Consider the following 56,058-nt stretch of genomic DNA (forward strand, 5'->3'; position numbering starts at 1 on the left):
CCAGGCTATTTCTTTTTATCATAGCACAAAAAAACTGCCGACAAACTCTAAAATTAGAGTCATTGTCGACAGTCTGAGACGGCAGGGGCTTTAAAAGCCCCTGCCGTCTTTTATCGTTTTTTTACCGACTGTGCAGAAAATCAGTGAAAAATTCCACCGCTGTGTCTATCGCTTTTTCGGATGGGCTGATCCGGTTATCGTGCAGCCCGTACGGCGTATCCACCCCGAGCCAGACCATCGTCCCTGGAATGTCCCGGAGAAAGTAGCCAAAGTCTTCTCCCGTCATTGCTTCCCGGCTCTCCACATAGTTGACCCGGCCATGGCTCTTGGCAAACGAAGCCAGATCCGCTGTTTTTGTTTCATCGTTATACACCTGGCAGTAGTTCGCTCCCCAGTCCACTTCCGTTTCACAATGAAAGGAAGCTTCAATTCCTTTTAGCATTCCGGTTATTCTTTCTTTAATCAGCTTCATGTTGTCCATCGAAAAGGTGCGGATCGTCCCTTCCACCCGGGCGGATTCTGCAATAATGTTCTGCTTGGTTCCTGCCTCAATCGTACCGATGGTTACAACGGCCGGATCGAGTGGATCAATGTTTCTTGCCACAATTGACTGAAGCTGAGTCACAAAGTGGCTCGCTGCCACTACCATGTCTTCTGTCTGATGGGGACGTGCCGCGTGTCCGCCTTTACCGTGAAGGTTGATAAACAATTCGGAGGTGTTGGCAAACAGCACCCCCGGCTTTGTCGCAATCGTGCCCACCGGGTGCTCTGGAGCTATATGCAGGGCATAAATTTCATCCGGCTTCCAGGCCTTGAATTCGCCGGAGCGGAGCATCGGCTCTGCTCCCCCCGGTCCTTCTTCTGCCGGCTGAAACAGCATCACCACGTTTTGAACCGGGCGTTGCTCAGCAAGGTTCTGCAGTATGCCAAGCGCAATTGCCATGTGCATGTCGTGTCCACAGGCGTGCATCATCCCCTCGTGCTCGGATGGAAACTCCAGACCTGACTGCTCCTGGACTGGCAGGCCGTCCATATCCGTCCGGTAGCCAACTGTTTTTTCCGGGTCAGAGCCTTCAATGCGAACAAGAATACCTGTTTCCCATGTTTTATATGACAGGTGTTCCTGCGGCAGAGCTCGAATCACATCAAGCAGATACTGCTGCGTTTTAACTTCTTGAAACCCCGGCTCCGGAATGCGGTGCAGATCGCGGCGGAATTTCGTTAAGTCAGTTGAAGTCATTACTGCACGCTCCTTTCTTTAAGGGCGTTCATTTCTTCTGCAAGGGTTTCAATAAAGGTATCCACTTCAGCTCGCTCAAGGGTCAGCGGCGGCAGAAGGCGGATAATACGCTGCTGTGTAATATTAAACATAAACCCTTTCGCTAGCAGCTTCTCCTGCAGTGTTTTGACGAATGAAGCATCGGCATCCAGCACTACACCAATCATCATGCCGAGCCCCCGGATTTCCTGCACAAATCCTTCGCTTTCCTTTTTCCAGTCTTCGAGACGGGACCACAGGTATTCAGCCCGTTCACGCCCCTTCTCCAATTCCTTTTGATCATACAGGACGTCGAGCACCGCATTTCCCATCGCGGCGCTGAGCGGTGAAGGTCCGAAGGTCGTGCCATGATCGCCCGGGTGAAATACTTCCTGCACATGCTCTCCTGCAATCATTCCTCCAAGCGGCAGACCGCCGCCGATGCCTTTGGCAAATAAAATAACGTCCGGCTTGATATTTGTCCGTTCGTAGGCGAAAAACGTGCCTGTGCGTCCAATTCCGGTCTGAATTTCATCTACGATAAACAGCACGTTGTATTTTTCGCAGAGAGCTTTCGCTTCTTCCATAAAAGAAGGGGAAACCGGCTGAATACCGCCTGATCCTAATATCGGCTCGAATAAAAATGCGGCCGGCTGCTTCGTCTTAAGCACTTTTTCAAGTGCCTCCAGGTTTTCTGCTTCCACTTCATATACAGGATAGTCTGCTGCAGGAAAATCCTGATAAATTCCGGGCTGGCGCGTCAGCTGAATAACACCCAGCGTCCGTCCGTGAAAGCTTTTTTCGAGCACAGCGATTCCTTTTTTCGGCGTTTCCTGGCTGCTGCCCCATTTATGCACAAGCTTGACTGCTGCTTCAGTGGCTTCCGCTCCGGAATTTGCAAAGAATACCTTCCCCGGGATACTGAGCTCAATCAGCCGTTCCGCCAGGCGGACCGCCGGTTTGTTAATAAACATGTTGGAAATATGCAGAAACTGGTCTGCCTGTTCCTTCAGCTTATCGAGCAAATAGGGGTGCGAATGACCGACAATATTAACGGCCAGGCCGGTAAATAAATCGAGATATTTGTTTTGTTCGTTGTCGTATAAGTAATTGCCTTCCCCTTTTTCCACTACAATCGGAAGACGCTGGTACGTAGACATTATATAGTGCTGGTCTTTTTCAAGCCAGTTCATGCTGTTTGCCCCTTTCGCGTAAATGAAAAAGAAAGGCCCCTTTTGGAACCCGTCCCAAAAGGCAGCCTTTCACCGTTACGTTGTTGCGTTGTTATTTTAAGCGGCGCAGTTCCTGTTTAATTTCTGTTTTTCCTTTTGTCTGCTCGTCAATTTCTTTGATGACGCGTGCAGGAGTACCGGCAACGACCGTATTTGGCGGCACATCTTCTGTTACTACGGCGCCCGCAGCTACGACTGCGCCTTCACCGACAGTGACCCCTTCAAGGATCACGCAATTGGCGCCAACCACAACGCCGTCTTCGACAACGACCGGCTGTGCGGATGGCGGCTCAATGACGCCGGCAAGGACTGTTCCTGCACCGATGTGGCAGTTGTTACCCACGGTGGCACGTCCACCCATTACAACGTTCATATCAATCATCGTGCCTTCTCCGACAACGGAGCCGATGTTAATGCTTGCACCCATCATGATGACGGCACCTTTACCAATTTCCACCTGGTCGCGGATGATCGCACCCGGCTCAATGCGTGCTTCGATGTCTTTCAGGTCAAGCATCGGGATCGCACTGTTTCTACGATCGTTTTCTACGACAAAATCTTCAATTTTGTCCGCATTCGCTTCGATTCCCTCTTTAATATCTTCCCATTCACCGAACAATACGCCGGTGTTTCCTGTAATAAACCGCTTCGTTTCATTTCCAAATCCGATAGCGTCCAATTCGCCGGTAATATGTACTTTAACCGGAGTGGATTTTTTACTATCTGAAATGAACTGGATAATTTCGTTTGCGTCCATTTGATTCATGTTTTACATCCTCCTTCAAATTTCTCTTTCCTAGATTATCATATCGCCCTTTGAAAGCAAAATGATAGTGGCATCTTTTTTCTGTTCTTATGCTATTTTCTTTCTTCTGGGAAAGCCTTACAATGAAAATAATAAAAGGAGGCATACATATGGGTAGAACAGCTGACATTTGTGACGAATACGGAAACGAGGTTTTTGTCGCCAATGAACCGTTTTTATCGCACGGGCCGGTACTTTCCTTCGAAGGTCCGGTGGAAACAGTACGGGTATTTGAGGATAACGTTCTTGTCGAGCAGGCGCTTGGTGACATCCCCGCCGGCAGCGTCCTTATAGTTGACGGCGGCGGTTCATCCCGGCGCGCTCTCCTCGGGGACAACCTGGCAGAAATTGCTGTTAAACGCGGACTCGCAGGTATTATCGTAAACGGCGCAATCCGCGACAGTGATGAACTGCGCGAAATGAATGTCCGGGTGTTTTCCCGTTTCACCAACCCACGGAAGTCCGTCAAGGAAGGACGCGGTGAACGCTCCGTTCCAGTCGATTTTGCCGACGTCACCTGGACACCCGGGGATTACGTTTATGCGGACAGCGACGGCATTGTGCTTCTCCCTGCCAAAACCTAGCCCGCCTCCACCGGCATTAGACGGCGCACGCTTGTAAGTGTAACTATTAACAGAAGCAGACCGCCGGCAATGACGCCGATCCAGCCAGCTATGGGCCAAAGAAGTCCAAAATATATACTGCTGAGACTTCCGCCCAGATAATAAGAGGTCAAATAAAGTCCCGAGGCGCTCGCCCGGGCTTTTTTTGCGTTTTTTGTCACCCATGAGCTTGAGGTGGAATGCGCAAAGAAAAAGCCAAAACTCAGTACTGCAAGCGATGCAATAACCACCCACAGCTGCGGAACAAGCGACAGCATCAGACCGCCGGCCATAATGAGGATGCCGGTCTGCATACAGTCTGTCTGTTTAAAGCGCTGCGTTAATTCCCCAGCAAGGCTCGAGCTGAATGTGCCCGCCCCGTATGTTAAAAAGAGCAGACCCAGAACCGCCGTGCTGACGAAAAAAGGGTCCCCGTCCAGGCGGTAGGTAATAAAGTTAAACGTGCCGATAAACACGAAGAAATTCAATCCGCCGATGATATAAGCGAGCCGCTGGACTGGATCTTTAAGGTGAAACAGCGCATTTTTCCACGTATCGCTCCACTCCAGAGGCTTTGGCTTGAAGTTTTTCGAAGCCGGAAGCAGAAAAATCACCAGCAAGGCAAGCAATACGCTTACTCCGGCCATGAAAAAATATGCCGTCCGCCAGTCAAACCAATCAGCAAGCACGCCGCTCATTACTCTTCCACCCATCCCCCCAAGACTGTTCGCGCTTACGTAAAATCCCATTGCTACTGTCATCGCCCTCGGCGTAAATTCTTCCCCGATATAGGACATAGCCGCAATGGGAATACCGGCAAGCCCCACTGCCTGTACCATTCGCAGCAGCAAAAGCAGCCAGAAGGAGCCGGCAAACGGAATGAGGAGCGTAGCTATCGTTCCCCAGATCATTGCATACACGATGATTTTCCTCCTCCCTTTCGCATCGGATATCGCGCTGATAAAAAAGAAGCTTACTCCAAGCATCAGCAGCGACAATGAAATGACAAAGCTCGCTGTCGCTTCGCTTACATTGAATTCTCCTGTAAACAATGGAAGCAGTGGCTGGGGATAATACATATTGGCAAAAATGAGCAGAGAGGCAAGCCCAAGGGCAATGGAGGCCCGCCAAAACGTTCCAGTATGCCGGTCGATCATAAAGCATTCGTCCTTCCGTCTCATTCGTCGTTGCTGCTTGTATTATACAACCAGTATGTACGATTCGTTCCTTTTTATTTTACCCGTTTTAGCACGTTATATGCTTAGCATTACCCGGGTCTTAGAAAAATGGCTCTTAATACAGCTGAAGACCCGGACGCTTTTTCTGGCGCCGGGTCTTCCTATTAGCTGCGTGTCGTTTTCAAATACGAGCGTGCAATATTTCGTACATTGGGATTCCAGTGGGCCATGCATCCGGCCATTGCCCGTTCCACATGCTCCGCTGCTTCGTCTTCCCAGTAGCCATTGCTGTTCTGATGCTCTGCTGCTGCTCCAAGATATTCAGCTGCCACCCTGGCAACTGCTTCTTTTTCTTCTCCATGTACCTTGAGTTCCACCTTGTCCCCAAGTCTGATGCTTGTAAACAAAGACATCATGCCGAGTACGCTTTTACCATTTGCGGAAGTTCTCCGCTTTTCAAAAAACACATCTGCTTTAAATGTTTCCAGTTCATGCACAAATGACAATACTTGACTGGCATTCAGTCCACGGGTTAACACGAATGTTTCCACTCGTTCCATCGAATGCATCGGCTCCTTTTTTTCGTACATATTCCTTCTGACAAACATTCTTATTATAACATGTACGTTTCATTTGCCAACCGTGAAGCCCGCTTAATTATTGTCGGAGATGTGATAATTTTCTTCAGGCGCTTTTTCAATATAAATAGACTGTGTTGGATAGGCAAACTGAACGCCTTCCTCCTGAAGGATACGAATGATTTCAAGATTCAGCTCTTCTTTTATTTCCGCCCATTCCAAAAATGCGGTCGTTTTGGTAAAGCAGTAAACCCACAGGTCGAGCGAGGAGCTGTTAAATTCTTTAAACTGCACAAGAATCAGTTCTTTATCAATGTCATCACGGTCATTCAGCATCTCTTCAAGACGCTCCCGCAGCTGCAGCACCTGCTCCCTCGGTGTCTGGTATTCAATGCCAAGCGTCATATCTATTTCCCGCTTACGCATTTCACTCCAGTTCGTAATCGCTTCGTGGGCAAGTGTATTGTTTGGAACGATGACAATCGAATCAGCGAAGGTACGCACCTTCGTGCTCCGAAATGAAATATCTTCCACGATTCCTTCCACCGTCGGCGTATAAATCCAGTCGCCCCGCTTAAACGGGCGCTCCACTACAATAATTATACCGCCGATAAAGTTAGCCACCATGTCCTGGGCGGCGAGAGCAAAAGCCAGACCGCCAAGGCCGAGACCTGCCACAAAGCCGTTAATGTTAAAGCCCCAGGATGAAAGAATAATGGTGAATGCAAGCGCAACGATAATAATCCGCAGCACCCGGGAAAGAAAAGGCACCAGCATATTATCTTCCTTGCCCTCGAGCCGTTTAATCATCGGGTTAAAGAGCATCGAAGACGTGTTCAGAAGCTTGTATGTGCCCCATGCTACGAGCACGATTAAAATCGAACCGTACAGGCGGTTGATAATAGTCATGGAATCCCACGGTATAGGCAGATACAGCAGCGCTAAGTATATGCCGAACACGGCAAAAAACATCCGGATCGGCCGTTCAAATGATACTAAAACATTCGTGAAGAGCTGTGATCTCGATTGGTGAGTCATCTTTAAAATGAACCTGAAAATGTATTTAGTAAAAAGCTTCCGAAAAGCAAACACGAGAAGTGCAATCAAAACGGCTACGCCTATATCAATCCAGGGCAGCTCCACAATACGTGTCTGCCATTCCATCCAAAAGTCTGCATATGCCTGCATGAACATCCCTCCACCTTTGTCCCGTTCTCTCTATATTTTAATGCTGCCACCAGGCAGTTTACTGCAGGGTTCCTGCTTTTCGCATTTGTGGATATCTTTCAAACCTAAGGTATGGTAGCATGTAAGTCGGAAAAAGACATCATCACAAAGGAAGGTTTAGATAGTCGCATGGATTTACTTATTTTACTGCTAATTGGTTTTGCTGTAAATACGCTCATATACCAGCTTGCCCGTTTGATGCAAAAAGTCTCCGGGCGAAGTCTTCCGCTTCTGGGTATCACTTACATTGCTTTTTTCGGAGCGCTGTCGCTCGGCATTTTTAACCAGGGACCGCTCGGGTTCATTCTTTCCAACCTCAGTCTGGGCATGCTTGCTTTCTGCTTATTTCTATTCCTTCAGCAGCGGAAAGAAAAACAGCAAAAGGAAAAGTAATTCATTTTTTATGGATATGTACCGCAAACGATAAAGATTTCTGTTTCTGCCGCAGGTGCTTATACGACTTCAGTATCTCCGGCAGAAACCGGACTTCGGCAAGGCTTTTAAGCTTCACTGTCCCGAGGAAATGGAATGGCAAGCATAAATCCCTGCTTTACCTGCTGAAATTGGCCACAGAAGGATTGACACCGTTCTTTTCCTATTGTATATTATTTCTGTCGCTTCATTCCATATCATTTGTTCCGTTAGCTCAGTAGGGAGAGCGCCACCTTGACAGGGTGGAGGTCACTGGTTCGAGCCCAGTACGGGACACCATAAATAATAAACTACAGCAGGAGCCTTTGGCTTCTGTTTTTTAATTTGCATAGCCTGGGCTGTTTATAGTCGCCACTTTCTTTAATACATCTATTACCTTACCCATTATTTTACAATAATTAGTGCACCTCATAAAATTTATGTATATTCTCGTGCCATCCTTTTGTATCCTCTGCTTTTATTAAACCGTTTCAGGGTATATTATGGATAAACAAATACTGAAAGGAGGAATACGGATGAGTTCATCATCAATAGATAGTTCGAATTTCGTAGAGGTGTATTTTGATCCTTCCGCCATTCCGCTTTTTGAATTAAATGGATTCCAGAGCGAAGGCACCTTCGAAGAGCATTCCAGCTACGTTAAAGCAGTAGTGTCTTCGGAGAATTGCGGTATTGAAGAAGCGGGGATCTACTTCTATCAGGAAAAAGCCAGGAGCACTTCCGGAGGCAGCAAGACCATCTTTGTTCCTATGCGTTTTATTCTTACTGTAGTGGAGCATTCCGAATCAAGGGGGCCTATCGGCTATACGGATCCAAATACTCTTTAGCACAGTCAAAGGCAGAAAGCTGCGAGCTTCTGCCTTTTTACCGCAGAACGTATATATGCCGCCCAAGCTGGATAATTTCTTCATTCTCAGGAAAATAAACCCGCTCAAACGTCGGATGAAAACCGCTGTCCTGCATGGAGTGTATATCGGCGACCCATCCCCCTTCCCCCGGCCAAACAAGGCAATGCAGCATGTGCCCTTCACTACAAATGATTACCTGCACCTGGCGAATATGCCGGTCAATATAAACAACCCCCATGGCGTATACCCCCCCTTAATGACAATATACCCATTCAAGGCGAATCGAGACTTATTTCCCGATTAATTATTTAATATTTTTTCGAAACAAAAAAAGCGCCGCAGCGGGCGCTTCTTCGTTCTATAATCCCAGGATATCGCCGAATGTATTTTGAAGATGGTTCCGGACGATATCCATATCGAATTCTTTTTCTTCTTCCCGGCTGTACATTCTGCCATTCTGGACGTATATGACATCGAGCTCTTTCGTCGTATCATCTGTACTCTGCGTTACTTCAATGTGACAATTGTCGTCGTCTGTGCGGGTTTCAAAAAGCAATTCACGATTATCGATGGTCATATAGCTGCGGTGCTTCGAACCATAGCTGCTGAACGAATCGTTTTTCACTTCACCGATCTCTTTGTTCAAATTATTAAAGTACTTGGCAATTTCCCAGTTTACTTCGTTCATAATGTTTGCGTCTTCATTTACTTCCAGGTATTCAACTGCCTTAGCTACGAACTCATCTTCGAAACTCATTGCCATCACCCTCTTCTTTAAAGTAATTCCCCATTCTACAGGTTATACGGCTTCTCCACTACTGCAGCAGAAAAATTATGTAAAAAAAATTTATTAAAAAAGAGTTATGTTAACTGCTCATAAAAACAGTTAACATAATTTATTTCACTTCTACTACATACACACCAGCATCAACATATCGGATCAGCATCAACTGTCCATTGCCCACCATCGAATCAATAGTTTTTAACGCAAAAGAACTGTCAATGCTGTTTCTATCTTTTAATATAGCGGCGACATCTTTATTAGTCAGTGGCTTTTCATTGTCCTGAATAATATTTTTTATTGTTTTTGCCCCTCTGGTTTGTAATATAATGTTCACCCCTTTGTTTATCATTAATATTCTATTTCCGAAAAGTCTGCAGGGTAATCATCAAATTACAACTATTTTTGAATCCACGGGTGCAAAATTACTGGTCGCTCTCATGCAAATGATTTTCTTTTTTCTGTTTGACCTGTAATTTCCCTCTTCGTATTGCTTCCGTTATAACTAAACAGAGCGCTCCGGCCAAGACATGAATGAGTGCCCATACATAGCTTTGCAGTACGAGGCCGACAATTATACCTAGACCGATATTCCATATCCCGATAATGAGCCAGAATAGAATAAAATAACTGTTTATTGTTCTTCGTTTCATGTCTGACATCCTTTAATGTTTTTCTACAAATTACCATATTTATGTGTAAAAGTCATTTTTCATGTTTTTGACAGCGTTATCATCCCTATTGCACATCCGTCATGTTACACTATTCTTATCCTGAAAAAAAGAGGTGCTCAGATGAAACAAATGCAGTTAGGCAGCAGTTCTCTTCACGTATCCAATATAGCACTCGGGTGTATGCGCATGAATGAGCTTTCTATCGATGATGCTGAAAAAGTTTTCCGCACTGCTCTTGAGGCAGGGGTGAACTTTTTTGATCATGCCGACATTTACGGCGGCGGCGATTCTGAAGACATTTTTGCCAGAGCGGCCGGCATGAACGATGACCTCCGTGAAAAAGTGATTCTTCAGTCCAAAGCCGGCATCCGTGGGAATTCTTTCGATTTTTCCAAGTCCCATATCTTAAAAACCGTCGATGAAAGCCTGAAGCGCCTTCAGACAGATTATCTGGATGTACTGCTTCTTCACCGTCCCGATGCGCTTATGGAGCCCGAAGAAGTCGCGGAAGCGTTCGACAATCTCCAGGCCTCCGGTAAAGTCCGGCATTTTGGTGTCAGCAACCAGCATCCAATGCAGGTTGAGCTTTTAAAGCAGCACGTTAAGCAGGACCTGATTGCCAACCAGCTGCAGTTCGGTTTGATGCACTCCCTCATGATAGACCAGGGATTGAATGTAAATATGAAAAACGATGCCGCAGTGATGCGTGAAGGCGGGCTGCTTGAGTACAGTCAGTTGAACAGTATGACTGTTCAGGCCTGGTCTCCTTTTCAGTACGGCATGATGGAAGGCGTTTTTGTCGGCAATGACAAATTTCCGGAAGTAAACAAAAAACTCAGCGAATTGGCCGAGCGCTACGACATTACTGAATCTGCGGTAGCGGCTGCCTGGATTCTGCGTCATCCGGCCCGCATCCAAACCATTGTCGGAACGATGAATCCAGAACGACTGGCAGGTATCGCCAAAGCTTCTGAAATCACTCTGACACGTGAAGAATGGTATGATCTCTATCAGACAGCCGGCAATGAACTCCCATAACAATAAAGACCCCTTTTCCCTGAATAAAGGAAAAGGGGTCTTTCTTTATGCTTTCGCTGCTTCTGTGCTTTCTTTTTCTTTGTTCTTTCTGACTTTTTTAATATTAAATCGCATTACGATCATAGCCGCCAGGGCGACTACCAGAAGAATATTAAACAGGTAGAACGATAAGACGTAGCTTCCTGTTGCCGAAACGATGCTCGAAACAGCTGTCGGACCAGCAACTCCGGCAAGAGCCCAGGCGGTTAAAAGGAATCCGTGAATGGCTCCGAGCTGTCTCGTACCAAACAGATCACCGATATAAGCCGGTAGACAGGCGAAGCCGCCACCGTAACACGTAATAATAATGAATAAGAGAATTGCGAGCAGCACAACGTTAGTCGTTAACGGCAGTAGGAAAAAGGCAACAATCTGAATGAGAAAGAACAGCGTAAACGTGTTCGTTCTTCCAAGATAGTCCGAGAGTGACGCCCAGACAATTCTTCCACCTCCGTTGAAAAAGCCCATTACGCCGACGATGGTAGCTGCTACAGCTGCGCTTGTTCCAGTGATGGACTGAGTCATGTTTGATGCGACTGCAAGCAGCATGATACCCGAAGAAATGTTAATAAACATCACGAGCCACAGCAGGTAAAAACGCATCGTCCGGAGTGCTTCTTTGGCTGAAAGCTGTGCCAGGTCTCCGCCTTTTTGATTTGTTTTAAGGTCTTCCTTCTTATAGCCTTTAGGCATCCAGTCCTTCGGCGGCTTCTTCATATAGCTTGCCCCCGCAAGCATAAGAATGAAGTACGAAGCGCCCAGAATATAAAATGCCCCCGGTATTGATACTGCGTTCATGAGCCATTCAGCTACGGGACTTGTAATCAGCGCCCCGGCGCCAAATCCCATAACTGCCATGCCAGTAGCCATCCCTCTGCGGTCCGGAAACCACATAACTAGCGTAGAAACCGGGGATATGTACCCGATACCAAGACCAATGCCGCCGAGAACACCATAAGAACCAATAAATAATGGCAGACTTTCAAGCTGGACCGCAAGTCCGGCCCCCATTGTCCCGGCACCAAACAGCACGGCTGCAATGGCAGCTGAGATTCTCGGCCCGTATTTTTCCACAAAAAAACCTAGTGAAGCGGCCGACATCCCCAAGAAGAAAATTGCAATGGTGAATGCGAGTGTTACGTCGGAAATGTTCCAGCCAAGTGACTCATTCAGCGGGTTCTGGTACACACTGTACGCATATACTGAACCAATCGATAAATGAATCGCTACAGCTGATAAAGCCATCAACCAACGATTTCGATCTGCTTCCATAATTAGTAAGTCCCCCTTCTGTAATAATACAATCCTCTCATTCCCTCTGAGTATGCATTCAAACGGTCATTCCCAAAAAAATTGTAAAAATTATTTCTTAAGAATTGCTTTAAAATAACGAAAAAAAGCACCCGGATGGATGCTTATACTTCGTCGGCATAGACATTATCCAAACGGACGCTTTTTCCAGTTCTGCTGCTTTCATAAACAGCTTCAATAATCCGAGTGACCCTCAAAGCCTGCTCAGGCTCAACGACAACCTCAGCCTGCCCCAGACATGCCTCTATGAAATTCTTTGCTTGCAGCACATCTTCACGCTCAGAGTTTGTTAAGTGCGGCTCCGTACTCATCATCGAACCGAATTTTGACTGGTAAAGCTCGAGCGGAAAGACCTGGAGTCCTCCATCCACCCCGGAAATACTTAATTCTTCTTTATCTTCTTTTATATTCGCTGCCCAGGATGACTCCAGGAGCAGCGTCATACCATTTTCAAACGTAATATAGCCAGTCACATGGTCCTCCACGGAAAAGCTTTCAGCATCGATCGCTCCCCATTCATTAATCTGGCCAGGAGTTTTACTCAGACGGTCGTATGTTCTTCCGTTCACTTCTACCGGCTGTGGGTCATCCAGAAGCCAGAGAGCCAAATCCAGCAGATGACAGCCGTAATCAATCAGACTGCCTCCGCCCTGAAGTTCTTTATTCGTAAACACGCCCCACCCGGGCACCTTCCGTCTTCGCATCGCCTGAAGGCGTACAACCAGTGGATCGCCAATTTCGCCCTCCTGCACCATCTGTCTCGCCGTACGGGACTCCTGCATGTAACGGTAATGATAACCAATCGTTAACACAGCCCCTGAACGCCTGGATGCGTCAATCATGTCTCTGCATTCAGCGGTGGTCATCGCCATCGGCTTTTCACAGAGCACGTGCACTCCGGCTTCCAGGGCCTGCACGGCAAGTTCTGCATGAAATTTGTTTGGTGTACAAATGATGACTGCTTCAACGTGGGCGAGCAATTCTTCTACAGTGCCGTATACAGCGGGAATATCAAATTCTTCCGCAGCCGCTCCTGCTTTACTGAGATCTGTATCAAAAACAGCGGCTACGTGAGCATCTTCAATTTGCTGAAAAGCGGGAAGGTGTCTCCCGCGGGCAATGCCGCCTGCACCAATAATGCCTATCTGAAGCTTTCCCATTAGTCCTTTCCCTCCGTATCTTTACCCGAGATGGCTTCCAGAGGCCTGGCATTACCATAAACAGGTACTGGTGTATTTTTCGGGGCCGACCACCGGACAGCATTTTTAATCACCGTTTGAATGTCTTTGTTGTAGTAGGTTGGATACGTTTCATGTCCTGGACGGAAATAAAATATCTTTCCCCGTCCCCGGGTGAACGTTGCGCCGCTGCGAAATACTTCTCCGCCCTCAAACCAGCTGATAAACACGAGTTCATCGGGTGCGGGAATATCAAAATGTTCGCCGTACATTTCCTCTTTCGGCATTTCAATATACTCTCCGATCCCTTCAGTAATCGGATGGCCAGGCTCTACGACCCAGAGACGTTCACGCTCGTCTGCTTCCCGCCACTTCAGGTCACAGCCTGTTCCCATCAACATTCGGAATATTTTTGACAGATGGCCCGAGTGAAGCACAATCAGCCCCATCCCGTCCAGTACGCGAGCCTGAATGCGTCTGACAATGACATCCTCTACTTCGTCATGGGCAATATGGCCCCACCATAAAAGCACATCGGTGTCGTTTAACACTTCCTCTGTCAGTCCATGCTCCGGTTCATCGAGTGTTGCTGTGCGTACAACGTCTGCCTCTTCCCCCAGAAAGTCAGCCAATGCACCGTGAATCCCCTTCGGGTACACCTCTTTAACGTCCGGATTCTTGTTTTCGTGCCTGTTTTCGTTCCATACGGTAATGTTCATGCCGTACCTCCTTTAGTCGTTAAACGCTTACTGAATGCGTTACCAAAACCATTTAAATATTTTTAATTCGATTCGGAATCATTAAACCGCTTCCATTTCATAGTAATCCAAAACGTTTCGGATCGCAATCTTCAATTACTTTTTTATTAAAACAGGCAAAAGCCTTTTCGGGCTTTTGCCTGTAAGTCAGGACATTTTTAACGGCGATGTATGGGCATAAATTTTCTTATATGCCTGAAATGATTGTTCATATATCAGTGACTGATCAGGATCCGGGTAAAACGTTTCGCTTTCTTTGACAAACGTTTTTTTGCACTCCTCAAGCGTAGCAAACCATCCTGTACCGTAGGCTGCAAGCATTGCGGCCCCCAGTCCCGGCCCCTGTTCGTGAGCGAGCTTGCGCACAGGGCATCCGAAAGCATCCGCCTGCATCTGAAGCCAGAAGGAGCTTTTCGCTCCCCCTCCAATGGACACAAGGGAATCTATCTGAAAGCCCTGCTGAAGGATGATTTCGTGAGACTCCTTTAGAGAATAAGTGATCCCTTCCATCACAGCCCGGACAATATGGCCTCTCGTATGACGGATATCGAGGCCAATAAAGCTGCCCCTGATCCCTGCGTCCATATACGGCGTTCTTTCACCGGTCAAAAACGGGGTGAACAACAATTGATCTGCCCCTGCAGGCACCTGTGATGCCCGTTCAACGAGCTGTTCAATCGTTTCGTCAAAAAACAGGTTGTCCTTTACCCACTGCAGGCTGTTCCCGGCGGACAGAGTGACTCCCATATAATAATACTGGTCCTTTGACGCGTGATTAAAATAATGCAGACGTCCATCCGGAACCGCTTCGCCGTGATCCGGCACCAGAAGCACTCCGGAAGTCCCTATGCTTAAAAGGCCTTCCCCCGGTTCTGTGATTCCGCTTCCTAAGGCACCGCAGGCGTTATCAGCCCCGCCGGCTATAACGTTCACTCCTTCATGCAGTCCCGTCTGTGCTGCCGCCTCCTTCGTCAGGCTTCCCGCGCTTTCATGGGACTCAATCAGCGGAGGGCAGAACGAGGCGGAGAGATTAAAGCCTTCCCGCATCGTACGGCTCCAAGTTTTGCTTTTCACATCCAATAGAAGCGTCCCGGCAGCATCGGAGAGTTCCATCTGTATACTGCCTGTCAGCTGGTACCGCACGTAGTCTTTTGGCAGTAGAAAAGATGCTGCTCTGCTCCAGACATCCGGCTCATTTTCCTGCACCCAGAGCATTTTCGGAAGAGTAAAGCCCTCGAGAACTGTATTCTGTGTTGCCTCAATCAGCTCGTTCTCCCCGATCGTGCGGCGAATCGTTTCGCACTGCTCCGACGTTCTTGTGTCATTCCAGAGTATAGCTGGGCGCAGCGGGCGGCCCCTGTCGTCCAGGAGCACCAGGCCGTGCATCTGCCCGGAGAAGCTGAGGCTTTCCACTTCCTCTGCCTTTATTCCTGTCTCCTCGAGCAGTGCCTGAATCGATGCTTTCGTCTGCTCCACCCATTCATCTGGGTTCTGCTCAGAATGCCCTGCTGCCGGCTGCTGGACAGACAGTGATTTTGATACAGAGGCTGTCACATCCCCATTCCGGTTCACAAGCAGGGATTTCACTGCACTCGTTCCTAAATCGACCCCTATTACGTATGTCATGCCAGCACCTCTTTGCTTAAACTTTTACTTTATTGTTAGCGTTTAAAATATACTGATTCAGTTTTGCCTTAATAAGCTCCTGTTTACCCGACTGATGTTCGATCGGCTCCTGGAGTTCAAGTGCATAGGCTTCGAGTTCTTTAAAGTTTGTTTTCCCGGCAAGAATATCGCTTCCCACGCCTTTGTCAAAGCTGCTGTAGCGTTCATCCACGATGTTTTCAAATACACGGTCTTCGATTAGCTGGGAGGCTGCCTTCAACCCATACGCAAAGGTGTCCATTCCCGCAATGTGCGCATGGAACAGATCTTCCGGTTTATGGGATGGACGCCGTACCTTGGCATCAAAGTTTAAGCCGCCTGTACCGAGGCCGTCATTTTTCAAAATTTCGTACATCGCGAGGGTGGCATCGTAAATATCAGTTGGGAACTCGTCGGTGTCCCAGCCGAGCAGCAGGTCACCCTGGTTTGCATCCACCGAGCCGAGAATGCCCATTTCTCTCGCATAGCGGAGCTCGTGTTCAAACGTATGGCCGGCGAGCGTGGCGTGGTTGGATTCGATGTTCATTTTAAAATGGCTGTCGAGATCATATTTTTGCAGGAACGCATAGGCGGTAGCTACATCAAAGTCGTACTGGTGCTTCATCGGCTCACGTGGCTTAGGCTCGATCAGCATCTGTCCTTCAAAGCCTATTTCTTTCGCATAATCCACGGCCATGTGATAAAAACGTGCCAGGTTATCCATTTCGCGCTTCATATCGGTATTGAGCAGGGTCTCGTACCCTTCGCGACCGCCCCAGAATACGTAGTTTTCTGCACCAAGCTCTTTAGCTACCTCAAGCTGCTTCTTTACTTTAGCTGCGGCATAGGCATAAACATCCGCATTGTTTGTCGTCGCTGCCCCATGCATAAACCGGCGGTCCACAAACATATTCGCCGTATTCCAAAGAAGACCGATGCCATGTTCTTTCATATTATCCTTAAGCATCGCAGTAATTGTATCGATATTTTGATACGTTTCTTTTAAGGAATTACCTTCCGGTGCAATATCAATATCATGGAATGCAAACCGGGTAATTCCCAGCTTATTCAGAAGTTCAAAGTTTGCTTCCACCCGTGCTTTTGCGAGATCCATACCGCTGTATTTCTGATAGGAACGCTCCATCGTCGGACCGCCAAACGGATCCTCCCCGCCGAAAGTATGTGTATGCCAGTAGGCTACTGAAAAACGGAGCCATTCATCCATCGATTTCCCCATGACAGTTGCGTCCTTGTCATAGTGCTTAAAAGAAAAGTCATTGGCCGAAGCGGCACCCTCGAAGTTGATAGTTGGTACGTTGTTAAATACAGTCATAATGCATCCTCCTAATTGTTAGTTAAAATCATTACTGTGGTGTATCAGCCTTTAACAGCGCTTGAAGAGATACCCTCCACCACTTTGTTGCTGAAAAACAGAAAAGCCAGTAAAACCGGAATGATACTGATAACAAGTGTTGCCCCGATGGAACCCCAATCTGTCATATACTGCCCGATGAAATTCTGAATACCGACGGTCAGCGTCTTGTATTCATCCGAGCTGATAAATGTATTCACAAACACGAATTCGTTCCAGTTGTAGATCATATTAATGATTACAGTGGTAGACATTACCGGCGTTGTCATCGGCAAAATGATCGTGAAAAACAACCGGTTAATCGAAGAGCCGTCCATCACTGCCGCTTCTTCAATTTCTCTTGGCAGAGTATAATAGAAGCCAAGCAGAATCATAATCGTAATCGGTAAATTGTATGTTGTATATGTGAGAACAATTGATAATGGATTATCGATTAAGTTCACGCTGAGAAACATACTGAACAAAGGAATCAGCGCAGAGTGAATAGGAATCATCAACCCGACCATAAACAGTCCCAGCACAAATTTATTCAGCTTCCAGTTCATACGTGTAATCGCAAATGTCGCCATACTGGCAAAAAGTACTGTAAGTACAATAGCCAGCCCGGTAATCCACACACTGTTGAAAAAGTACAGCCCTATACCGCCCTGCCAGACGTTCAGGTAATTTCCAAACTGCGGATCATTCGGCAGCGCAAACGGGGAACCTGAAAAGATCTGGGCATTATCTTTAAGAGAAAACAATACCAGCCACAGCAGCGGAAAGATCTGAAAAGCTGCTACCAGTGCCAAACATGTGTATAACAAAATATATCCAATTCGACCCATAACGTTCACCTCATTTCAACTAGTACTGAATATCTTCTTTGGATGCAGTTAATTTTCTGATGATAACCGTAACGACGAGTGTGATAATCAGCAGTAAAAAGCCGATGGCACTGCCGTAACCGAAGTTATTCGTACTAAAAGCAAGATCATACATGTACGATGCCATTACTTCACTCGAACCACTCGGTCCTCCGCCGGTCATTACGTAGATCAGATCGAAATATTTCAGCGACCCGACGATGGCCAGGACAATGGTTACTTTTACTACACCCATGATTAAAGGAAGCTTAATTTTGTAGGCAATCTGCATTGGGTTCGCTCCGTCAATTCTTGCTGATTCAATCAAGGATTCCGGGATATTTTTCAATGCAGCATAGTATATAAGGATATAAAAGCCTGCGTACTGCCAGAGAATCGGTATGAATATGGCGTACAGCACGACATCCGGGTTCGCCAGCCACGACGGCGGATTTTCAATGCCAATACCGCGGAGAATCGTATTCAGGATTCCGTTTGCCGGGTTGTACACTTTAATCCACAGCTGTGCGATCGCGACAGATGACAAAAGCATCGGAATCAAATAAATTTTTCTTAATAAATCCGCACCTTTGATTTTGGAAGCCAAAATCATGGATACCGCCAGGTAAACCACCAGGCTTAAGGTTGAAAATAAAGCCAGCAGCAGAGAGTGCCATGCACTGTCCCAAAAATCCCCGTCCTGAATGGCATTGATGTAGTTTTCCATGCCAATAAAAGTCATTGACCCGATACCGTTCCAGTCCATGAGGCCGTAATAGCCGGTCAGTATGAGTGGAACTATAATAAGTACGGCAATGAGAAATAAAGCTGGGAATATGTAAAGCGTAATCATGAGTTTATTCGACATAACTTTATTCATTTCACTTGCCCCCAAGCTCTGCATTTACGTCCATAATGCATTCATGAATGATATAAAGGGCAAACCCTGAAGGAATGCCCTTTATTCATTTTTTTATTTACTCGTCTTCTTCTATTGCTTCGTCATGCATTTCAGCAAATTCCTCCGGCGTAATTTCTTCACCGAATAATGATTGAATGGCTGTCAGGTGAGTTTCGGCAACATCCGGGCTCATCTGTACATCCGCAAACAACGTCAGGTTGTCAGCATTGTTTAAATCTTCGAGTACTTCGAGGTACATATCAGGAAGGTCCACGTTATCCGTATTTACTTTCGTAGCTGGAATAACGCCCGCATCACTGACGGATTTTTCGCCCCACTCTTCAGAGAAGTACTTAACAAAATCTTTAGACTCTTCTTTTACGTCAGACTCTTCAGAAACAAACAGCCCTACGCCAGGTCCGCCTACATAGCTGTTCTGATTGCCTTTACCTTCTACTGTTGGGAAGTCGAAATAGTCAACTGCATCCCGGAAATCCTGCGAAACACTTTCATCCGTTGTATAGTTCGGAAGATCCCATGTAGCAATTAAATACATTGCTGCCTGTTCACTCATAAACATGCTTTTTGCTTCCTGGTCGGAAAGGCCGTTAAATCCTTGAGTGAAAGCTCCGCTTGAAGCCAGGTTCTGTGTTTTTTCCGCCGCATTTACCAATGGTTCTTCCGTAAAGGATGCTTCTCCATTGATTGCCTGGTCCAGGAGGTTATCTTCCCCGAGACGATCTGCCATGTACATGTACCAGAGAGAGCCGGTCCAACGATCCTGGTTGCCCAGTGCAATCGGAGCCACGTCGTTTTCCTGAAGCGTGCTTACAATTTCTTCAAGCTCTTCGTATGTTTCTGGTTCTTCTAAATTGTATTCATCAAATATCGCACTGTTATAGAAAACCTGGGCTACGTTCAATTCGAGCGGCAGTCCATAAGTACTTCCGTCCATTTCATACGCTTCCGTAGTACCTTCCACATATGAATCACGCAGGCCGTCCTCATCAAGCACATCATCGAGCGGCGCAAACATTTCACCGTCAACGTAAGGCTCAAGGAAACCGCCCGGCCATGTCATGCCCACATCCGGCAGTTCACCCGATGTAGAAGTTACCTGCAGCTTTTCCTTGTACTGCTCATTACTCAGCACCTCGAGTTCCACCGTAGTATCCGGATTCTGCTCTTCATAATCAGCTATGATGTCGTTTACAATATCGTAATGGTCCTTTGAGCTTCCCTCTGGCCATAAGTGCATAAATTCAATCGTTTTTTGCTCCCCGTCCCCGCCGCCGTCGCCAGAGCCTGAAGATTCCGAGTTACAGCCTGTCATTACCATCGCTGTTGCACAACCTGCCGCCAGAAACGTAACCGCTTTCATCTTTTTCATAATTTCCTCCCCCTTTTCTTAATATTAAGGTAACACCCCCTACATCATTTGTCCAGTAAACAAACTAAGTTTTTATAATTTTTCTGAAAATATTTTTATTAACCACGGTAGCAACAAACGCCGTGGCGCTTATGCCAAATATGAATCCGAGTGCCGGCACCATGTAAAAAATAACCCCCAGAAGACACAAGCTTAACGTTAAAAAGAATAAGTGACCGGGATGAGTCAGCATAATAAAAAATGCATTTTTTAAAACATTCCTTAGTTTATCGTCAAAATGAGCAAACGATGGAAACAGATACAAAAGAAAAACAAATACAAAAAGGATATAAACAAATAGCGGTATGTGCAGCCAGTTCAGCGTATCGCTTGCCGCTATGAACTGAATATCGAGAAAAACAAGCACAAGTAAAAAAAGGACTACCGCCCCAAGTTTATTGGACTGAATAAATTCCTGCTTATATACCTTCCAGAAATAAGAAAAAACCGGCAGATCCCTTTCTCCGCTCACCCATTTCCGCACTACTGCAAACAAAGCATTTGTAGCCGGAAATACGCCTGCGACTACAGCGCCCATCAGCGTAAAAAACACCCAGAGCACCTGCACATAGGCAAAATTCATCACCCATGTAAGCGCTTGATAAATTTTACTGTTCATTATCGGACAAACTCCTTTCCATGCTTATACAACTGTGACTTTGCTGGTTGAAAAAAATGTTTCAATTGAAAAAGCCGCAGAGCCCAGCGCGCATGAATAAATGCTGTTTTCGGAAAAGGATAACGTGAAAGAGTCCCGGAATTCCTCGTGAAGCCGCTGCTGAAACACTCTTTCGATAGGGTTGCGAAGCCACTGCTCCAATTCTGCAAAACGGTTGCCTATAATAATTTTTTCCGGGTTGAATATGTTGATAATATTCGTAAGTCCAATACCAATATATTCCCCTACCTGGTCAAAAGCGTTCAGCACTTCCAGGTTTCTTTCCTTTGCCTTTACGATCAGGCATTCGGTCGTTACTTCTTCCCGGTCTGAAAAGAGATGGGCTGTCTTTTCCACCAGAGCGCCTTCTGAGCTGTACAGCTCCCAGCAGCCTTTATTGCCGCACCGGCATTTCCTTCCATTTGGTTCAATGGTGAAGTGACCGACTTCGCCTGAGATACCGCTGCCGCCCTTGTATAATTGGTCATTAATAAAAATCCCGGCGCCGACACCGATACCAATACTTACATAGATAAAGTTCGAAACGCCCTGGCCGGCTCCGTAACGTTTTTCCCCGTGCGAACCAGCCTTTGCTTCATTTTCAATGAATACCGGCAGTTCGTATTTTCTCTCCAGATGCTGTTTTAAATGCACATTTTTCCACTCCAGGTTTGGGGCGAACAAAATGGTCCCTTCGTTATCGATCAGCCCCGGCACACCTACACCGATTCCCACTATCCCATAGGCACTTTTCGGCGCCTGTTCCGTAAGGTCCTCAATGACTTCCTCCACCTTATTAAACACAGCCCCTTCATCAATGGAAATCAGCGGTTCATTAATTTTAGCAACGATCGCTCCCTGCAGATCTGTCAGTATACCGAGAACATAATTTACTCCAAGATCAATTCCAATAGCATAGCCGGCTTTATTATTAAAAAACAGCATCGTCGGCTTTCTTCCTCCATTGGAAAGCCCTGCCCCCATCTCCTCCACAAGTCTGCCCTCCAGCAGGTCGGCTATCAGACTTGAAACTGTAGCTTTATTCAGTCCGGTATCTTTAGAAATTTGCGCCCTCGAGATTGGGCTTTTCTGCTGAACGGTCGTCAGCACAATTGATTTATTTATTTGCTTTACCAGAGTTTGGTCTCCCGTGCGCATATTATCTTCTCCTACGTCTCAATTTTGTTCGGTTTACGTACATAATAGCATATATTTTCTTTTGGTTATTATATAGTTTTTTAATTAAACAAAGTTATGGGTATCTATTCGCAATAATTTATGTTTTTATCCACTTTTTCGCTTTAAAACAAATTGATAGTTGAGCAGAATCAGGAATTAAGTTATATTTAGTTTATTGCTTATACAATCTATTTTGAAAGCGTTGCCAATTTAAGGAGGCTACTTTCGTGAATGATCAAATTACTAACCCAATTTTGACTGGTTTTAACCCTGACCCGAGTATTTGCAGAGCTGGAGAGAATTATTATATTGCTACTTCCACGTTTGAATGGTTCCCCGGGGTGCAGATTCATCACTCAAAGGATTTAAAAAACTGGGAAGTCGTCAAACATCCTCTCGAGCGGACCTCCCAGCTGAATATGGCTGGCAATCCGGACTCAGGCGGCGTCTGGGCGCCCGCTCTTTCCTGGCACCATAATCAGTTCTGGCTTATTTATTCAGATATTAAACAAATCGACGGCATCTGGAAGGACGGCCATAATTACCTCGTCACCTGCGATACGATTGACGGTGAATGGAGCGACCCTGTGTATTTGAACAGCTCCGGCTTTGATCCTTCCCTCTATCATGACGACGACGGCAGAAAATACCTGCTGAATATGGTCTGGGATTACCGGCCGGGCAATCACCGCTTTTACGGTATTGGTCTGCAGGAATACGACGCTGAAGCAGAAAAGCTGATCGGTGAGCGGCAGATTATTTTCACCGGTACAGATATCAAGCTGACCGAGGGACCACATATATATAAAGTTAATGGATGGTATTATCTGCTTACAGCAGAAGGCGGCACTACCTTTGACCACGCAGCTACCATTGCACGGTCCAAATCACTATTCGGCCCTTACGAGGTCCACCCGGAAAACCCGTTTATTACGTCCTGGCCCTATCCGAGAAACCCTCTGCAGAAAGCGGGGCACGGCTCTCTTGTAGAAACACAGAACGGCGAATGGTATTTTGTACACCTGACCGGCCGGCCGTTAAAAGAGGCACAAAAACCTTTATTGGATCCGCGGGGCTTCTGCCCTCTCGGAAGAGAAACCGCCATTCAAAAGGTTTATTGGGAAAAAGAATGGCCTTACATAGCCGGCGGCAATGAACCTTCGCTATACGTGGAGGGCCCTGGTCTTTCGGAGGAGCCACAGCAATCAGCTTCTCCTGTTTACAGTCATTTTAACACCGGTAATTTGGATAAGAGCTTCCAGACACTGCGGATCCCTTTAGAAGAAAATACGTTATCGTTTAAAGACCGCCCAGGCTATTTGCGGCTGTACGGTAAAGACTCCCTGACGTCCAAATTCACCCAGGCATTTGTCGCAAGAAGGTGGCAGCACTTTTATTTTGATGCTGAAACCGCCGTTCAGTTTGATCCGGATCATTTTCAGCAGTCCGCAGGCATGGTCTGCTATTACAATACGCAAAACTGGGTTTATTTTTACATTACCCACGATGAAAGTAAAGGAAGGATTTTAACCCTTCTAGCTAATGACCATTATCAGTTCGACACGCCGCTTGGAGACAGCGATATTGAAATTGAACGCAATGTAGAAACGATTTATCTTAAAGTCTCTGTACGTATGGACAAGTATTGGTTCTCCTATTCATTTGATGGGAACACTTGGACTGCGGTGGATATTTCTTTTCCTTCCGCTAAACTATCGGATGACCATATCCAGGGCGATGGCTTTTTTACAGGCGCTTTTGTCGGTATGCAGTGCCAGGACAGTTTTTCTTCCAAGCCTGCAGATTTTGAATACTTTCATTATGTTCCTAAAGAAGAAAACGAAGCATAAAATACAGAAGGCCCGGACTGCACTAATGGCAGCCGGGCCTCTTTTTTTATACTCTTACTTTTTTAATCCCATCTCTATCTCTTCAAGCGTTTTCCCTTTCGTTTCAGGGACAAATTTCCATACGAACAAAGCAGACAATATGCTCATGAGACCGTAAAATCCGTACGTTAATCCACCGCTGAACTCAATCATGGCTGGATACGTGGAAGAAATAAAATAGTTAGCTGCCCACTGGGCTGCCACCGCAATAGCGAGAGCCTGACCGCGGATTTTGTTCGGGAATATTTCGGATAAAAGCACCCATACCACTGGTCCCCACGACATCATAAAGGAAGCCGTATAGATGATAATAAATACAAGCGTCGCTATACCAATTGTGCCGGTAAAAGCGAGAGCCGAAACACCAAACATGCCTATGGTCATTCCAATAGAGCCGATAATCAGCAGTGGCTTACGACCGAATTTGTCTACTGTCATGATAGCAATGACTGTAAATATTAAATTGACGGCCCCCATAATAATGGTCTGGAATAACGAAGCGTCCCTTGCCGCTCCCATGCTTTCAAATATTCTCGGGGCATAATACAGCGCAACGTTAATGCCGACAAACTGCTGAAAAATCGACAGGAGAATACCAATAATAATAATCAGCTTTCCGTAGGCGAACAATTTTTCTTTTCTTTTATCAAATGACTGATTAATTTCATAGAATGTAGCCTTAGCCATCGTCTGATCATAGATCCTGGATAAAATCTTCATGGCTTTGTCGTCCCGGTTTTTGGAAACCAAATAACGCGGCGTCTCCGGCACTGTTAGCATGAACAGCAAAAACAAAGCAGCTGGAATCGCTTCCGAAGCAAACATATACCTCCAGCCGAGAGCATCCACCCATTCCGCTGTTTGTCCTCGGGCAATCCCCCAGTTGACAAAGTATACGACAAACTGACCGAAAATAATCGCAAACTGGTTGAGGGAGACAAGCCTCCCGCGAATATTGGGTGGAGCCATTTCACCAATATACATCGGCGCAACCGCTGAGGCCAGCCCCACTCCGATACCGCCGATAATACGGTAAATATTAAATACAACTAAGAGAGCGATCGAAGGCTCCCCGGCAGTAAAGAATAACAGCTCCGGGTAGGCTGAACCCAATGCGGAAAGAAGAAACAAAACCGCTGCTATAACTAACGTGAATTTTCTTCCAATACGATTTGCCAAAAAACCTGAAATCAAACCCCCGATAATACAACCGATAAGTGCGCTTGAAACGGTAATTCCGTGAATAAACGGACTCAGATTCAGGCTTTCAGCGAAATAGGTCTGCAGTGACCCCTCCGCTCCGGAAATCACGGCCGTATCATAACCAAACAATAAGCCGCCAAGTGTAGCTACCATGGTAACTAATACTACATACATCGTTCGTTTAGAATTCATATACTTGAGTAGACGTGCTACTCTTCCCTCCTTCCTCTATGTAAGCGATCACAAACCACATTAACATTCTTTGTTTGTTTAATCAATAAACTTTATTAAGCGGACAGAGATCCTTAAGGACGGCTGCTTCCATTTCCATACTGAAATTCATTTTTTAATTAAGCGAATAAAAATCTATTCCGAACTAAAAAAGACGTTCCTTCACAGGCTTATCCGGGAATGTGTATAAGTAGCCAATTTATGAGGAGGAAATCAATAGTGAGTCTTTTTTCATCTATTAAAAAACGAGTGACCGACGCAAAAGAAAACGGAGTAACCATTCCAGTAACGGAAAAAATGTTTTTGAAGGTACTTCAGGTTAAAAAAATGGACAATGTGGATATTTCCGCCGTTCATATCCAGGACCAGGTCCTGCGTATTGAAGGCGTTAAAAATGACAGCAGCCAGAGCCGCTTCAGTATGCTGCTGGAACCTTCCCACGCTTCAGAGCGGACCCTTTACTTCACGTTAAAATCCATTTCCCCTTTAGAAGCGGACGACGTATTCAGGGAAATCTTCGACCGCCCGCCTTATTTCTCTGCTCAAGAGCAGCAGGCAGGTTTTCACCTGGAAGTATTTGAGCCTATGAAAAAAGTTCCTTATGGAAAAATAGACTCCTACTACTTTGAGCAGAACAAACTGAAGGTCGTCATGAAATGGAAATAAAACAGCTTTTCTCTAATTCAAAAATTTAATTGGAGCATCACTTTCTCTCCAAAACTTTTTACTCCCGGCCGAGGCCGGGAGTTTTTTAAAAGTAGAAATTACCTAGTTTTTCATGCATAATAAAAGAAAAACGAATGGGGAGAAATACATGGAATATCAAGCAGCTTCCTTCGGCCGGTACCGTGTTCTCCAGAATGGCTCTATTGAAGTTATTGCAGAAATAACAAGCCGTTTTGAGCACCCTCGCTGGGAGAATATGTGGTATTTATCAGAGACAAAGAGAATCTGCCGTGAACTGGAGATGCTTGGAATCATCTCAGAGTGCGACAGCTTTGAAATTGTTGACCGTAACCAATTTAAAATCTTTTGGAAAAAAGATCGTATTGCCTGGGGCTATATTGATGAAGACGAAACGTCTTTCCGTCTGCGTTTCACCGGATTAGTCGATACACCGGCCAGCGAATAGCATTGCTGCCTGTTTTTATCATGGTTGCAATTAAACGCCATATCCTTTAGGGTGTACATACGAAGCAATTACTTAAGAGCAATTAAATAAACGGTGGAAATGGATAGACAATGGCGCTATTTCCCATAAGCCAAAAAGAGACACGAGGTACCTGCCTCCTGTTTATCTTTTTGGCTTTTTTTTATTTGTTTTGTGAAAGGAGCATCCTTTTAATTTATGAAATTTTTAATTGATCACGACGGTCAAAAGATTCACAAATCGGTATTTGTTAATGACCGCTGTATGAGCAACAGCAGGCCCTCGGACTGGGAAAGCCTGCTGGAAGAAGCTGCCCTGCAGCCACTCACTCAAAAGAACTACTCTTACTGTGTCCACTGTTTTCAGGCATACGCCGGCTGATAAAGAAGGCTGGCTGGAGGAGCACCCTGCCTCTAGCCCGACCCGCTCATAATAAAAACAATGACGCTGCGGTCCCGTTCAAAGTCCCAGTCAACAAACACGTCAGCAATGTTCATCCCGGCAATGGAGGTAAACGACTTCCCTTCTATTAACAGTCGTTTTTCCAGCTTGCGTTTAGTTACCTTCAGCTGCTCTTCATATCCTTGCTGTACTAACTCTTTTTCAATGTTAATCAGCAGCCCTTCCCGGATCACGAGAACAGTCTTATTATTCAGCATTCCTGAAAAGACTTTGTCGGGTTCCTTTTCTGCCTCTGCAGTAACCTGCCTTACACGCTCTTCAAGCTTCTTTTTACCCGCATATTCTTTAAACGGATTTTCGCCGTCATATGCATTTTCGTCGATTCCGACAAATATACTCGATTCTTTATTAAAATCGCTGTCGTGGTAAAAGTTTTTATACACCTGGCCGGTGACCGACTGCACGTATCCGTTAATTTCCGGAACAATTTTGTGCATCATGCTTTCACGCAGACGGAAAACAGCCTGTTCGCCCTCCTGCTCGAGAATGACCCGCTCCATTGGGCTCAGGAAATGCCGCAGGTAGATGGTGATGAACGGTCCCTGCATTACCACATGCGCGGCTTCCGGGCCTTTGCCGAATCTCTCCCGAAGCAGTTTGCCGGCAAAGCTTGCGATATCCTTTTCGTTTTCTGTTGGCCTCATGTTTATCAGTGTCCTTTAATTAAGTATTATTCACATATTTACTATCCAAAAGCATTATAATCTAGTTTTGATTTAATCACAAATGCCACACGGGTCAACAGGGCGGCCGATAATTATTAAAATATTGTTTTAAATTTTTAATTTCGTGGAAGTGTGGGAGTATATCTTTATTATTTTTTTACATTTTCCCCTGTAATCCCTAGAATAAAGGTGCACTCCCTTGACTATTACATAAGCGAGTGCTGCATTCATCTACCGTCCACTACTTTTTTATTCCTTTAGTCCAACTTTATTTCCAAAATGGAAGGATGATTATTTTGTCGATTATTCGAGTAACGATGAATGGCACCGAGCGCAAAGTATCGGATGACTCTACAATCCTCGACTACACGCGCGGCACCAATGAGGAAGTCCCAAATGTCTGTTATCACCCGAGCTTAGGCGCAATTGAAACCTGTGACACCTGTATGGTGAAGGTAAACGGAGAAATTGTCCGTGCCTGTTCCACCGAATTTAAAGAAGATGATGTCATCGAAACCCTCACCCCTGACGTTGATCAGGCACAAAAGATTGCGATGGACCGGATTCTGCATAATCACGAGCTGTACTGTACCGTCTGCGATTACAATAATGGCGGCTGTGAAATTCATAATACAGTGGAAGCAATGCGTGTCGAACACCAGAGCGTTCCCTTTGAAACTAAGCCGTATGAAAAAGATTATACTAACCCTCACTACCGGTATGATCCGGATCAGTGCATTCTCTGCGGCCGCTGTGTGGAGGCCTGTCAGGACGTCCAGGTGACCGAAACCCTTTCCATTGACTGGGAACGTGAACGCCCCCGTGTTATCTGGGATAACGATGTTCCTATCGGCGAATCCTCCTGTGTATCCTGTGGCCACTGTTCCACCGTCTGTCCATGTAACGCTTTAATCGAAACAAATATGGAAGGCGAAGCCGGCTACATGACCGGAATCAAAGAAGATACCCTTCGTCCGATGATCGATATCACCAAGGACGTTGAAACCGGCTACAGCTCAATTCTAGCTCTCTCCAACATGGAATCCAAAATGCGCGACGACCGTATTGAAAAAACGAAAACAGTTTGTACTTATTGCGGAGTCGGCTGCAGCTTTGATGTCTGGACGAAGGACCGTGAAATCCTTAAAATTGAGCCTCAGGCAGAAGCACCTGCAAACGGCATTTCCACCTGTGTGAAAGGCAAATTCGGCTGGGATTTTGTAAACAGCGAAGAGCGCCTTCAGAATCCGCTCGTCCGTGAAAACGGCCAGTTTGTCGAAACTACGTGGGAGCATGCTTTAGATGTTATTCAGAAGAACTTCACTTCCATTAAAGAAGAAAGCGGCAACGACGCTCTTGCATTTATCAGCTCTTCCAAGACAACGAACGAAGAGTCCTACCTTATGCAGAAGCTCTCCCGCTCCGTTATGGGCACAAACAACATTGATAACTGTTCCCGGTACTGCCAGACTCCTGCTACCCAGGGCCTTTTCCGCACAGTAGGCTACGGCGGGGACACCGGCACGATAGAAGATATTAAAAACGCGGAGCTTATTATTACCGTCGGGACAAACACATCTGAATCCCACCCGGTTCTTGCCACGCGGATTAAAAGCTCCCATAAGCTGCGCAACCAGAAGCTGATCGTCTCCGACATCAGAAAACATGAAATGGCGGAACGCTCGGACATGTTTATCCAGCCGAAACCAGGCTCGGACCTTGTATGGCTGAACGCAGTAGCAAAATACATTATCGACCAGGGCTGGGAAGACACAGAGTTTATTAATGAACGCGTGGATTACTACGACGACTTTGTGAAAGAACTCGAGATGTACACCATCGATTACGCTGTAGAGCAGACCGGACTCTCCCGTGAGGAATTGATTGGCATCGCCGAAAGCATTCACGAAGCAGATACTACCTGTGCCCTGTGGGCGATGGGTGTTACCCAGCACTCCGGCGGCGCGGATACAAGTACTGCAATATCGAACCTCCTGCTTGTCTCCGGCAACTACGGCCGTCACGGAACCGGCTCCTACCCGCTTCGCGGACATAATAACGTTCAGGGCGCAACAGACTTCGGAAGTGCACCGAATCTTCTTCCAGGCTACCAATCCGTGGAAGACGAAAACGTCCGCCGGAAGTTTGAGCAGGGCTGGAACACAGAGCTTTCCAGTGAAGTCGGCATGACCAACCATGAGATGGTCGATGCGATGCACGAAGGCCGCCTCCGCAGCCTCTATTTGAAAGGCGAGGAAATGGCGCTTGTAGACTCTAACATTAACTACGTACAGCAGGGCTTCGAGAAGCTCGACTTCTTCGTAGTACAGGATATCTTCTTATCCGAAACCGCCAAGTTTGCGGACGTTGTACTTCCTGCAAGCCCAAGTCTCGAAAAAGACGGCACGTTTGTAAACACCGAGCGCCGCTTCCAGCGTTTATACAAGGCGCTTGATCCACTCGGTAACTCTAAGCCGGACTGGGAAATTCTTCAGCTTGTGGCTAACCGGATGGGCGCAGACTGGAACTACAGCCACCCGTCTGAAATTATGGCAGAAGCTGCTTCACTCTCCCCGTTCTTCGAAGGAGTATCCTACGAACGGCTTGAAGGATATAACTCTCTCGTATGGCCTGTAACCAAAGAAGGCAAGGATGAGCCGCTTCTTTACGAATCCCACTTCCAGTTCCCGAACGGAAAAGCAAGATTCTATCCGGTTCACTGGACCGAACCACAAACCTTCGGCGAGCAGTACGACCTGCACGTGAACAACGGACGGATGCTTGAGCACTTCCACGAAGGCAATATGACGTACAAAACGGAAGGAATCACGCTGAAAACCCCGGACAATTTCGTGGAAATTTCTCCGGAACTCGCCGAAGAACGCGGACTCGAAAGCGGCGCCCTTGTTCGCTTGAAATCGCCGTACGGGGCTGTACGCATCCAGGCGCTTGTTACTGACCGTGTGAAAGAAAAACAGCTTTACATTCCAATGAACAATTCCGGTGAATCAGCCATTAACCGACTTACGAGCAGCGAAGCTGATAAGGATACGGATACACCGGCCTACAAAGAAACGCAGGTATTCATGGAAATACTCAGTACAGACGGCGAAGCACCGATGCCGAACAACAATTTCCGATACGGAAATCCTAACCCTCAGAACGGCGTGGAAGTTGAACGGAAATGGAAACGTAATGACTACATCTTCCCTGGCGACATGGTGAGAAAGGAGAACCGCTAATGGCTGAGCGCATAACTCATATTGAGAAGCTGAAATTCTCCGAAGAAGAAATCAAACAGCGGGACATGGAAGAACTCCAGTCCCAGCTGCTTGATAACAAGGAAAGCCTGGAAAAGATGATGCGCACTGCGAACCTTCTTGATGAGTCCGGCCTGCTTGATATGGCAAATGGACTTCTAAGCGAAGGCGATAAGGTATTAAACGTAGCGGTAAACGCGATGAATACCGAAGGAAGCACCAACATGATTAAAAATATGCTTCTCCTTGCCGGCGAAGCCGGAAAGCTCGATATTGAAAGCATGCAGCCACTCCTGTTGAAATTAAACAAAGGACTTGAGCGTGTAGCAAAACTCGAAGAGGAGAAAGAACAGGAAAAACAAACCGTGAACATTTTCCAATTGTTAAAGCTCCTCCGGGACCCGGAAGTAAACCACACGCTTTCGCTCGGTATTGCTTTTATGCGCGGCATGGGCGAAACAGGCAAACCCGAAATGGAAAAAGAACAGGAAGACCGGAAACCAAACACGAAGGTTTAACCGGCACTACCAATACGCTCCAGGCTGCCCTCGCGCAGCCTGGTTTTTTGTTTAATACCATAATCCTCAAGGGAATAGGTCTAAAAACAAATAAAGGGAGCAAATGTCATTGTCTTTCAAAGGTCTTCAACTGTCCGATGTTCCAAAAAGTTCCTGGATACTTATCATTGCCGGTCTGCTCGCACTGTTTACGACAGCTTTTTTATTTCTCGAGATGGGTGAAGAGGTACTCGAACAGGAAACATTTATGGTCGACCGAACAGCCCAAAATATTGTATCAGCGCTCAATACCGATCTTCTGCAGTCCATAATGGGCATCATTACGGAAGGCGGTTCAGTTACCTGGCTGACAATCGGTGCCGCTGCTATCACAGTATATCTGTTGTTTTTTTCATCCTTCAGCAGATGGCATGCAGTTTATTTTGTCGTAAATATGATTGGCATCAGCATTATCACCACTGTTTTCAAAAATTTCTTCTCAAGAGAGCGCCCGGAAGTGCTCGCCGCCTATGACGGGACCGGATACAGCTTTCCGAGTGGCCACGCTACTGGAGCCGTTACTTTTTACGGATTCCTTACCTATCTTGTTATCCGAAGTACACTGGCCACTGTATGGAAGTGGATGCTCGGCATACTGCTGACGCTCGCTGCTCTGCTTGTCGCCGTCAGCCGTATGTTCCTGGACGTTCATTACTTTACAGATGTAATCGCAGGCATTTCAGTCGGCTTGTTCTGGCTGCTTGTCTGCATTATCGCCCTGGAGCTTACACTTTGGAACAAATACCGCAGACGAACCTAAATGAAGCCCCCGGCACAGAATGCCGGAGGCTTCGTTATTTGTATTTATGCATTCTGCATCTGTTCTGCTTTTCTCGCTTCGATTTTTTCCTGCACGTCTTTTGCCGTCAGCCCTTGCTCTTCCATGTAACGGTTTCTTGGATGAGTCATGCATTCCGTTGTGCAGCTTCTCATATATTTATGCTCATTTTCCTCAGAGCAGATGATCTGGTTGTTACAGTCAGGATCTGCACAGTTAACGTATCGTTCACAAGGTTCCCCGTCAAAGTGGTCCCTGCCGATTACGCGATGCTCAACCTGATTGATCGGCACACTGATACGCTGGTCAAATACATAGCACTTTCCGTCCCACAGTTCCCCTTTTACTTCAGGGTCCTTACCGTAGGAAACGATACCGCCGTGCAGCTGTGCCACATCGTCAAACCCTTCTTCTTTCAAAAATCCGGAAAACTTCTCACAGCGGATGCCCCCGGTACAATAGGTTAATATTTTTTTACCTTCAAGCTGCTCCCGGTTTTCCCTGACCCAGTCCGGCAGCTCCCGGAAGGCATTAATGTCCGGGCGAATCGCTCCGCGGAAATGCCCAAGATCATATTCATAGTCATTCCGGGCATCAAGAACGATGGTTTCATCGCTTTGAAGCGCTTCGTAAAATTCTTTCGGGCTCAAGTGTTCACCAGTCTGTTCATTTGGGTTAATGTCATCTTCAAGATACAGCGACACCAGCTCTGAACGCGGACGCACATGCATTTTTTTGAATGCGTGCCCGTCGGCATAGTCCACCTTGAATTCGGTATCTTTAAACCGCTCATCGCCTGTCAGCTCCTGCATGTATGCCTCCGTCTGTTCTACAGTGCCGGAAACAGTACCATTGATGCCTTCCTCTGCAACAATAATCCGCCCCTTCAAACCAAGCTCCTTGCAGAAAGCCAGATGCTCTGCAGCAAAGGTCTCAGGGTCTTCCACGTACGTGTAATTGTAATACAGTAACACCCGGTACGATTGATTTTCTTCTGTCATTTGTTCTCACCTATCCGGAATATATTTGCAAGATACATTCCTGACTCCCTGTCTTGCAATCAGGAAGCCTTGTCACACAAGGGTTTTGTTTCGTTTCTTTTAACAGCAGCGGGAAATATACCCAAACAGCGCCCACGTTATTTAAAAGCATAACAAAACCTCAATAAAAATCCCCTGCTGCAAGCGGGGGATTCTTGTTGTGCGCAGACATATTATATAAAAATTTTCCTGTCCCCGCAAATGAAAAAGTTTTCTGAACAAGAGGAGGGAATTGATTTCTTTCTCTTTTTTTCTATCTGAGTCCTCACTCAGGTTTCAGCAGGATATTTTACTATTTTCTGTTTTTCTGCACATTTTCAAAAATTCCGGTGCCCCCGAGTCCAGCAAGCACGCCTGCCCATACCCGCTCTGCCAGAACGGCATTCGAGTACGGAAAAGGGAGAAGTGCCAGGGCTGCCCCGATCCCGAGCGTCAGAAGGGGGATATACTTTTTCGGCAGCGGGAGCGCCTGCTTTAACAGCTGCATCAGCGCCGTACTTGTCGTACCGATGAATGACATGTACAGCAGAAATTCCGGACTGACTTCCATTTTCTTCGCCTCCCCTTTGTTTTTTCTTCTCTCTGCAAAAGGCATGTATGCCTCTGTTTTTAAACCATCCTTTTAAGTTGAATTTGCAAAAATAAAAAAGGCCCGGTAAACCGGACCCTTCGGATATAACATTCAATTCGGTTTATTTATCTTCCGCTTCCCCTTTATTCAGTCAGCGGCTCCCGCTCAGGCATGGCACCTGCTTCGATATATTCAGCCATCCCACGCACAATTTCCTCTGCTCCGTATTTCTTTGCTTCTAATGGAAACATCTCTTCGACAGTTTCCAAATAAAAAGAAAGATCTTTATTGCGGAGAAAATGGGAATAGTATTCGCGCTCGTTCTGGAATTCGTGTCTTGATCTCGTTTGAGCAACAGACTGCATTTCAATGTCCGCTAAAGTACGGACCACCTCTTCAAATGTTTTCATGTCTTCACTCCTTTTCATGGGATCAATGACACGGAAAAGTACAATGCATGAATAGAAGTATATTATAACACGAAAAGGCTTGTGAATCATAACGAGTTGACCGGAACAGTGATAATATTTCTCCCTGTCGAGCAGCTTCCGTTCATTTTCCACAGGCGTCAAACGTTGACAAACAAAACTGTAATATTTATAATTACAGTATAAACATTAACAATTCTTTTTACCCGGAGAGATACGTATGAACAGCCACTTTTCTTTAGCTGTACACAGTTTGACACTGCTCGCCCATCAGCCGGAGAAAGCTGCCTCAAGCTCTTTCATTGCTGAAAGTGCCTCCGTGCACCCGGTTCGGATCCGTAAGGTGTTAAGCCTGTTGAAGCAGCATGATTTGATTCAGTCCAAGGAAGGCGCCGGTGGAGGTTTTGTCCTTTCCCACCCTCCGGAGTCCGTCACATTGTGGGATGTATACCAGGTCACATCGAAAGGCACTTTGCAGCCCCGGTGCCCGGATGAAAACCCCGATTGCTCCGTTGGGGCTAATATGAAACAAGTGCTGGGCGGTGTTTTTTCGGAGGGTGAATACGTTTTTGGAGAACACCTTGATCAATTTACTATTGCCGACATGCTGAAAAAATGTATCACAAATTAACTGAGCAATGTTTTTGCAATCAAAAACAGGGAAATGTATAGTTATAGATAATTCAGATTACAACACTATTAATTAATAGGTAATCCTTAGGAGGTTACGCGAATGTTACCAACAAACGATATTATTTCGGTAGGAGATTGGGTTCGAGGAACCACCATTTATGGTGAATTGGTTGTAGGCTATGTAGAAGCAATTGAAGAATCTTATCAAACCATTAAAGTAAAAGTCATCTCCTCTGATAATCAGGATATAATGGAAAAATCAGCTGAACTGCTGCTCCACAAAGTAAGCAAGCTGAATACCGTACAGCCTGTTTCAGAAGATGAATTGCATGACCTGATTGATCTTGCATTGGTCACCAATGATAAACAGTGGTTTCTGGAGCTCACTGCCGAATTGAATAATAAAGCAAATGTCCGGTCATCCAACGATTCCTCCTACGCGCTGTCGAATTACAGCGAGTACTAGGAATTTCCGGCATATTTACTACAATAGCCCTTTGCAGACTTACTGCGAAGGGCTATTTTTGCATCTGTATACTTGTTATTTCTTAATTTGAATATTCATCTTCTGTTCGAGGGCCTGCTGCAGATGAGCAAAGGTTTTTACTTTACTGAAATCAATCCCAAGCCGCACGGCCGTTTCTGCAATTTCCGGGCGAATGCCGGTAATAATGATTTCCGTGCCGATTAAACTCAGCCCGTGATGCAGGTTAAACAGCTGCTGAGCTACCATTGTATCGATGATCGGCACTCCGGACATATCAATAATCAGTACATCGAGTTCAAGCTTTGCCACCTCTGTAAGTGTCACGTCTTCAATCATTTTCGCCCGGTGCGTATCAATATCTCCGACAAGTGGGAGGACACCAATATCCCCTATTAATTTAATGATCGGCACACTCAGCTCCACCATCATCTGCTGCTGGGCCTCGAGCTGAGCTTCGTTCATCTGATAGTAGTATTGGTTTACAAGCTCCAGTCCCTTTTCAAACACCGACTGAATCTTCTCTGCCCACTCAGCCACCTGCAGCGGAGAAATCTCGTCCTCCCGTTCTTTGAAGTAGGTAGACAGACGCTTCCAGAGGTCAACACGCCCGACTCTGAAAAACTCTACCGAGTAAAATCTCGGCCCCTGGTTTTCAAGCCCGTCCATGGCCGTAAGCTGCGCCCAGTCAGTAAGTGATGGTTCTTCCCCTATTACTGCTTTTGCCGTTTCCTGAATGAATCCCTTGAGTCTTCCCCGGAATGCCTCCCGCCGGTCGGCATCGTTCGGATAGATAGCTTCCGACTGTGCTTCAATATCTTCCATCCATGTAGTCACGATCTCTTCTGCATGGTTTAACATGAAATTGTACAGTTGTTTACTCAACACCAATAATCCTTTCTGTCATTTCCTGTATTTAATATATTTTAAAATACATAATCAAAAAAATAAAGCTGTGTTACTGATTTTCGCGTTATAATCTATTGATCCACTCTGCCTCCAGCAGTCGTTCCACATTCGTCTGGTCCATGCTCCATTCCCATACCTTTTCCTGGAGCTCCTTGTCGCGGGCATGAGGGGCAGTATCTTCTTCAAAAGAATCAATAAAGTATTTGCCATGCACCCCATCCACTTCACGGGAAGCGGCAAGATACACCGATGTTTCCGCACCTTCTGCCGCTGTGCGAAGCATTGGCCGGATTGTTTGATGAATACGGCGCCCAAAGCCTGTAGACCGGTCCACTCCAAGCATAGTACTTACCCCGCCGGGATGCAGGGCATTAACACGAATACTCGTCCCTTCTAGACGGGAAGCAAGGGCGTATGTAAATAAAACGTTCGCCAGCTTTGACTGGGCGTACCCTTTCCATGTTCCATATCCCCTGGTTAAATGAGGGTCCGGAAAATGAATGCTTCCATATTTGTGCGCTCCTGACGAAACATTAATGATACGTGCCTCTTCTGCCGAACATTCAAGCAGAGGCAGCAGCTGCAGTGTCAGAGCGAAGTGCCCCAGATGATTCACGCCGATCATGCTTTCAAAACCATCCTCGGTAAGCTCTCTTTTCAGCGATACTACGCCGGCATTGTTAACCAGTACATCCACACAGGGAACGATCTGTTCGAGCTGGCGCACAAAGGTATGTATATCCTGAAGAGAGGACAGATCACAGCGCATCACCCGCACACGTGAAGCTCCGGTACTGGCCTTTATCTGCCTCATGGCTTCTCCCCCGCGCTTCTCGTCCCGGACGGCCATAATGACATTAAATCCTTTCACGGCAAGCTGTTTCGCTGTTTCGAATCCCATTCCGGTATTTGCTCCGGTAATGATGGCTGTTTTCTCCATAATTTATTCTCCTCTGGAATAGTTTTGTTGCTTTTCCTATACCCATTGCCGCTATTGTTCACTCTTTGTACTGTGCATTTCCTGAAAATTCTCTTTCTTTTTTGGAATAAACAGGAATATTCATAAAAGAAATAGAAACTGGAGGGTCTGGCTCGTATACTGCCCAGTAAATCTTTCGTCATATTATCTTCCAACTCTATTGAAGTTTTTTTCATTCCCCGGTACGATGCAGGTATTACCACTTACCCTTCGTATATATTCAACAATTGGGTTGAACGTTTCTACTGGAAACCGTAATTTCCAACTACGAAGAACGTCTTTTACAGGCGTTCTTCGTTTTTTTATGCAAACAAAGGAGTGTTTACAATGACCACGATCTTAATACGGCAGGCTGAAATCATGACGATGAACGAAAACAATGACATTGTGCACGGAGATATACGAATTGAAAATGAATACATTAAAGAAATCCAACCATCTTTAACTCCCCGTCCGGATGAAAAAGTGATTGAAGCACGGGGACGAACTGTGCTTCCCGGCTTTATCCATACCCATATTCACCTTTGCCAGGCACTGTTTCGCAGTCAGGCGGATGACCTTGAGCTGATGGATTGGCTGCAGGAACGCATATGGCCAATGGAAGCTGCCCACACTCCCGATTCTATCTACGCCTCAGCGATGCTCGGTATCGGCGAATTGATCCGGAGCGGCACGACCACGATCGTCGACATGGAAACAGTCCACCATACAAACGCTGCCTTCGAAGCCATAGAAGCTTCCGGCATCCGGGCTCTATCCGGCAAAGTTATGATGGATAAGGGCGATGAACTGCCTGCTCCCCTGCTTGAAACCACGAGCCAGTCCGTGCAGGAAAGCGCCGATTTGTATGAAAAATGGAACGGGCGGGATAATGATAGAATACGATACGCATTTTCACCCCGGTTTGTTGTCTCCTGCTCTGAACCGCTGCTGCGCGAAGTTTCCCGCCTGTCCACTCATTACGGAGCGTATGTGCATACACACGCTTCAGAAAGCCAGGGAGAAATAGAAATTGTTGAAGCTGATACCGGCATGCGAAATGTAACTTATCTGGATCACCTTGGCCTTGTGCACCCGCGCCTTATTCTCGCCCACTGTGTCTGGCTCGATAAGCATGAAAAGCAGATTATTAAACAAAAGGGCGCTCATATCAGTCACTGCCCAAGCTCCAATATGAAGCTTGCTTCCGGATTCGCAGAGATCCCGGACCTGCTCGACCACCATCACAATGTCAGTCTCGGTGCCGACGGCTCCCCGTGTAACAACACACTCGATATGTTTCAGGAAATGAGGATGGCCGCCCTTATTCATAAACCCTCCTATGGCCCGACCGCCATGAATGCCAGACAGGTTCTTCGCATGGCAACCATCGAAGGTGCGAGAGCGGTCGGTCTTGACCAGGAAATTGGCAGTATCGAAATCGGCAAAAAAGCGGATTTGTCTATCCTCAACCTTTATGATTTTCATACGTATCCGAGCGAAGGAGCAGATCCATATTCCCGTATTGTATACGCCGCTTCCAAAGATCAGGTGGAAACTACCATCGTGAATGGACGGATTATTATGGAAGACCGCAATATGCAGACCATGAATAAGAACCATGTGCTTAGTGATGCGAACAAAGAAGCAAAGCAGTTATTCCATAGGGCTTCCCGGTATATGTCTAATTCTTTTGTATAAATTATGAGCAATCTCCTCCCTGCCGGCTGGAAATTCTGATATGCTGATGACGGAATAATAGCGCAGAAGGAGAGGAAGAGAAATTATGCTTAGTGCAAAACATGGAGATATTACCACTGTCACCAATGTCGATTATATTTGCAATGCTGCAAACGGGAAGGGGTCGATGGGCGGCGGGGTTGCCGCTGCCATCAAAAAAGCTGGTGGAGAGACTATTGAACAGGAAGCAGAAGCCTACTGCAAAAAGAACGAGCCGAAGCGCGGCGAGCTTTACACGACTACGGCCGCCAGTCTCCCGTATGAAGCCATCCTTCATTTGGTGACGATGGAAGCCCCGGAGGAAAAGTCGAACTATGACGTGGTTTATTCCTGTCTTCAGGCGTTAATACGCTACTGCCAGGAGAATCACATCTACCGGGTCGCCCTGCCGGCACTTGGCACCGCCACCGGCGGCCTGGACCCCGAGACCGTCGCGATTTATTATCGGGAGCTGCTGCACAACATACGGGAAATTCAATTTATCGCTGTCGATATGGACGAAGCGTTCATTCAGGCGCTCGAAGCCGAATAGCACAGATACAAGGCCCCGGGGTTTTTACTCCGGGGCCTTTCAAATAATTTTTTCAACCCTGCCCTTCCCCTTTATTTGTCCTTACTTTCTGCTTCCTGCCGTCCGGCAGTCTGCACCGCATGCACCACGGCAATCGCAGCAACGAAAATGGACGGCACGTACACCGTAACGAGCAGACTTACGTAAAGCACAAAAAACAACACCGCCCAGAGGTATTTTTTAACATACACCTGTCCCGCACCTGGAATGAAAAGCGACAACAGCCCCGCTATCCACATCTTTTTGTTTCTCATATTCTATCCCTGCCTCCTAAAAATTTTTAATTATCCATGAATATTAATATTTCTTCAGCCGATATAAGAATTACTGTATCAACCATACTTTTATTGCATCGGGAGGCTATTAATATGCTGTTTTCAGCAAAACCATCATCTGCACCTGCTTCACAATTTCCAGGGGACGCCCATGCCGGCAGCCGGATCAGGCTTTCCCCCGGAAGCGATCTGCACCGTCAGCTCCAGCTGATTCATCTAACTGACCATGACCTTTATATACTATCCGAACTTCAGCCAGTCATTGCTGAAAACATCGAAGCTATTGTTGATGCCTTTTACCGCAACCTTAAGAACGAGCCCAGCCTGCGTGCAATCATTGAAGAGCACAGCTCGGTCGAACGGCTGAGCCGGACGCTTGCTGTCCATGTGCAGGAAATGTTTCAGGGGACAATGGAGGATACTTTTATTCAAAAGCGGCTGAAGATTGCCCAGGTTCATTTACATATCGGCCTTCTGCCTAAATGGTACATGTCCTCGTTTCAAGACATGGAGCAGTCCATCCTTCATTTTGTCGACCAGCACCTTAACAGCCGGGCTGATTTGCTTCCAGCTGTTCTTGCAGTTACGAAAATCATTAACCTCGAGCAGCAGCTTGTGCTTGAAGCCTACGAGGAGGCCCACCTTACACTTCACAAAGAACAGCAGGCTGTTAAAGATCATCTGCACGAACAAATTTCTGTCACTACCCGCTCGCTCCGGGAGGTTTTCAACCAGACAAATACCTCTGTTGCTTCACTTACTGCAACTTCCAACAGGGTCGTTACCATTTCAAAAGAAAATGTTAAGAGCAGCTCTGGAGCCGCTTCCCAGTCCGAGGAAGGCAAGCAAGAGCTCGAACGGCACGGAAAGCATATGAAAAGCCTCCAGGAGCTCATGGATTTTATGCGTACTGAAACGGGTGAACTCAAAGCAATTGCAGCTAAAATTGATGATATCACAAACATCGTCACTGGGATCGCTGAACAGACGAATCTTTTGGCCCTGAACGCCTCAATTGAATCTGCCCGTGCCGGCGAACACGGACGCGGATTCGCGGTGGTAGCCACAGAAGTCCGTAAGCTTTCCGGTGAGACAAAAAAATCCGTAGATACCGTATCTGAGCTTGTCCGGGAAACAAATGACCAAATTCAGCTTGTGAGCAACCACATTGAAAACGCGGACAATCAGATCAGTAACGGCACGAAACGGGTCCACGAAATCAACAGCATGTTTGATGGTATCGTACAGGAAATGGCAAGAAGCCGCCAGCAGAGCAATGATGCCGAAGCGGAGGTTCATTCACTCATCCAGGAGCTGCGCGAAGTCGAGCAGGCCATTTCTCAGGTAGGGAGCTCTGTTTCCTCTCTCCATGAGCTAACGAAGGAATAACACCCTCCGATTCTCGTGCTATACTTACACCATAGCCAGAGAAAAGGAGGCCCTCAGATGGAAACTCAGGAACAGCTTACAGATATTACAAAGCAGTATTTGAACACTTATGAGGCGTTAAAGAAAAAATATCCGTGGCATCATTCGGACGCCCGCATGTTCATGCTGATGGCATCGATGTATTCCCTGCAACACCAGTCGTTTGACATTGAGCGGTTTGACCGTCTCCAGCAGACGATTAAAAAGAACAACAGCTGGTTTTCACCGCTGCGGTCCCACCAGCGTTTTCCAATCGCTGGTATGCTTGACTGTTTGTCCGACAACCCCGAGGACAGCTGGAGCGGTTTTAAGCAGCTGTACAGCCAGTTGGTTCAGGGACCGTGGGGGCGTGGCACCTCTACGTACGCTGCCGCTTTATCATATTACACCTTCTTCCGGAACGACTTTTCAGCTGTACCGGCGTTTACTGCCTGGTACGAGTTTCTGCAGGAATCCTTTCCGGATTTAACAAGTGCGGATTATTATCCTCTACACACACTTTATATTCATCAGTTCCCCGGAAATAAGGAACAGATGATTGAGCATATGAACAGTGCCCATCACCAGCTGCTCGAGCGGGACTTTAAAAAAGGTGCTCAACTTCAGTACCTTTCCTTTTTATCCGCTCTGAATCTCGAAAGTATAAACTCAGCTGCATACTTTGAACGTTTTGACGACATCCTTGGCCATTGGCAGTCCGGACAGTGGCACGTACGTCCGTTCTATTACTCGCTTTTCGGAGTGCTCGGATTTACAGCTTCTTTTTCTACCATTATTGATGACGCCCGAAGCGTTCATGCCCTCCTGGCTGAGCAGAGTGAATTTCGGCGGTTTCAGCATTTTGCGGTTCATATCTCCATACAGATTGCTGTGGCCCACCACGCTTCCCTACAGGACGGCAGCCTGCCTCCAGCATTAATCGACGCGCAGCGGGCTGTGGCTCTGCAGGCACTGAATTCCTCCACTTCTGCTTCAGCAGCAATAACCCTTTAAAACAAATTGAAGGCGCACACTACCCGTGCGTCTTCTTCCAATTTATAACTGTTGCAATTATTACAATTGTGCTACGATAGTTTCTGCTTATTTACATACATTCAACGTCTCATCAGTTCACAGGGAGGGGATTCAGATGCCACGTTTTTATTCTGTTATTATCATGCTTTTTTTCTTACTATTTATAAGCGGCTGCGGCATGCTTCCTTTTTCTGCTGATTCCGGCGAGAGCGATAAGGGGATATTTGTCTCCCCTTCAGGAAATGATGAGCAAAACGGCACTATCGATGCGCCTTTTCAGTCTGTTCAAAAGGCCGCTGATACCGCGGAAGCCGGAGATACTATTTATTTACGGGAAGGCACTTATCAGGAAAATGTGAACGTGAGCCAACAGGGTGAAGAACAGCTTCCTATCACCGTCCGTCCGTTTGAAAATGAAAACGTTCATTTAAAAACCGCTGGCGATAAGCCGTTTTTTTCTTTAGAAGATACCGAATACATAACGATTAAAAAATTCACCTTTCATCAGGAAAATACGGCATCTGTGATTGCTTCCTCCGGAGAAACCAGGGCCCTCCAAATACTTGATAACCGTTTTTTATCGTCTCAAAGAGCGGAAGAAGAGCCTGGGTCAGCAGTCCATATAGCCAGTTCAGATGCAGACAGCATTCACGAGGACACGATCATAAGCGGCAACACTGTCGAAAGATGGAAGCATGCCCCCGCCTTTGCACTAGAGGGCAACATAGCTTCGTTTACAGTTTCCCACAACCGGTTTGAGAAAGCTTCCGGAACATCTCTCGATCTTCAGGCAGTGCCCGGGGAAGTAAACGGCCGGGTCCCGTCCGGAGGTGTGGTGAAAAACAATATTATTGATTCCTCGAACAGAAGCACCGATCCGGCTGTTGCAGTCGAGGGAGCCGATGAGGTCACTTTTTCACATAACACTATAAGCGGAGGGGCTGTTGGGACATTTATCCGTAACACTTCCTTTGCAGAAACAGAGGATCTATCGTTCAAAAATAATGTATGGCGGGACCAAACGTCGTCCGGAACGGCTCTGGTTCAAGGACCTGCTCAACGTCCAATCAGCCGCGTTTCTTTTTCAGAGAACACCTGGAAAAACGCGCACGGCAGCCGGGACTCCGCCCAGCTGCGTATCCAGTCCTCCATACGACATTTAAGCGTCATCAATAACGATTTTGAAGGCTCCACATTCAACGGATTTTATATTGATGCCACTGAAGACATCAGCAACTATGTTACCCTGAAGGACAATTCCTTTCCTTCTTCTTCCAGAGCTGAATGGAAATGGGAGGGACGTGAATTCAGGGATCTCGTTACATTCCAGCAATATATCGAACAGGATGCCCCCTCCTCTTCTTCTGAAGAAACTGACTAGAAGCTCTGACAGCTGTAGGGGACCCAATGTGCAAAACCTGTGCAGCAGCTGTGCACAGGTTTTTTCCTTTCTGCTTTCAGTCTTTTGTATAATGACCGAAGAACCGTCCGAAGGAGTGATAGTATCAAAAGCATAACTGCTTTTATTCAAAATTTATTTTCAGAATTAATGAAGGACAATGCTGCCGGCCTGGCTGCTCAGCAGGCGTTTTATTACCTTTTATCCATTTTCCCGCTGCTTATTTTGTTTCTATCACTTCTTCCCTACTTTAATATCGATGCCGACCGGGCTGTATCACTTTTGTACCAGTTCGTTCCTGCAGAGGCTGCCTCTCTGTTTCAGGACACGATTGAAGATACGATAAACAGCTCGAGCAACGGGCTGCTTACCATCGGGATCATTGGCACGATATGGACAGCCTCCAACGGCCTGAATGCTTTTATTAAGGCGGTGAACGGGGCTTATGATGTTATCGAAACGCGTTCCTTTTTCAAGGTGCGGCTGCTGTCTGTCGGTTTAACCTTTGGATTAATGCTCTCCGTTATTATTGCACTCTTTCTGCCCGTGTTCGGCAATTTAATTTTATCGGCAGTGCAATCATTTATTTATGTTCCGGAGGATACTGTTTTTCTTGTTCAGCTCCTGCGCTGGCTTATTACTATTTCGATTACTTCCGTCATTCTCGCCATGCTCTATCATCTTGCACCGAACAATAATATGCCCTTTTGGTCTGTTTTGCCGGGGGCAATGACAGCAACGCTGCTCTGGCAGGTAATTTCGCTGGGGTTTTCCTTTTATGTCAACAACTTTGCCAACTACGCCTCCACGTATGGCAGTCTTGGCGGCGTCATCGTGCTAATGCTGTGGCTGTTTCTGGTGGGACTGATTCTAGTCACCGGCGGAGAAATTAATGCTCTTATCTACCGACAGAGGCAGAGAAAGCGTCCCACTCCCCTGCTTCATGATTATTATTAACCTCTTTTGGCTCTGTATTGGTAGAACGTGAGTGATTGTAGTATACTAAACGGGCAAAAGTGTAGAAAAGGAGAGCCCATACATGAGTAAAAAAATGATTTTTTTCGATATCGATGGAACGCTGTACGATGAAAATAAACAGCTGCCGGCTTCCACCAGAGATGCTATTCAAATGCTCCGGAGCAAAGGCCATGAAATCGCGATATCCACCGGAAGAGCCCCCTATTTGTTCGACGACCTCCGGGAAGAACTCGATATCCACACGTTTATTTCGTTTAACGGTCAATTTGTGAAATATAATGGAAATGCTATTTATCAAAACACGATTCCCACCGCAAAACTTCAGTCTTTGCAGTCCTTCGCTGCTGAAAAAGAGCATCCGATTGTATTTATGGGCAGCAGTGCCATGAAAGCTAATATTGAATTTCATCATGATATTCATGACAGCATTACAACGCTTGGCGTAGAGCATCCCGAATTTGACGCTTCGTTTGCAGAACAGAACAATATTTATCAGGCCCTGCTGTTTGCCCGGGAAGACGAGGAAAACCGTTATGTAGACCAGATGCAGGATCTACGGTTTGTGCGCTGGCACCCTTATTCACTCGACGTCATTCCTCCTGGAGGGTCTAAAGCAAACGGAATCAAAAACCTAATCGCTGAAGCCGGTATTGCGCTTGAGGACTGCTATGCCTTTGGAGATAATTACAACGATGTGGAAATGCTTCAGTACGTACCAAACAGCGTTGCCATGGGAAACGCCCCGGATGAGGTTAAAAGCTATGCCCGCCATATTACCGCTGACGTGGGAAATGATGGCATTGCGCGCGGCCTGGAAAAAGTAGGTCTGCTGTAGCCCCTGGGTTTATTAACAGCAAATAATGACAGGAAGCCGCTTTGTAAAAAAGGCGGCTTTTTTCTTTAGTAAGCAATGAAACAATTTCGGTAAATGAAATCATATTCACTCATAAAAAAAGAAGCTTTAATCTATGTAAGCTTCTTTTTAATTCGATGGTTCGGATAGTTTTGACGGTTCCGTTTGTTCCGAAGGCTTCGGTTCCTCCGGGGCTGCCTGCTCAGGGGGATACAAATACTGCTGAAGAGCCTTTGGTTTATTTGTAATAATCCCCGTGACGCCGGCATCTATTGCTTTTTTCCATCCGCTTTTTTTATCAATAGTATAAGGAATAACCTCGAGTTCCGAATTAATAGCGTCGTCAATCCAGGATTTATCGATCGTGCGGTAATGAGGGTGAAGCTCTGTAGCTCCGACGATTTTCGCGTATTCACACGGGCGGTACAGGTGCACCGCGTAAAGAATAGCGATATTGATCTCTTCCGACAGCTCCCGAACGTAGGCCATCGACCGGTGATTGAAGCTCGACACTGTAGCCGATTCTATTTTTTCATAGTCGTTCAGCAGGTTAATCACAGCTTCTTCAAGCCCTTTATGAGCAATGTTGGAATTTTTTAATTCAAGCACAAGCTTCATTTCCTCCATTCCTGTTTCCTGCAGAAGCCGCTCCAGACTGACGATTTTTTCCTTGCGGTACCGTTTATGCATCCACGCCCCCGCGCTTAAATCCTGCAGTTCCTTGTATGTATATTCGTGAACACTTCCGGAAGCGCCGGTTGTACGTTTCAACAGCGTATCATGAATCAGTACCGGTACCCCGTCTTTTGACAGCTGCACATCTGTTTCAATTGCGTCTGCTCCGTCTGTGACAGCCTGGCGGAAAGCCGACATGGTGTTTTCCGGACGACGGTCTGAAGCCCCCCGGTGGGCTATAATTGAAGTCAAAATATCTTTCCTCCCTGCACATAACCGTACAAAACCTGCTCTATGAGTGCAGGTTCCGGTAGATGCCCTACTGCCGGTTATCATCGTTCTTTTCTGCTTCTTCTGCTGTTTTTATAAACCCCATCTGCAGTCTAAGCTTCTCTTATTTATATATTCACATTATGGGCTTTGAAAATCAACCATTAACGTTTTTCTATATAAACTGAACGGCCTTCAAACAGCTCTTTTGATTTTCACCAGGTAAAGCAGAACAGACAGCTGCAGCTACAGCAGATTTAATTATTCTTCTGCATTTTTTGAGACAGAATATATCTTTCACTGATACCAAAATAACGCACTTCCCCGCTGCCGTTTAGTGAAAAGGAAGATAAGCCCGAAGATACGTTTGTTTCTTTTGATAAGCTGGTAACCTCTTCGTGCATCTGAATCGTCTGAATGCTCGATTCTGTATCATACCAATGGTATCCGAACAGACCAGCAACCCCCAGACCAATCACTGTGATAATTGTATAAAATTTTCCCATGTCCCCCACTCCAATTGCGTTTCATATGATAAATAATGCTATGGCTGCAGCCCCCCTGCCGCAGATTTCTTAATTTATATAAGCTTCTAGTTATTACCCTATATTATACACTTCAAAGATGATACAGGCTTTAATCATTTTTCGTTTATTTATGGGCTTAACCCTGCGAAATACAAAAAAACTCCGCCAGGGCGGAGTTTTACAAAAGCATGGATGTATTTAATAGTACAAGCGCAAGCAGCGAGCTTCCGTACAGCAGGGAACAAAGCTGCCTGCTTTCTTTTGCATCTGCACTCGTAATCCACAGTACGTAAAACAGATACGTAAGCACGGCAAACAACATCAGGGATAAAACAATAATAATCATTTTAGCTCCCTTCCCGCTTTTTGTCAGAATCTTTAATTTAATTTTAATGTATGCGTTCGGTCATTTCAAACCTTTTTCGCTTTTAGACACATATTTTCTCTAAGGCAACTTTTAGACCGGACCGGATTGAACAACAAACCCCCGGGCCCAGGGCCCGGGGGTAACTTATATATTATGGCGCCCTAGGCAGGATTCGAACCTGCGACCTACAGCTTAGGAGGCTGTTGCTCTTCCCCTGAGCTACTAGGGCTTATGTGTATAACTATGACCTTTGCTCCAGTGAACAAAGACAAATGTAAGAATACGTGGAAATGCTCTCATTGTCAAGATTTCCTTTCACAAGCACCTGATGAAAGAAAGCACCCAACCGTCAAGTTGGATGCTTTTTTCTGTTTTGTTATTTCGTTACTCTATACTCACGTAGCATGTGAGCGAATATCTGCTCGATATGCTTTTTCTCAAGCTTTGTGCAATCTTTTGGTTTTTTGCCGGCTTCGGCAATTACCCATTGGTTGCTGCGCGTGTCGATCAGATACAGTTTGTCGTTTGGAAGGAAGACCTGGCTGAGTGATTTCTTTTTCGGTTCATCCAGTGTCAAATCAACCATGACATCGATGTTACGATCAAAGTGACCGCTGACAGAGCCTTTTAACTCGGACTCCAGAAGTTCAATCGTAAATGTTTCATCCCTGAACCGTTTTCTGTAGTCTTCTTTTTCCAGCCCGCCCTGCTCCACAATTTCCGTTAAGACTTCGTCGAAATCTCCCCAGAGCTTATCAATACATTTGCTGATTCGTTTCATTTTTTCTGCTGTACTGTCTTCCGTATCATTTTTATGAAAATCAAATTCTTTTGACCAATCCATCTAATCCCTCCTAGAACTCTTAGCAGTTTTTCTTCCCGTTTCCGGAAAAGCTCACACTAGCATTTTATCTTGTTGACTCCCCTGTGACTATAGATTCATGCAGAATTTGTTAATTTTTTATATCCAGCCACGGTACTCCATTGCTTCCTGCAGCCGGTCCATGGCGAAAATCATCGCACCGTTTCTGTTGGTGGTCTTGTGTTCGTAGGCTGATTTTTCCGTTTGTTCGTATGCTTCGAGTATAAATTCCTTCATCCGTTCATTAATTACATCTTCAGACCAATAGTAGTTCATATGGTTCTGAACGGATTCCAGATACGACACGATAACACCACCGGCATTCACTAAAATATCCGGATATACTGCCTGCCCCTGGTCCTTTAAAATATGATCTGCTTCCGGTGTTGTCGGTCCGTTTGCAAGCTCCATAATCTTCGGGGCTTTTACCCGGTCCGCATTATCTTTTGTAATAACGCCTTCCATGGCAGCAGGTATCAAAATATCAGCGTCCGTATAAAGGATCTCCATGTTATTTTCGAGCAGATAGTTTTCTCCGTATTCCTGCAGGCCGCTGTTTCCTGCTTTTGCCTGCTGGGCTCTCGGAATATCAAGCCCCTCCTCATCATACAGAGCGGCTTTGGAGTCGCTGACGCTCACAATTTTACATCCTAAATCGTACAGCAGTCTTGCGGCGATCTGTCCGGCGTTGCCAAAACCCTGGACGGCCACGCGTATGTCTTCGGCACGTTTGTTTTCCTGCTCAAGCATTTTTTCGATAATATATACAGCGCCGCGGGCCGTTGCTGATTCTCTTGCTTTTGAACCGCCGACAAGAGGTGGCTTGCCGGTGATAACGCCGGGCTCGTGACCGCCTGCCATCCGGGAGTAGGTATCCATCATGACGCTCATGACCTTTGGATCCGTATACACATCCGGGGCGGGCACATCTTTATTGGGACCCAGAAGGTCAAACAGGGCCTCTGTGTATCCTCTGCTGACCTGGCGAAGCTCACGGTCACTCAGCATGGAAGGATCACAGACGACACCTCCCTTTGCTCCGCCATGCGGAATCTGAACAAGCGCGCACTTAAACGTCATCCATGCGGCCAGCGCCTCCGTTTCCTCTTCATCCGTCTGGGGGTGAAAGCGGAGCCCGCCTTTCACCGGACCAAGCACATCATTATGCTGCGTCCGGTAGCCGGTAAACATCTGGGTGTGGCCGTCGTCCATTTCCACCGGGAACTGGACCTCCACTTTTCTTTTCGGGTATTTCAGTATTGTTTCTACAGTGTTTGGCAATTGAATAAGCTGGGAGGCTTCAGCGATCTGTTGATGCACAACACCGAGCGGCCCCTGGTTATTTTGTCCGGTCATGCTGTTCTTCCTTTCTATTGGACTGACGCCCCTAAAATATTTTGTGCGTGTTTTAGCGCAAACACATGTCCTTCCTCGTCAAAGCTTGCTACAGCATCCTGATGGATGACGATATCGAAGCCTTTATTATAGGCATCTACTGCTGTATGAAGAATACAGATATCGGTACAGACGCCGGCAAGGTGAAGCTCGGTAATGCCGCGTTCTCTCAATTTCAGTTCCAGGCTTGTTCCTGCAAATGCACTATACCTTGTTTTGTCCACCTGCCAAACATTCGGCTGATGTCGTATAGATTCATACAGACTCTGAATGCTTCGATACAGGTCCCTTCCCTTCGTTCCAGCTATATTATGGGGAGGAAACAGCTTCGTTTCCGGATGATACTCATCCCCCTCTTCGTGGCGGTCGAGGGCAAATACGACAAAATCATCCGCGGCCTGATAGGTTTCGATTAATTGATAAATAGCGCTTTCGATTTTCTGACCCGGCTCCCCGCAGGTGAGTGCACCTTCTTCCGCTACAAAATCCATCGTGTAGTCAATCACAATAAGGGCACGCGAATAGTTCATCAGCCTTCCCCTTCCTTTTTATGAATGCCGCACCAGCGGATTAAAAAGTCTGCGTACACTTTCGTTACGTTTTTTACACTTTCCAGGTCCACCCATTCATCCGGTTCGTGCATTTTTGCGCCTGATGGGCCGTAGCATGTAACAGCCGTATCATAATAAAGGCCGTAATACCGGGCATCTGTCGTTACCGGAATCGCCTGTCTGCCGCATTGTTTTCCGGTCACCAGCTCATGGGCTTCATCGAGTTTGGCAAACAGAGGGTCATCCTCGGGCATCACCATACCCTCCGCATGAAAACCAAAGGATTCAAAGGCCGGAGGATTCTCGCGAAGCCACTCATCATCTTTTGTTTTATCAAGAATCCAATCGATTAGATCCTGCTTGCCTTCGGCCGGGGCCTTCCCCGGGTAAACCGCAGAACGAACCTCAAGTGTCGCTTCTACAGGAATATTGGAGGCAAAGTCCCCGCTGTGCATCGTTCCTACCTCCACGTCGATCGGCTCTTTCATATGGGCAAATTCCGGCGGCTTTTGTTCATCCCGGTTGACGTATTCCCGGTAGCTCTGCAGAGCCTCAATCACGCTTTGTGCTTTTTCGATGGCATTCGCTCCGACGCCGGTTTTATCCGACTGCAGGTTGCTGCTCGTATCGATATGAATACGGACCCAAATGCTTCCAAGCTGGGCGGTGGATGGGCACTGCCCGAACGGTTCCGGAATGAGAACCGCATCTGCCAGATGTCCGGCGTTCGCTGCAGCGAGCGTCCCGTTGCCTGTTGCTTCTTCCTCGATAACCGTTTTGATGGAAAAATCAGCTGCTGGTTCGTACCCTGCATCCCGTATAGCTTTATAGGCATAAATCATTGCCGCCACACCGCTTTTCATGTCGAGCACCCCGCGTCCGTAAAGGCGGTCTCCAATACGCTGCGCTCCCCATGGATCCACGCTCCATTTGTGCTTTGGCTCCGGACTTACAACGTCCACATGGCCCTGAAAAAGCAAACTGCTGCCTTCGGACTTACGGGAACTGCGCGGTGCTTTCGCCACTACTACCGGACGGCCTGCGTAGGACCACTCGCTTGGGGAGTACCCCCGAAGAGAGCTGATTTCTTTTTCGTCGACATCCACTGTTTCTACGTCCATCTGCAGCTCGTTCTGAAAAAAATTCTTTAAGTATAATTGTAGGGATCCTTCATATTCGATCGTACTCGGAAATCGTGCGATCGTCTGTAAAAACTCTATTTCCTCTTCCCACAGATTATCAACTGAAGCTAATACTTTTTGACTGGGATTGATGGTCTCTGTCACTCGCTTTCCCTCATTTCTAAAAAGACTCTTTTACTCTCTTCGACTTTTCCCATTTTGACTTCAAAGTATGCTTCCGGTTTGAAAGTATTAGTTATTATAAAAACAGCTTCGGGCTGTAGACGCCACCCGTTTCTGCATATAAAAAAAGGGAAACGACTAAGCGCCTTCCCCCTGAATCAATACGGAACTGTCCCACTGCAGCCAAAAACCTGCCGAAAACCAGGCAGCTGCAAGCGCCAGTGTAAAAAAGAGTACGCCCCATACCTGCGCAGGGACGCGGCTCACCCGGTGCATCCCCGTAGCATCTCCGGCGTCGCCCGGCATCTGCAGACTCCGCTGCAGAATGATCCAGGCCGACCGGACTGACTGGATGACCAGAAGTACACCGAGCATGAACATAATCCACATCATAAGCATGACCATATTTTCAATGAGCAGGTACAGACCCCCACCCGAAGCTGCCAGTCCCCAGACGATCCCGGCAGGATTACGCACCCAGAGAAGCGTATTCCAGATGAGCAGTCCTACAAGGGCTATCATGAGTCCGCTGTACCAGCCGGAGGTGAATACCCAGCTGTAAAGAAGAGCCATCCCGCTTGCAAACGGATAGCCGGCGAACGTTGTAAGCGCCTGGCCAAGCCTCCCTTTATGACCGGTTTCAGCAAGTCCCTCTCTCGTATAAAATAAAGAGATCGAGCGCACTTTCCCACCGGTGGCAAGCGCCATGAAGGCATGTCCGTTTTCGTGCACCATTGTCTGAAACAGCGATAAATAGGTGCCAAGCACTGGTGTGTACGTAAGAGCCGTTAACACGACAGCTGCTGTCAGAAAAAACAGGATCGTTTCCATCATGACTTTTCTTCCCGGGCGTGAAGGGGAAGCGGACGATGACTTGCTACCGCCTGCTTTAACGCCTGCTGCATGTATCCCATCCCGCGGTATTCCCGGAGCGGAAAAACGGTTCTCTCCATGGGCAGTATCCTCGTGATGACCGGATCGTATTTTTTGCCGAGCAGCACTACATACCGGTCGTATTCATTCATCTGCTTTTCCTGCCACTGCTGTATGCAGAAAGCCCGGGAGATTTCCTCCTGCTGTCTTTTTCCAAATGTAACATCGTAATTTGTGTTAATAAGCTCCTGCGGGTACATAAAACCGTGCTTGCCTGAGAGCACGGCCCACTGGTCAGCGAATGCCTCTGCGTAAGCCCGGCACAGCTGATGGAACGTACTCTGATACACGTGCTTTACAGGCAGAGGCCCAAGATCCGGCTCCGTGTCCCAGGCTTTTTTCGCCCCGCAGGGAATTATCGCGAGCTGTTTCAATGCCATTCACCTTATTTCCTTGATTTTCGAGCACGCCGTTTGTGGTCGCTTTCCGTTTTCCAGGTATAGAGGGCCGGCACCAATAAAAGCGTCAGCACTGTCGAAAAGACAAGACCCGTCACAATTGCTGTTCCGAGTGGCTGAAACAATGGATTATCCCCCAGAGCGATCGGCAGAAGACCGGCGATAGACGTGAGGCTCGTCAACAGAATCGGCCGGAAACGCTCTTCCCCGGCTGCCACAACGGCTGTCCGCACGGACTCACCGCTTCGTATGCGCTGTTCCATAAATTCTATCATAACGACCGCATTCCGTACGACGATACCAGCAAGACTGACTGCCCCCATCATCGACATGAATCCGAGTCCTGTCTGTGTCAGGAACAAACCGAGAATGACCCCCGCAATTGCTACATACACTGCACTCAAAACGATAAACGGAATACGCAGCGAGTAGAACTGCAGTGCAAACAATATGAGCAGCAGGAACACCACGACAATGAATATCTGTCCAATATCAATAAATACATCGTTTCGTTCGGACGTTTCTCCACCTACCTGGACACTGACACCTCCGTATTCATTTTCAAGTGAGTCAAGAAAATCCCCGGCTGCCGCTAAAATCTCGTCCTCGGAAGCATCTCCCGGATAAGCTCGGACCGTAATGGTCCGTTCCGTATTTTCGTGCGGGATAGCGGAAGTCGTCGTTTCCTCTACACCACGTCCCAGGTCATTTAAAGTAACTGCTTCTCCGCCCTCGTCTCTGGCCACAACGATTTGATCCAGGTCGCTGTTTGTTACCCGCTCCCCATTATCGTACATTACTTGAACTGGTATGACTTCATTATCTGCATTCCACTGGCCAAACGGCACTCCTTCCCCGAGCAGGCGGAGCTCTGTGCTTATGGTTTCGTTGGTTACACCTGTACCTTCCAGGGCTTCCCTGTCCTGCTCAAATCGCCACTGGTTTACATTCTGATTGGCGTTCGAAACCGCTAAGTCAACACCTTCTGTTTCTGCAAACAGCGCTTCCACCTCCGCCGCTGCTGAAAACAGTTCATCCGTTTCTTCACCAGAGAGCTCAACGGCAATTGGGGCTCCCACCGGAGGACCCGATTCAACAATCGACCCCTGGGCTTCAACGTTTTCAAAGGTGTTCCGAATCTCTCCCGGCCATATTTCGCTTCCTTCCCTTGCCGGAATTTCTTCAGGGTTTACGTATACGAGAAAATTCATATCATTTGGTCCGGCGGCACCGCTTCCCGATCCCCCTGAAAATACGGTAGGGATTTCCGTTCCTGCATATGAAGATACCGACGTTACTCCTTCCTGTTCCTGCAGCCAGCTGCTCACTTCCTCCGCCTCGGCCTCCGTTTCTTCAAGCGGGGTGTTTTCCGGTACAGAGGCTTCGATAAATACTTCCTCCCGCTCCGTATCCGGGAAAAACTCGAGCGGCGTGTAAGGAACAAGCGCAAATGCCGAGGTTCCCAGTATCAGTCCGGCAAGCGAAACAATAACCGGCCGCTTCACGACACGTGTCAGCACACGTTTGCTGTACCATCTCGCTGAGCGGTCAAGAAATGCACCCAGAAATCCCGGCGACGTCCGCTTGTCCTTCTTTTTTCTTCTCTTCTCTACAATACCCCGGTAAATAGGGATAAAAAAGATCGCAAGAAGCGTGGACGAAAGCAATACCGTAATCAGCACCACAGGGAGCGGACGGATAAATGAACCCGCCGCGCCTGGAAGGAATAAAAGCGGAAAAAAGGTGAAGACAACAGCGAGCGTCGACACGATAACCGAGACAAGTACTTCCCGCACCCCGTTACTGGCTGCGTCAATCGGACTGTCTCCCATCCGGAGTCGGCGGTCAATATTATCATTCACGACAATCGCATCATCCACAAGAATCCCGAGTGAAATAATAAAAGCAATTAAAGAAATTTGATTCAGGCCGACATCGGTAAATGGAAGAGGGATCATTCCGATCGCAAGTGCCGCCGGGATCGATATGGCTACCGACAGCGCGGTACGGATTCGCAGACCGATAGAGCAGACAATCAATACCGACACAAATGCCACCACAAATGAGATGGCAAGGCTTGAAAACAAATCCTCCACGACGTCGCCCTGCGTATAGAGCTGGGTGAGCTCCATTCCTTCAGGCAGCTGCTGTTCAAAATCCGCTATTACGTCATCTAAACTGCTTTGGGCCTGCGGCACGCTCGCGTTTTCCGCGAGAAAGAATGTTACCGACAGGGCCGACTGCTGATTATACTCCACCTGCTCCTCGGTCGGAGCGTATGTGTTTTCCACTGCTGCAACATCGCCAAGCAAGGCATTTTCCCCATCACTCTGCTGGCCCGGACTTATTTCAATGTTTTCCCAGTCCTCTACGTTTTCAAGTGCTTCAAGCTCTACCTGATACAATTCCCCGTCCTGCTGCCACTCCCCGGGTGGAATGACTTCCAAGGCAGAAGAGAGCGCCCCGATCACCTGGCCGGACTGCAGTCCTTCCTCCTCCAGCGCTTCACTGTCGAGACGGATCTGCAGTTCACGTTCCACATCTCCAGTGATTTCCAGGCTGTCAATATCAGGTATTCCGGTGAACCGCTGCTCCCAGTTCTCAATTAGCTGTACCGCCTTCGGAACTGCCTCCTCATCTACTGTCAGCTGGTAAATAGCGAGCCCCTGCTGACTCAGCTCACTGTTGATGGACGGCTCTTCTGCGTCATCCGGAAACGAGGTGCTCACCTGCGACAGCTTCTGCTCGAGACTGTTCCACACCTGCTCCGGATTTTCCGTGCTCTCATCAAGCTCTACAGTAATTGACGACAGCCCGGGTGAAGATACTGAAGAAATCGACGCTGTGGACGATTCATTATCAAGCTCTTCTTCAAGCTGGTTCGTAACCGTCGTTTCCACTTCTTCTGCCGAGGCTCCGGGGTAAACCGTTGTTACCTGGCCCACCGGTGGATTTGTTGATGGAATTTCCTTTTGCGGCAGCTGAAAAAAAGACAGGGTGCCGACAATGATAAGCATCACAATAAATAATAAAATCAGCTTTGGTTTTGCAATTATTTTTTTCACATTTCTCCCCCCAGTATCATTACCCCCAGTATACTTTGTTTTGAACGAAAATGACACTAGTGTCATTTAAATTTAAAAATTATTTACGGCCGCTTAATGCCGTTTAAGAAAATATTATATATCGTCTCCACCCATTCCTCCTCACTGAGGGACGGGTCCGGGGCCTGCACTGCCACCATCAGCATCCGTGTGATGCCATGCGTCGGAAGGTCCTCGCGGATGGCTCCCTCCCTTTTCCCGGCTTCGATCAGTGTATAAGCCCGGCTCC

Annotated in this window: 59 protein-coding genes, 2 tRNA genes and 1 riboswitch (1 of these 62 only partly in view); of the genes, 20 read left to right on the forward strand and 41 right to left on the reverse strand. The window is 47.0% G+C overall.

Going from position 1 to position 56,058, the window contains the following annotated elements; all coding sequences use genetic code 11:
• Positions 1–121: 121 nt before the first annotated feature.
• The 3 genes from ACTRXI_RS11390 to dapD all read right to left on the reverse strand — a co-directional run bounded on the left by ACTRXI_RS11390 (position 122) and on the right by dapD (position 3,256).
• Positions 122–1,240: an N-acetyldiaminopimelate deacetylase gene (locus ACTRXI_RS11390; protein WP_474262590.1), complete on the reverse strand. Its 1,119-nt coding sequence runs from the start codon at positions 1,238–1,240 to the stop codon at positions 122–124.
• On the reverse strand, positions 1,240–2,451 hold the full coding sequence (locus tag ACTRXI_RS11395) for an aspartate aminotransferase family protein (protein WP_474262592.1): 1,212 nt from the start codon (positions 2,449–2,451) through the stop codon (positions 1,240–1,242). Before ACTRXI_RS11395 ends, ACTRXI_RS11390 begins: the two co-directional genes overlap by 1 nt.
• Positions 2,452–2,542: 91 nt before the next feature.
• Entirely contained in the window at positions 2,543–3,256 is a 714-nt protein-coding gene (gene dapD / locus ACTRXI_RS11400; RefSeq protein ID WP_474262594.1) for a 2,3,4,5-tetrahydropyridine-2,6-dicarboxylate N-acetyltransferase, read from the reverse strand.
• Positions 3,257–3,405: 149 nt separating this feature from the next.
• Here dapD and rraA point away from each other — a divergent pair, with 149 nt between their 5' ends.
• Positions 3,406–3,879, forward strand: a complete 474-nt coding sequence (gene rraA, locus ACTRXI_RS11405; protein ID WP_474262596.1) for a ribonuclease E activity regulator RraA — start codon at positions 3,406–3,408, stop codon at positions 3,877–3,879.
• Here rraA and ACTRXI_RS11410 read toward each other — a convergent pair.
• The 3 genes from ACTRXI_RS11410 to ACTRXI_RS11420 all read right to left on the reverse strand — a co-directional run bounded on the left by ACTRXI_RS11410 (position 3,876) and on the right by ACTRXI_RS11420 (position 6,841).
• Positions 3,876–5,078 carry an MFS transporter gene (locus tag ACTRXI_RS11410; RefSeq protein WP_474262598.1) on the reverse strand — a complete coding sequence of 401 codons (1,203 nt, stop codon included), beginning with the start codon at positions 5,076–5,078 and terminating at the stop codon, positions 3,876–3,878. The genes rraA and ACTRXI_RS11410 overlap by 4 nt on opposite strands.
• Before the next feature lie 161 nt (positions 5,079–5,239).
• Positions 5,240–5,665 (reverse strand): HPr family phosphocarrier protein, encoded by a 426-nt coding sequence (locus ACTRXI_RS11415; RefSeq protein ID WP_474262600.1) that lies wholly within the window; start codon positions 5,663–5,665, stop codon positions 5,240–5,242.
• A 63-nt stretch (positions 5,666–5,728) separates the two neighbouring features.
• The gene (locus ACTRXI_RS11420; protein WP_474262602.1) at positions 5,729–6,841 is read right to left on the reverse strand and encodes a mechanosensitive ion channel family protein; all 1,113 of its coding nucleotides are present in this window, start codon (positions 6,839–6,841) and stop codon (positions 5,729–5,731) included.
• Between the two features lie 168 nt (positions 6,842–7,009).
• Here ACTRXI_RS11420 and ACTRXI_RS11425 point away from each other — a divergent pair, with 168 nt between their 5' ends.
• The 3 genes from ACTRXI_RS11425 (at position 7,010) to ACTRXI_RS11435 (ending at position 8,139) form a co-directional block, all read left to right on the forward strand.
• The gene (locus ACTRXI_RS11425; protein ID WP_474262604.1) at positions 7,010–7,273 is read left to right on the forward strand and encodes a hypothetical protein; all 264 of its coding nucleotides are present in this window, start codon (positions 7,010–7,012) and stop codon (positions 7,271–7,273) included.
• 242 nt (positions 7,274–7,515) lie between these two features.
• A tRNA-Val gene (locus ACTRXI_RS11430) sits at positions 7,516–7,591 on the forward strand.
• Between the two features lie 236 nt (positions 7,592–7,827).
• Positions 7,828–8,139, forward strand: a complete 312-nt coding sequence (locus ACTRXI_RS11435) for a hypothetical protein (protein ID WP_474262606.1) — start codon at positions 7,828–7,830, stop codon at positions 8,137–8,139.
• Between the two features lie 37 nt (positions 8,140–8,176).
• On the opposite strand, the gene ACTRXI_RS11440 is transcribed toward ACTRXI_RS11435, so the two are convergent.
• The 4 genes from ACTRXI_RS11440 to ACTRXI_RS11455 all read right to left on the reverse strand — a co-directional run bounded on the left by ACTRXI_RS11440 (position 8,177) and on the right by ACTRXI_RS11455 (position 9,594).
• A complete protein-coding gene (locus ACTRXI_RS11440; RefSeq protein ID WP_322524533.1) occupies positions 8,177–8,398 on the reverse strand; it encodes a hypothetical protein in 222 nt (73 codons plus the stop codon).
• A gap of 120 nt (positions 8,399–8,518) precedes the next feature.
• Complete coding sequence (locus ACTRXI_RS11445; RefSeq protein ID WP_474262608.1) at positions 8,519–8,917, reverse strand: DUF3942 family protein; 399 nt, start codon at positions 8,915–8,917, stop codon at positions 8,519–8,521.
• Between the two features lie 139 nt (positions 8,918–9,056).
• The gene (locus ACTRXI_RS11450; RefSeq protein ID WP_091610094.1) at positions 9,057–9,293 is read right to left on the reverse strand and encodes a hypothetical protein; all 237 of its coding nucleotides are present in this window, start codon (positions 9,291–9,293) and stop codon (positions 9,057–9,059) included.
• A gap of 73 nt (positions 9,294–9,366) precedes the next feature.
• Complete coding sequence (locus ACTRXI_RS11455) at positions 9,367–9,594, reverse strand: hypothetical protein (protein ID WP_474262610.1); 228 nt, start codon at positions 9,592–9,594, stop codon at positions 9,367–9,369.
• 141 nt (positions 9,595–9,735) lie between these two features.
• On the opposite strand from ACTRXI_RS11455, the gene ACTRXI_RS11460 reads away from it, so the two are divergent.
• Complete coding sequence (locus tag ACTRXI_RS11460; RefSeq protein WP_474262612.1) at positions 9,736–10,653, forward strand: aldo/keto reductase; 918 nt, start codon at positions 9,736–9,738, stop codon at positions 10,651–10,653.
• 45 nt (positions 10,654–10,698) lie between these two features.
• Here ACTRXI_RS11460 and ACTRXI_RS11465 read toward each other — a convergent pair whose 3' ends face one another.
• The 10 genes from ACTRXI_RS11465 to ACTRXI_RS11510 all read right to left on the reverse strand — a co-directional run bounded on the left by ACTRXI_RS11465 (position 10,699) and on the right by ACTRXI_RS11510 (position 21,946).
• Positions 10,699–11,964 (reverse strand): L-lactate MFS transporter, encoded by a 1,266-nt coding sequence (locus tag ACTRXI_RS11465; protein WP_474262614.1) that lies wholly within the window; start codon positions 11,962–11,964, stop codon positions 10,699–10,701.
• Positions 11,965–12,107: 143 nt separating this feature from the next.
• Positions 12,108–13,163 carry a Gfo/Idh/MocA family protein gene (locus ACTRXI_RS11470; RefSeq protein ID WP_474262616.1) on the reverse strand — a complete coding sequence of 352 codons (1,056 nt, stop codon included), beginning with the start codon at positions 13,161–13,163 and terminating at the stop codon, positions 12,108–12,110.
• Positions 13,163–13,900: a ThuA domain-containing protein gene (locus ACTRXI_RS11475; protein WP_474262618.1), complete on the reverse strand. Its 738-nt coding sequence runs from the start codon at positions 13,898–13,900 to the stop codon at positions 13,163–13,165. The genes ACTRXI_RS11470 and ACTRXI_RS11475 overlap by 1 nt, the downstream gene beginning before the upstream one ends.
• A gap of 186 nt (positions 13,901–14,086) precedes the next feature.
• On the reverse strand, positions 14,087–15,565 hold the full coding sequence (xylB, locus tag ACTRXI_RS11480; RefSeq protein ID WP_474262620.1) for a xylulokinase: 1,479 nt from the start codon (positions 15,563–15,565) through the stop codon (positions 14,087–14,089).
• Between the two features lie 16 nt (positions 15,566–15,581).
• On the reverse strand, positions 15,582–16,916 hold the full coding sequence (xylA, locus tag ACTRXI_RS11485) for a xylose isomerase (RefSeq protein ID WP_474262622.1): 1,335 nt from the start codon (positions 16,914–16,916) through the stop codon (positions 15,582–15,584).
• A gap of 44 nt (positions 16,917–16,960) precedes the next feature.
• Positions 16,961–17,782, reverse strand: a complete 822-nt coding sequence (locus tag ACTRXI_RS11490; protein WP_474262624.1) for a carbohydrate ABC transporter permease — start codon at positions 17,780–17,782, stop codon at positions 16,961–16,963.
• A gap of 19 nt (positions 17,783–17,801) precedes the next feature.
• Positions 17,802–18,680, reverse strand: coding sequence for a carbohydrate ABC transporter permease (locus ACTRXI_RS11495; protein WP_474262626.1), 879 nt, complete (start codon positions 18,678–18,680; stop codon positions 17,802–17,804).
• 97 nt (positions 18,681–18,777) lie between these two features.
• Complete coding sequence (locus ACTRXI_RS11500; RefSeq protein ID WP_474262628.1) at positions 18,778–20,091, reverse strand: extracellular solute-binding protein; 1,314 nt, start codon at positions 20,089–20,091, stop codon at positions 18,778–18,780.
• 64 nt (positions 20,092–20,155) lie between these two features.
• The gene (locus ACTRXI_RS11505) at positions 20,156–20,749 is read right to left on the reverse strand and encodes a YesL family protein (protein WP_474262630.1); all 594 of its coding nucleotides are present in this window, start codon (positions 20,747–20,749) and stop codon (positions 20,156–20,158) included.
• Between the two features lie 24 nt (positions 20,750–20,773).
• Positions 20,774–21,946: an ROK family protein gene (locus tag ACTRXI_RS11510; protein ID WP_474262632.1), complete on the reverse strand. Its 1,173-nt coding sequence runs from the start codon at positions 21,944–21,946 to the stop codon at positions 20,774–20,776.
• Between the two features lie 248 nt (positions 21,947–22,194).
• On the opposite strand from ACTRXI_RS11510, the gene ACTRXI_RS11515 reads away from it, so the two are divergent.
• A complete protein-coding gene (locus ACTRXI_RS11515) occupies positions 22,195–23,817 on the forward strand; it encodes a glycoside hydrolase family 43 protein (protein ID WP_474262634.1) in 1,623 nt (540 codons plus the stop codon).
• A gap of 54 nt (positions 23,818–23,871) precedes the next feature.
• On the opposite strand, the gene xylE is transcribed toward ACTRXI_RS11515, so the two are convergent.
• Complete coding sequence (gene xylE, locus ACTRXI_RS11520) at positions 23,872–25,251, reverse strand: D-xylose transporter XylE (protein WP_474262636.1); 1,380 nt, start codon at positions 25,249–25,251, stop codon at positions 23,872–23,874.
• Positions 25,252–25,509: 258 nt separating this feature from the next.
• On the opposite strand from xylE, the gene ACTRXI_RS11525 reads away from it, so the two are divergent.
• Together ACTRXI_RS11525 and ACTRXI_RS11530 are read left to right on the forward strand one after the other, a co-directional pair.
• Positions 25,510–25,956, forward strand: coding sequence for a hypothetical protein (locus ACTRXI_RS11525; protein ID WP_091610069.1), 447 nt, complete (start codon positions 25,510–25,512; stop codon positions 25,954–25,956).
• A 148-nt stretch (positions 25,957–26,104) separates the two neighbouring features.
• Positions 26,105–26,422, forward strand: coding sequence for a hypothetical protein (locus ACTRXI_RS11530; protein WP_474262638.1), 318 nt, complete (start codon positions 26,105–26,107; stop codon positions 26,420–26,422).
• 225 nt (positions 26,423–26,647) lie between these two features.
• On the opposite strand, the gene ACTRXI_RS11535 is transcribed toward ACTRXI_RS11530, so the two are convergent.
• Positions 26,648–26,773: a hypothetical protein gene (locus tag ACTRXI_RS11535; RefSeq protein WP_474262640.1), complete on the reverse strand. Its 126-nt coding sequence runs from the start codon at positions 26,771–26,773 to the stop codon at positions 26,648–26,650.
• Between the two features lie 80 nt (positions 26,774–26,853).
• Positions 26,854–27,546: a Na-translocating system protein MpsC family protein gene (locus ACTRXI_RS11540; protein ID WP_474262642.1), complete on the reverse strand. Its 693-nt coding sequence runs from the start codon at positions 27,544–27,546 to the stop codon at positions 26,854–26,856.
• A 308-nt stretch (positions 27,547–27,854) separates the two neighbouring features.
• Here ACTRXI_RS11540 and fdhF point away from each other — a divergent pair, with 308 nt between their 5' ends.
• The 3 genes from fdhF to ACTRXI_RS11555 all read left to right on the forward strand — a co-directional run bounded on the left by fdhF (position 27,855) and on the right by ACTRXI_RS11555 (position 32,144).
• Positions 27,855–30,809: a formate dehydrogenase subunit alpha gene (fdhF, locus tag ACTRXI_RS11545; protein WP_474262644.1), complete on the forward strand. Its 2,955-nt coding sequence runs from the start codon at positions 27,855–27,857 to the stop codon at positions 30,807–30,809.
• Positions 30,809–31,345 carry a helical membrane plugin domain-containing protein gene (locus ACTRXI_RS11550; protein WP_474262646.1) on the forward strand — a complete coding sequence of 179 codons (537 nt, stop codon included), beginning with the start codon at positions 30,809–30,811 and terminating at the stop codon, positions 31,343–31,345. The genes fdhF and ACTRXI_RS11550 overlap by 1 nt, the downstream gene beginning before the upstream one ends.
• A 109-nt stretch (positions 31,346–31,454) precedes the next feature.
• A complete protein-coding gene (locus ACTRXI_RS11555; protein ID WP_474262648.1) occupies positions 31,455–32,144 on the forward strand; it encodes a phosphatase PAP2 family protein in 690 nt (229 codons plus the stop codon).
• Between the two features lie 44 nt (positions 32,145–32,188).
• On the opposite strand, the gene trhO is transcribed toward ACTRXI_RS11555, so the two are convergent.
• From trhO to ACTRXI_RS11570, 3 genes are all read right to left on the reverse strand, one after another.
• Positions 32,189–33,163: an oxygen-dependent tRNA uridine(34) hydroxylase TrhO gene (gene trhO / locus ACTRXI_RS11560; protein WP_474262651.1), complete on the reverse strand. Its 975-nt coding sequence runs from the start codon at positions 33,161–33,163 to the stop codon at positions 32,189–32,191.
• 331 nt (positions 33,164–33,494) lie between these two features.
• Entirely contained in the window at positions 33,495–33,752 is a 258-nt protein-coding gene (locus ACTRXI_RS11565; protein ID WP_474262653.1) for a holin, read from the reverse strand.
• A gap of 164 nt (positions 33,753–33,916) precedes the next feature.
• A complete protein-coding gene (locus ACTRXI_RS11570; protein ID WP_474262656.1) occupies positions 33,917–34,183 on the reverse strand; it encodes a hypothetical protein in 267 nt (88 codons plus the stop codon).
• A 238-nt stretch (positions 34,184–34,421) separates the two neighbouring features.
• Here ACTRXI_RS11570 and ACTRXI_RS11575 point away from each other — a divergent pair, with 238 nt between their 5' ends.
• Positions 34,422–34,832, forward strand: a complete 411-nt coding sequence (locus ACTRXI_RS11575; RefSeq protein WP_474262659.1) for an RrF2 family transcriptional regulator — start codon at positions 34,422–34,424, stop codon at positions 34,830–34,832.
• A gap of 102 nt (positions 34,833–34,934) precedes the next feature.
• Positions 34,935–35,300, forward strand: coding sequence for an IDEAL domain-containing protein (locus ACTRXI_RS11580; RefSeq protein ID WP_474262661.1), 366 nt, complete (start codon positions 34,935–34,937; stop codon positions 35,298–35,300).
• A 75-nt stretch (positions 35,301–35,375) separates the two neighbouring features.
• Here the strand turns inward: ACTRXI_RS11580 and ACTRXI_RS11585 are convergent, their stop codons facing one another.
• On the reverse strand, positions 35,376–36,203 hold the full coding sequence (locus tag ACTRXI_RS11585) for an STAS domain-containing protein (RefSeq protein ID WP_474262663.1): 828 nt from the start codon (positions 36,201–36,203) through the stop codon (positions 35,376–35,378).
• Between the two features lie 88 nt (positions 36,204–36,291).
• Entirely contained in the window at positions 36,292–37,167 is an 876-nt protein-coding gene (locus tag ACTRXI_RS11590) for an SDR family oxidoreductase (protein ID WP_474262665.1), read from the reverse strand.
• Positions 37,168–37,396: 229 nt separating this feature from the next.
• A riboswitch (purine riboswitch) is annotated at positions 37,397–37,494 on the forward strand.
• Between the two features lie 39 nt (positions 37,495–37,533).
• Between ACTRXI_RS11590 and ACTRXI_RS11595 the strand changes: the two genes are divergently transcribed.
• Positions 37,534–38,886, forward strand: a complete 1,353-nt coding sequence (locus ACTRXI_RS11595) for a 5'-deoxyadenosine deaminase (RefSeq protein ID WP_474262667.1) — start codon at positions 37,534–37,536, stop codon at positions 38,884–38,886.
• Between the two features lie 85 nt (positions 38,887–38,971).
• Positions 38,972–39,457, forward strand: coding sequence for a macro domain-containing protein (locus ACTRXI_RS11600; RefSeq protein WP_474262669.1), 486 nt, complete (start codon positions 38,972–38,974; stop codon positions 39,455–39,457).
• A 71-nt stretch (positions 39,458–39,528) separates the two neighbouring features.
• On the opposite strand, the gene ACTRXI_RS11605 is transcribed toward ACTRXI_RS11600, so the two are convergent.
• A complete protein-coding gene (locus ACTRXI_RS11605; RefSeq protein ID WP_474262671.1) occupies positions 39,529–39,750 on the reverse strand; it encodes a hypothetical protein in 222 nt (73 codons plus the stop codon).
• 114 nt (positions 39,751–39,864) lie between these two features.
• Here ACTRXI_RS11605 and ACTRXI_RS11610 point away from each other — a divergent pair, with 114 nt between their 5' ends.
• From ACTRXI_RS11610 to ACTRXI_RS11630, 5 genes are all read left to right on the forward strand, one after another.
• Complete coding sequence (locus ACTRXI_RS11610; RefSeq protein WP_474262673.1) at positions 39,865–41,160, forward strand: protoglobin domain-containing protein; 1,296 nt, start codon at positions 39,865–39,867, stop codon at positions 41,158–41,160.
• Between the two features lie 57 nt (positions 41,161–41,217).
• Complete coding sequence (locus tag ACTRXI_RS11615) at positions 41,218–42,192, forward strand: DUF4003 family protein (protein ID WP_474262675.1); 975 nt, start codon at positions 41,218–41,220, stop codon at positions 42,190–42,192.
• Positions 42,193–42,328: 136 nt separating this feature from the next.
• The gene (locus tag ACTRXI_RS11620; protein ID WP_474262677.1) at positions 42,329–43,594 is read left to right on the forward strand and encodes a right-handed parallel beta-helix repeat-containing protein; all 1,266 of its coding nucleotides are present in this window, start codon (positions 42,329–42,331) and stop codon (positions 43,592–43,594) included.
• A gap of 84 nt (positions 43,595–43,678) precedes the next feature.
• Positions 43,679–44,569: a YihY/virulence factor BrkB family protein gene (locus ACTRXI_RS11625; RefSeq protein WP_474262805.1), complete on the forward strand. Its 891-nt coding sequence runs from the start codon at positions 43,679–43,681 to the stop codon at positions 44,567–44,569.
• An 82-nt stretch (positions 44,570–44,651) separates the two neighbouring features.
• Positions 44,652–45,425, forward strand: coding sequence for a Cof-type HAD-IIB family hydrolase (locus tag ACTRXI_RS11630; protein WP_474262679.1), 774 nt, complete (start codon positions 44,652–44,654; stop codon positions 45,423–45,425).
• A gap of 147 nt (positions 45,426–45,572) precedes the next feature.
• On the opposite strand, the gene ACTRXI_RS11635 is transcribed toward ACTRXI_RS11630, so the two are convergent.
• The 12 genes from ACTRXI_RS11635 to ACTRXI_RS11690 all read right to left on the reverse strand — a co-directional run.
• Complete coding sequence (locus ACTRXI_RS11635; protein WP_474262681.1) at positions 45,573–46,370, reverse strand: glycerophosphodiester phosphodiesterase; 798 nt, start codon at positions 46,368–46,370, stop codon at positions 45,573–45,575.
• A 275-nt stretch (positions 46,371–46,645) separates the two neighbouring features.
• Positions 46,646–46,894, reverse strand: coding sequence for a hypothetical protein (locus tag ACTRXI_RS11640; protein WP_474262683.1), 249 nt, complete (start codon positions 46,892–46,894; stop codon positions 46,646–46,648).
• Between the two features lie 199 nt (positions 46,895–47,093).
• The gene (locus ACTRXI_RS11645; protein ID WP_474262685.1) at positions 47,094–47,261 is read right to left on the reverse strand and encodes a hypothetical protein; all 168 of its coding nucleotides are present in this window, start codon (positions 47,259–47,261) and stop codon (positions 47,094–47,096) included.
• A 175-nt stretch (positions 47,262–47,436) separates the two neighbouring features.
• A tRNA-Arg gene (locus tag ACTRXI_RS11650) sits at positions 47,437–47,511 on the reverse strand.
• A 147-nt stretch (positions 47,512–47,658) separates the two neighbouring features.
• The gene (locus tag ACTRXI_RS11655) at positions 47,659–48,126 is read right to left on the reverse strand and encodes a hypothetical protein (protein ID WP_462866859.1); all 468 of its coding nucleotides are present in this window, start codon (positions 48,124–48,126) and stop codon (positions 47,659–47,661) included.
• Between the two features lie 117 nt (positions 48,127–48,243).
• Positions 48,244–49,500 carry a Glu/Leu/Phe/Val family dehydrogenase gene (locus ACTRXI_RS11660; RefSeq protein ID WP_474262687.1) on the reverse strand — a complete coding sequence of 419 codons (1,257 nt, stop codon included), beginning with the start codon at positions 49,498–49,500 and terminating at the stop codon, positions 48,244–48,246.
• A 14-nt stretch (positions 49,501–49,514) separates the two neighbouring features.
• Positions 49,515–50,069 (reverse strand): cysteine hydrolase family protein, encoded by a 555-nt coding sequence (locus ACTRXI_RS11665; RefSeq protein WP_474262689.1) that lies wholly within the window; start codon positions 50,067–50,069, stop codon positions 49,515–49,517.
• Positions 50,069–51,376, reverse strand: a complete 1,308-nt coding sequence (locus ACTRXI_RS11670) for an ArgE/DapE family deacylase (protein ID WP_474262691.1) — start codon at positions 51,374–51,376, stop codon at positions 50,069–50,071. Before ACTRXI_RS11670 ends, ACTRXI_RS11665 begins: the two co-directional genes overlap by 1 nt.
• Positions 51,377–51,532: 156 nt before the next feature.
• Positions 51,533–52,228 (reverse strand): M50 family metallopeptidase, encoded by a 696-nt coding sequence (locus ACTRXI_RS11675; RefSeq protein WP_474262693.1) that lies wholly within the window; start codon positions 52,226–52,228, stop codon positions 51,533–51,535.
• Entirely contained in the window at positions 52,225–52,707 is a 483-nt protein-coding gene (locus tag ACTRXI_RS11680) for a DUF6884 domain-containing protein (protein WP_474262695.1), read from the reverse strand. The genes ACTRXI_RS11675 and ACTRXI_RS11680 overlap by 4 nt, the downstream gene beginning before the upstream one ends.
• Before the next feature lie 5 nt (positions 52,708–52,712).
• On the reverse strand, positions 52,713–55,790 hold the full coding sequence (locus ACTRXI_RS11685) for an efflux RND transporter permease subunit (RefSeq protein WP_474262697.1): 3,078 nt from the start codon (positions 55,788–55,790) through the stop codon (positions 52,713–52,715).
• Positions 55,791–55,873: 83 nt separating this feature from the next.
• Positions 55,874–56,058, reverse strand: partial view of a TetR/AcrR family transcriptional regulator gene (locus ACTRXI_RS11690; protein ID WP_474262699.1) — the final stretch only. The gene runs 385 nt beyond the window's last position; only the last 185 of its 570 coding nucleotides appear in the window; its start codon lies off the right edge, out of view; it ends in the stop codon at positions 55,874–55,876.

The sequence above is a fragment of the Marinococcus sp. LNHM4E3-1 genome (assembly GCF_056034405.1).

Excerpts from the sequence above, each read along its gene's own strand:
- xylE (WP_474262636.1), bottom strand. The coding sequence starts at position 25,251 with ATGAATTCTAAACGAACGATGTATGTAGTATTAGTTACCATGGTAGCT.
- ACTRXI_RS11530 (WP_474262638.1), top strand. The coding sequence starts at position 26,105 with ATGGAATATCAAGCAGCTTCCTTCGGCCGGTACCGTGTTCTCCAGAAT.
- ACTRXI_RS11610 (WP_474262673.1), top strand. The coding sequence starts at position 39,865 with ATGCTGTTTTCAGCAAAACCATCATCTGCACCTGCTTCACAATTTCCA.
- ACTRXI_RS11660 (WP_474262687.1), bottom strand. The coding sequence starts at position 49,500 with ATGACCGGACAAAATAACCAGGGGCCGCTCGGTGTTGTGCATCAACAG.
- ACTRXI_RS11460 (WP_474262612.1), top strand. The coding sequence starts at position 9,736 with ATGAAACAAATGCAGTTAGGCAGCAGTTCTCTTCACGTATCCAATATA.
- ACTRXI_RS11455 (WP_474262610.1), bottom strand. The coding sequence starts at position 9,594 with ATGAAACGAAGAACAATAAACAGTTATTTTATTCTATTCTGGCTCATT.
- ACTRXI_RS11490 (WP_474262624.1), bottom strand. The coding sequence starts at position 17,782 with ATGGGTCGAATTGGATATATTTTGTTATACACATGTTTGGCACTGGTA.
- ACTRXI_RS11410 (WP_474262598.1), bottom strand. The coding sequence starts at position 5,078 with ATGAGACGGAAGGACGAATGCTTTATGATCGACCGGCATACTGGAACG.
- ACTRXI_RS11440 (WP_322524533.1), bottom strand. The coding sequence starts at position 8,398 with ATGGGGGTTGTTTATATTGACCGGCATATTCGCCAGGTGCAGGTAATC.
- ACTRXI_RS11435 (WP_474262606.1), top strand. The coding sequence starts at position 7,828 with ATGAGTTCATCATCAATAGATAGTTCGAATTTCGTAGAGGTGTATTTT.
- ACTRXI_RS11620 (WP_474262677.1), top strand. The coding sequence starts at position 42,329 with ATGCCACGTTTTTATTCTGTTATTATCATGCTTTTTTTCTTACTATTT.
- ACTRXI_RS11425 (WP_474262604.1), top strand. The coding sequence starts at position 7,010 with ATGGATTTACTTATTTTACTGCTAATTGGTTTTGCTGTAAATACGCTC.
- trhO (WP_474262651.1), bottom strand. The coding sequence starts at position 33,163 with ATGACAGAAGAAAATCAATCGTACCGGGTGTTACTGTATTACAATTAC.
- ACTRXI_RS11505 (WP_474262630.1), bottom strand. The coding sequence starts at position 20,749 with ATGAACAGTAAAATTTATCAAGCGCTTACATGGGTGATGAATTTTGCC.
- ACTRXI_RS11510 (WP_474262632.1), bottom strand. The coding sequence starts at position 21,946 with ATGCGCACGGGAGACCAAACTCTGGTAAAGCAAATAAATAAATCAATT.
- ACTRXI_RS11615 (WP_474262675.1), top strand. The coding sequence starts at position 41,218 with ATGGAAACTCAGGAACAGCTTACAGATATTACAAAGCAGTATTTGAAC.
- ACTRXI_RS11470 (WP_474262616.1), bottom strand. The coding sequence starts at position 13,163 with ATGGGAAAGCTTCAGATAGGCATTATTGGTGCAGGCGGCATTGCCCGC.
- ACTRXI_RS11495 (WP_474262626.1), bottom strand. The coding sequence starts at position 18,680 with ATGAATAAAGTTATGTCGAATAAACTCATGATTACGCTTTACATATTC.
- dapD (WP_474262594.1), bottom strand. The coding sequence starts at position 3,256 with ATGAATCAAATGGACGCAAACGAAATTATCCAGTTCATTTCAGATAGT.
- ACTRXI_RS11540 (WP_474262642.1), bottom strand. The coding sequence starts at position 27,546 with ATGAGGCCAACAGAAAACGAAAAGGATATCGCAAGCTTTGCCGGCAAA.
- xylA (WP_474262622.1), bottom strand. The coding sequence starts at position 16,916 with ATGACTGTATTTAACAACGTACCAACTATCAACTTCGAGGGTGCCGCT.
- ACTRXI_RS11550 (WP_474262646.1), top strand. The coding sequence starts at position 30,809 with ATGGCTGAGCGCATAACTCATATTGAGAAGCTGAAATTCTCCGAAGAA.
- ACTRXI_RS11600 (WP_474262669.1), top strand. The coding sequence starts at position 38,972 with ATGCTTAGTGCAAAACATGGAGATATTACCACTGTCACCAATGTCGAT.
- ACTRXI_RS11590 (WP_474262665.1), bottom strand. The coding sequence starts at position 37,167 with ATGGAGAAAACAGCCATCATTACCGGAGCAAATACCGGAATGGGATTC.
- ACTRXI_RS11445 (WP_474262608.1), bottom strand. The coding sequence starts at position 8,917 with ATGAGTTTCGAAGATGAGTTCGTAGCTAAGGCAGTTGAATACCTGGAA.
- ACTRXI_RS11570 (WP_474262656.1), bottom strand. The coding sequence starts at position 34,183 with ATGAAAACATTTGAAGAGGTGGTCCGTACTTTAGCGGACATTGAAATG.
- ACTRXI_RS11645 (WP_474262685.1), bottom strand. The coding sequence starts at position 47,261 with ATGATTATTATTGTTTTATCCCTGATGTTGTTTGCCGTGCTTACGTAT.
- ACTRXI_RS11655 (WP_462866859.1), bottom strand. The coding sequence starts at position 48,126 with ATGGATTGGTCAAAAGAATTTGATTTTCATAAAAATGATACGGAAGAC.
- ACTRXI_RS11420 (WP_474262602.1), bottom strand. The coding sequence starts at position 6,841 with ATGCAGGCATATGCAGACTTTTGGATGGAATGGCAGACACGTATTGTG.
- ACTRXI_RS11640 (WP_474262683.1), bottom strand. The coding sequence starts at position 46,894 with ATGGGAAAATTTTATACAATTATCACAGTGATTGGTCTGGGGGTTGCT.
- ACTRXI_RS11500 (WP_474262628.1), bottom strand. The coding sequence starts at position 20,091 with ATGAAAAAGATGAAAGCGGTTACGTTTCTGGCGGCAGGTTGTGCAACA.
- ACTRXI_RS11675 (WP_474262693.1), bottom strand. The coding sequence starts at position 52,228 with ATGATGGAAACGATCCTGTTTTTTCTGACAGCAGCTGTCGTGTTAACG.
- ACTRXI_RS11680 (WP_474262695.1), bottom strand. The coding sequence starts at position 52,707 with ATGGCATTGAAACAGCTCGCGATAATTCCCTGCGGGGCGAAAAAAGCC.
- xylB (WP_474262620.1), bottom strand. The coding sequence starts at position 15,565 with ATGACATACGTAATAGGGGTCGATTTAGGAACGAGTGCAGTGAAATCC.
- ACTRXI_RS11595 (WP_474262667.1), top strand. The coding sequence starts at position 37,534 with ATGACCACGATCTTAATACGGCAGGCTGAAATCATGACGATGAACGAA.
- ACTRXI_RS11450 (WP_091610094.1), bottom strand. The coding sequence starts at position 9,293 with ATGATAAACAAAGGGGTGAACATTATATTACAAACCAGAGGGGCAAAA.
- ACTRXI_RS11465 (WP_474262614.1), bottom strand. The coding sequence starts at position 11,964 with ATGGAAGCAGATCGAAATCGTTGGTTGATGGCTTTATCAGCTGTAGCG.
- ACTRXI_RS11395 (WP_474262592.1), bottom strand. The coding sequence starts at position 2,451 with ATGAACTGGCTTGAAAAAGACCAGCACTATATAATGTCTACGTACCAG.
- ACTRXI_RS11580 (WP_474262661.1), top strand. The coding sequence starts at position 34,935 with ATGTTACCAACAAACGATATTATTTCGGTAGGAGATTGGGTTCGAGGA.
- ACTRXI_RS11565 (WP_474262653.1), bottom strand. The coding sequence starts at position 33,752 with ATGGAAGTCAGTCCGGAATTTCTGCTGTACATGTCATTCATCGGTACG.
- rraA (WP_474262596.1), top strand. The coding sequence starts at position 3,406 with ATGGGTAGAACAGCTGACATTTGTGACGAATACGGAAACGAGGTTTTT.
- fdhF (WP_474262644.1), top strand. The coding sequence starts at position 27,855 with ATGATTATTTTGTCGATTATTCGAGTAACGATGAATGGCACCGAGCGC.
- ACTRXI_RS11630 (WP_474262679.1), top strand. The coding sequence starts at position 44,652 with ATGAGTAAAAAAATGATTTTTTTCGATATCGATGGAACGCTGTACGAT.
- ACTRXI_RS11575 (WP_474262659.1), top strand. The coding sequence starts at position 34,422 with ATGAACAGCCACTTTTCTTTAGCTGTACACAGTTTGACACTGCTCGCC.
- ACTRXI_RS11665 (WP_474262689.1), bottom strand. The coding sequence starts at position 50,069 with ATGAACTATTCGCGTGCCCTTATTGTGATTGACTACACGATGGATTTT.
- ACTRXI_RS11605 (WP_474262671.1), bottom strand. The coding sequence starts at position 39,750 with ATGAGAAACAAAAAGATGTGGATAGCGGGGCTGTTGTCGCTTTTCATT.
- ACTRXI_RS11390 (WP_474262590.1), bottom strand. The coding sequence starts at position 1,240 with ATGACTTCAACTGACTTAACGAAATTCCGCCGCGATCTGCACCGCATT.
- ACTRXI_RS11415 (WP_474262600.1), bottom strand. The coding sequence starts at position 5,665 with ATGTACGAAAAAAAGGAGCCGATGCATTCGATGGAACGAGTGGAAACA.
- ACTRXI_RS11475 (WP_474262618.1), bottom strand. The coding sequence starts at position 13,900 with ATGAACATTACCGTATGGAACGAAAACAGGCACGAAAACAAGAATCCG.